Source organism: Xenorhabdus sp. Sc-CR9 (assembly GCF_963897815.1).
In the GTDB taxonomy this organism is placed as follows: Bacteria; Pseudomonadota; Gammaproteobacteria; order Enterobacterales; family Enterobacteriaceae; genus Xenorhabdus.
Genome location: NZ_CAWQTY010000077.1, coordinates 1 through 57,671 on the forward strand (window position 1 = coordinate 1; position 57,671 = coordinate 57,671).

40 protein-coding genes, 1 other RNA gene and 2 pseudogenes (1 of these 43 running past the window's edge) are annotated in these 57,671 nt (G+C 43.3%); 15 read left to right on the forward strand and 28 right to left on the reverse strand.

The features are described from left to right. Positions 1-200 precede the first annotated feature (200 nt). The 3 genes from AACQ81_RS03680 to AACQ81_RS03690 are packed head-to-tail and all read right to left on the reverse strand — an operon-like array spanning position 201 to position 2,381. Positions 201-602, reverse strand: coding sequence for a hypothetical protein (locus AACQ81_RS03680; protein ID WP_237386346.1), 402 nt, complete (start codon positions 600-602; stop codon positions 201-203). A 15-nt stretch (positions 603-617) separates the two neighbouring features. After that, positions 618-1,922 carry a glycoside hydrolase family 19 protein gene (locus AACQ81_RS03685; protein WP_237386347.1) on the reverse strand — a complete coding sequence of 435 codons (1,305 nt, stop codon included), beginning with the start codon at positions 1,920-1,922 and terminating at the stop codon, positions 618-620. A gap of 42 nt (positions 1,923-1,964) precedes the next feature. Further along, entirely contained in the window at positions 1,965-2,381 is a 417-nt protein-coding gene (locus tag AACQ81_RS03690; RefSeq protein ID WP_237386348.1) for a hypothetical protein, read from the reverse strand. A 34-nt stretch (positions 2,382-2,415) separates the two neighbouring features. On the opposite strand from AACQ81_RS03690, the pseudogene AACQ81_RS03695 reads away from it, so the two are divergent. Beyond that, a pseudogene (locus AACQ81_RS03695) lies at positions 2,416-2,878 on the forward strand (IS630 family transposase); the annotation flags it as partial. Positions 2,879-3,318: 440 nt separating this feature from the next. Here the strand turns inward: AACQ81_RS03695 and AACQ81_RS03700 are convergent. The 19 genes from AACQ81_RS03700 to AACQ81_RS03790 form a co-directional block, all read right to left on the reverse strand. Continuing rightward, the gene (locus tag AACQ81_RS03700) at positions 3,319-4,218 is read right to left on the reverse strand and encodes a YwqJ-related putative deaminase (RefSeq protein ID WP_237386349.1); all 900 of its coding nucleotides are present in this window, start codon (positions 4,216-4,218) and stop codon (positions 3,319-3,321) included. Positions 4,219-4,528: 310 nt separating this feature from the next. Continuing rightward, a complete protein-coding gene (locus AACQ81_RS03705; RefSeq protein ID WP_237386350.1) occupies positions 4,529-4,825 on the reverse strand; it encodes a helix-turn-helix domain-containing protein in 297 nt (98 codons plus the stop codon). 635 nt (positions 4,826-5,460) lie between these two features. Further along, complete coding sequence (locus AACQ81_RS03710) at positions 5,461-6,459, reverse strand: Insecticial toxin (protein WP_237386351.1); 999 nt, start codon at positions 6,457-6,459, stop codon at positions 5,461-5,463. Between the two features lie 215 nt (positions 6,460-6,674). Continuing rightward, positions 6,675-7,556, reverse strand: a complete 882-nt coding sequence (locus tag AACQ81_RS03715) for a DUF4255 domain-containing protein (protein ID WP_237386352.1) — start codon at positions 7,554-7,556, stop codon at positions 6,675-6,677. A gap of 72 nt (positions 7,557-7,628) precedes the next feature. Then, the gene (locus tag AACQ81_RS03720) at positions 7,629-9,716 is read right to left on the reverse strand and encodes an ATP-binding protein (protein WP_237386353.1); all 2,088 of its coding nucleotides are present in this window, start codon (positions 9,714-9,716) and stop codon (positions 7,629-7,631) included. Between the two features lie 36 nt (positions 9,717-9,752). Beyond that, positions 9,753-11,351 (reverse strand): contractile injection system tape measure protein, encoded by a 1,599-nt coding sequence (locus AACQ81_RS03725; RefSeq protein ID WP_237386354.1) that lies wholly within the window; start codon positions 11,349-11,351, stop codon positions 9,753-9,755. A gap of 69 nt (positions 11,352-11,420) precedes the next feature. Continuing rightward, entirely contained in the window at positions 11,421-12,497 is a 1,077-nt protein-coding gene (locus AACQ81_RS03730) for a phage tail protein (protein WP_237386355.1), read from the reverse strand. 57 nt (positions 12,498-12,554) lie between these two features. Further along, a complete protein-coding gene (locus AACQ81_RS03735; protein WP_237386356.1) occupies positions 12,555-15,461 on the reverse strand; it encodes a hypothetical protein in 2,907 nt (968 codons plus the stop codon). Continuing rightward, positions 15,454-17,646 carry a hypothetical protein gene (locus AACQ81_RS03740; protein WP_237386357.1) on the reverse strand — a complete coding sequence of 731 codons (2,193 nt, stop codon included), beginning with the start codon at positions 17,644-17,646 and terminating at the stop codon, positions 15,454-15,456. The genes AACQ81_RS03735 and AACQ81_RS03740 overlap by 8 nt, the downstream gene beginning before the upstream one ends. Before the next feature lie 84 nt (positions 17,647-17,730). After that, the gene (locus AACQ81_RS03745; protein WP_237386358.1) at positions 17,731-18,156 is read right to left on the reverse strand and encodes a hypothetical protein; all 426 of its coding nucleotides are present in this window, start codon (positions 18,154-18,156) and stop codon (positions 17,731-17,733) included. Then, positions 18,153-18,575 (reverse strand): GPW/gp25 family protein, encoded by a 423-nt coding sequence (locus tag AACQ81_RS03750; protein WP_237386359.1) that lies wholly within the window; start codon positions 18,573-18,575, stop codon positions 18,153-18,155. Before AACQ81_RS03750 ends, AACQ81_RS03745 begins: the two co-directional genes overlap by 4 nt. A 10-nt stretch (positions 18,576-18,585) precedes the next feature. Continuing rightward, positions 18,586-20,202, reverse strand: a complete 1,617-nt coding sequence (locus AACQ81_RS03755; RefSeq protein WP_237386360.1) for a phage baseplate assembly protein V — start codon at positions 20,200-20,202, stop codon at positions 18,586-18,588. Next, positions 20,199-20,891: a CIS tube protein gene (locus tag AACQ81_RS03760; protein ID WP_237386361.1), complete on the reverse strand. Its 693-nt coding sequence runs from the start codon at positions 20,889-20,891 to the stop codon at positions 20,199-20,201. Before AACQ81_RS03760 ends, AACQ81_RS03755 begins: the two co-directional genes overlap by 4 nt. Next, positions 20,888-21,070 carry a DUF5908 family protein gene (locus tag AACQ81_RS03765; RefSeq protein ID WP_041983027.1) on the reverse strand — a complete coding sequence of 61 codons (183 nt, stop codon included), beginning with the start codon at positions 21,068-21,070 and terminating at the stop codon, positions 20,888-20,890. The genes AACQ81_RS03760 and AACQ81_RS03765 overlap by 4 nt, the downstream gene beginning before the upstream one ends. After that, the gene (locus AACQ81_RS03770; RefSeq protein WP_237386362.1) at positions 21,067-21,525 is read right to left on the reverse strand and encodes a phage tail protein; all 459 of its coding nucleotides are present in this window, start codon (positions 21,523-21,525) and stop codon (positions 21,067-21,069) included. The genes AACQ81_RS03765 and AACQ81_RS03770 overlap by 4 nt, the downstream gene beginning before the upstream one ends. Positions 21,526-21,540: 15 nt before the next feature. Further along, positions 21,541-22,785: a phage tail sheath C-terminal domain-containing protein gene (locus AACQ81_RS03775; RefSeq protein ID WP_237386363.1), complete on the reverse strand. Its 1,245-nt coding sequence runs from the start codon at positions 22,783-22,785 to the stop codon at positions 21,541-21,543. Between the two features lie 59 nt (positions 22,786-22,844). After that, complete coding sequence (locus AACQ81_RS03780; RefSeq protein ID WP_237386364.1) at positions 22,845-24,209, reverse strand: phage tail sheath family protein; 1,365 nt, start codon at positions 24,207-24,209, stop codon at positions 22,845-22,847. 25 nt (positions 24,210-24,234) lie between these two features. Further along, positions 24,235-25,302, reverse strand: coding sequence for a phage tail sheath family protein (locus tag AACQ81_RS03785; RefSeq protein WP_237386365.1), 1,068 nt, complete (start codon positions 25,300-25,302; stop codon positions 24,235-24,237). A 39-nt stretch (positions 25,303-25,341) separates the two neighbouring features. Beyond that, the gene (locus AACQ81_RS03790) at positions 25,342-25,791 is read right to left on the reverse strand and encodes a phage tail protein (protein WP_237386366.1); all 450 of its coding nucleotides are present in this window, start codon (positions 25,789-25,791) and stop codon (positions 25,342-25,344) included. Between the two features lie 592 nt (positions 25,792-26,383). Between AACQ81_RS03790 and AACQ81_RS03795 the strand changes: the two genes are divergently transcribed. Beyond that, a complete protein-coding gene (locus AACQ81_RS03795) occupies positions 26,384-27,628 on the forward strand; it encodes a phage tail protein (protein ID WP_237386367.1) in 1,245 nt (414 codons plus the stop codon). Positions 27,629-27,897: 269 nt separating this feature from the next. Here the strand turns inward: AACQ81_RS03795 and AACQ81_RS03800 are convergent, their stop codons facing one another. Together AACQ81_RS03800 and AACQ81_RS03805 are read right to left on the reverse strand one after the other, a co-directional pair. After that, positions 27,898-39,342: a non-ribosomal peptide synthetase gene (locus AACQ81_RS03800; RefSeq protein WP_237386368.1), complete on the reverse strand. Its 11,445-nt coding sequence runs from the start codon at positions 39,340-39,342 to the stop codon at positions 27,898-27,900. Between the two features lie 975 nt (positions 39,343-40,317). Further along, positions 40,318-40,506, reverse strand: a pseudogene (locus AACQ81_RS03805) (Fe-S cluster assembly protein HesB); the annotation flags it as partial. Between the two features lie 245 nt (positions 40,507-40,751). On the opposite strand from AACQ81_RS03805, the gene AACQ81_RS03810 reads away from it, so the two are divergent. From AACQ81_RS03810 to AACQ81_RS03825, 4 genes are all read left to right on the forward strand, one after another. Next, positions 40,752-41,123, forward strand: a complete 372-nt coding sequence (locus AACQ81_RS03810) for a YacL family protein (protein ID WP_237386369.1) — start codon at positions 40,752-40,754, stop codon at positions 41,121-41,123. 171 nt (positions 41,124-41,294) lie between these two features. Then, positions 41,295-42,167 (forward strand): small-conductance mechanosensitive channel MscS, encoded by an 873-nt coding sequence (gene mscS / locus AACQ81_RS03815; protein ID WP_237386370.1) that lies wholly within the window; start codon positions 41,295-41,297, stop codon positions 42,165-42,167. Between the two features lie 180 nt (positions 42,168-42,347). Continuing rightward, the gene (gene argO / locus AACQ81_RS03820; protein ID WP_237386371.1) at positions 42,348-42,971 is read left to right on the forward strand and encodes an arginine exporter ArgO; all 624 of its coding nucleotides are present in this window, start codon (positions 42,348-42,350) and stop codon (positions 42,969-42,971) included. A gap of 88 nt (positions 42,972-43,059) precedes the next feature. Next, the gene (locus AACQ81_RS03825; protein WP_237386372.1) at positions 43,060-43,794 is read left to right on the forward strand and encodes an oxidative stress defense protein; all 735 of its coding nucleotides are present in this window, start codon (positions 43,060-43,062) and stop codon (positions 43,792-43,794) included. Here AACQ81_RS03825 and AACQ81_RS03830 read toward each other — a convergent pair. Beyond that, positions 43,791-44,696 (reverse strand): LysR family transcriptional regulator ArgP, encoded by a 906-nt coding sequence (locus tag AACQ81_RS03830; protein ID WP_237386373.1) that lies wholly within the window; start codon positions 44,694-44,696, stop codon positions 43,791-43,793. The two genes, AACQ81_RS03825 and AACQ81_RS03830, sit on opposite strands and share 4 nt — an antisense overlap. A 228-nt stretch (positions 44,697-44,924) precedes the next feature. On the opposite strand from AACQ81_RS03830, the gene rpiA reads away from it, so the two are divergent. Both rpiA and serA read left to right on the forward strand, forming a co-directional pair. After that, positions 44,925-45,584, forward strand: coding sequence for a ribose-5-phosphate isomerase RpiA (gene rpiA / locus AACQ81_RS03835; protein WP_237386374.1), 660 nt, complete (start codon positions 44,925-44,927; stop codon positions 45,582-45,584). Between the two features lie 331 nt (positions 45,585-45,915). After that, complete coding sequence (gene serA, locus AACQ81_RS03840) at positions 45,916-47,157, forward strand: phosphoglycerate dehydrogenase (protein WP_237386375.1); 1,242 nt, start codon at positions 45,916-45,918, stop codon at positions 47,155-47,157. A gap of 72 nt (positions 47,158-47,229) precedes the next feature. Here the strand turns inward: serA and AACQ81_RS03845 are convergent, their stop codons facing one another. The 3 genes from AACQ81_RS03845 to zapA form a co-directional block, all read right to left on the reverse strand. Further along, positions 47,230-47,841, reverse strand: a complete 612-nt coding sequence (locus AACQ81_RS03845) for a 5-formyltetrahydrofolate cyclo-ligase (protein ID WP_237386376.1) — start codon at positions 47,839-47,841, stop codon at positions 47,230-47,232. Between the two features lie 49 nt (positions 47,842-47,890). Beyond that, positions 47,891-48,074, reverse strand: a non-coding RNA gene (gene ssrS / locus AACQ81_RS03850) — 6S RNA. A 153-nt stretch (positions 48,075-48,227) separates the two neighbouring features. After that, complete coding sequence (gene zapA / locus AACQ81_RS03855) at positions 48,228-48,533, reverse strand: cell division protein ZapA (protein ID WP_092547424.1); 306 nt, start codon at positions 48,531-48,533, stop codon at positions 48,228-48,230. Positions 48,534-48,855: 322 nt separating this feature from the next. Here zapA and AACQ81_RS03860 point away from each other — a divergent pair, with 322 nt between their 5' ends. From AACQ81_RS03860 to gcvP, 7 genes are all read left to right on the forward strand, one after another. After that, the gene (locus tag AACQ81_RS03860) at positions 48,856-49,431 is read left to right on the forward strand and encodes a YecA/YgfB family protein (protein ID WP_237386377.1); all 576 of its coding nucleotides are present in this window, start codon (positions 48,856-48,858) and stop codon (positions 49,429-49,431) included. A 45-nt stretch (positions 49,432-49,476) separates the two neighbouring features. Continuing rightward, a complete protein-coding gene (gene pepP / locus AACQ81_RS03865; protein WP_237386378.1) occupies positions 49,477-50,793 on the forward strand; it encodes a Xaa-Pro aminopeptidase in 1,317 nt (438 codons plus the stop codon). 24 nt (positions 50,794-50,817) lie between these two features. Continuing rightward, on the forward strand, positions 50,818-52,008 hold the full coding sequence (ubiH, locus tag AACQ81_RS03870; RefSeq protein ID WP_237386379.1) for a 2-octaprenyl-6-methoxyphenyl hydroxylase: 1,191 nt from the start codon (positions 50,818-50,820) through the stop codon (positions 52,006-52,008). A gap of 14 nt (positions 52,009-52,022) precedes the next feature. Beyond that, positions 52,023-53,255 (forward strand): FAD-dependent 2-octaprenylphenol hydroxylase, encoded by a 1,233-nt coding sequence (gene ubiI / locus AACQ81_RS03875; protein ID WP_237386380.1) that lies wholly within the window; start codon positions 52,023-52,025, stop codon positions 53,253-53,255. 370 nt (positions 53,256-53,625) lie between these two features. After that, positions 53,626-54,723, forward strand: coding sequence for a glycine cleavage system aminomethyltransferase GcvT (gcvT, locus tag AACQ81_RS03880; RefSeq protein ID WP_237386381.1), 1,098 nt, complete (start codon positions 53,626-53,628; stop codon positions 54,721-54,723). A 68-nt stretch (positions 54,724-54,791) separates the two neighbouring features. Beyond that, on the forward strand, positions 54,792-55,181 hold the full coding sequence (gene gcvH, locus AACQ81_RS03885) for a glycine cleavage system protein GcvH (RefSeq protein WP_092547414.1): 390 nt from the start codon (positions 54,792-54,794) through the stop codon (positions 55,179-55,181). A gap of 85 nt (positions 55,182-55,266) precedes the next feature. After that, on the forward strand, positions 55,267-57,671 hold the 5' portion of the coding sequence (gene gcvP / locus AACQ81_RS03890) for an aminomethyl-transferring glycine dehydrogenase (RefSeq protein WP_237386382.1). 472 nt of this gene lie beyond the right edge of the window; only the first 2,405 of its 2,877 coding nucleotides appear in the window; it begins with the start codon at positions 55,267-55,269; the stop codon falls past the right edge of the window.

The following is a 57,671-nucleotide window of genomic DNA, read 5'->3' on the forward strand; positions in this document are numbered from 1 at the left end:
GTTTCTTTAACAACGGATAAATGTTCAATCAGGGTCATAGGTAAGCGATTAGAAGAGAAATAAGGCTAATTAGATCATGCTATTAATTTTCATTCAATAGATGTTAAAAAAGTATGCTCGCGCCCTGACGGTCACATTTAATATTAAATGGCGATTACACAAAATAAGAAACAGGGTCACACAAATTCGGAAATAAGCTCCTATTTCCAGATGCAATCACCTATTTCTTCATCATAAGCATGCCAATTTTCATCAAACTCAACTTCTTTGCCTTCTTTATTTTTATACGTAAAACCTGAAAATCTTGCTCCTTGTGAAATAACTGTATATGTTCCATTAATTTCCCCTTTAATTATTTCATCCCATACTATGGTATAAATAGATGGCCTTTCTTCTATTGGCATTTCATCATCTTTAACGAAATTAATAGGTGTGGCTGTATCAGATTTTTCATACTTCACATAGCCAAGATTGACTTTATCTTTTTTTAAATAAAGAGTGACATATTTTATATTTATTGGTTTATCACTATATGAAGTAAAACACATAACCTCAGTAGATTCTTCAAAAGCTAACGCCTTAAAAGATAATAACACCAACAAAAAAAAGTATTTTTTTTAATCATTTGAATTTCCTTTTAGATTAATAATTCTTTTGTTTATATAGGAAAGAACATTAGAATAGTTCATTCCATATATTTTCTTACCTTTAAATTGTGTTCCAAAAGGACTCGCTATTATCAATTCCTGTGCTCTTTCATAACCTTTCAATGCTTCATTTTTGTCCTTTAATGTTCCTTTTAATACTTTTTTGTCAGGATCATGCCAAAGCCCCCATGCAAATGAATTAACTCTATTATTGTAGATAGCACTACTATCAAACTCGAATTTTTCGTCATTTAATAATTGATTAAGATGTTCAGCTTTGAATGCTTTAATAGCTCTTTTTAGATAATCTAAGCGGTCATTATAATGAGTAAATCTTCCATTGATAATCGCAGTTACTTTATTAAAATCGTCATTTTTAGCCGCGTCAACACATGATTTGTATTTTTTATAATACCAGAATGCAGATAAAACGCTGTGAGGTAGAGACAATAGCTTATCCCTTGCCTGATCAGAAGATGTGAAGTCTTCGCCAATATAATTACCATAACGTGTATAGGCATCTTCGTATGTCAATTGTATGAATCCCCGACCATACCAAGGATTATATGATTTATTTTCTCCTCCACTTTCTTTAGTCGCTCGTAATCCACCCGTTTCATGGAGTATCTGAGCTAAAAAATGAGATTTTTCCCGGCATGTAGTGATATCAAATTCTTTAAATCCTTGATTAAAAGCTTCTAAGTTATCTTTCAGTATTTTTTGTTTCGTATAAATTGCAATTTTTTTAAATTCACCCAGAGTAATATCTCTATCACATGCACATCCTTGAATCACCCTTATTTCCAGCACATGCCGTCGCTTGAGTTGGTGGGTTGACAATCCCTGTAAGGTTGAGCCATTGAAATGTTCTGAATTTTGTAATTCCACTTCTTGCCACCCATTAATTGTAGGATATCCATCACTAAGCATACCCAATGTAATGTATTGGTATTCATGACCATCTAATATAGCCGTTGACTTAACATGGGAATTGGCTTCGCCAGTTTGCTGGCGAGGTGACCGTTTGATAATTTCATTCGCCAGTGGTTGTGCTGGTATGGATAGAATAACTGGCATAGGTGGAAGATCTTCTTCACGTAATAAACCATTCCCATCCGTGGTACCCGTTCGCACAATACTTTTATTCCCCCGGCTTTTTAATTTATAAGGCATTCCTGACAAAGGCTCACCTTCTTCATCAACCAATTGAAATTCAACCCAGTGTTTCATTATCTTTTGGCAATCAATGCAATCCGTTGGTTGTAACTGACTCATTCTTTTCTTCCTTAATTCATTATAGGTAGTAGAAAATTAACCTTAAATATTTTTATCAATTACAGCTTGTTGATTATCAGTAATAAAGCGTTCAACAATCAGTTTATTCAGGTTCTGTTTTTCATCTCTTGCCTGTTTCAGCCATACCACAAGGTTTGTTTGCAATTGTCCTTCCGGTTCATCCAGTTTCAGTGCCAATTCGGAATTTTCTTCCCAAAGCTGGCAACTTAACGCATAAGCCAGATTATTAAGGGTTGTATCGACTGAATAACGCGCTTCAATCAGGTGATCACCCAGCACAAATAAATTCTTTGTTAATACCTGAGGGCAGTTTTCCGGCCGGTAATAGCAAACCGGTTCGGGCGTATCGATCATCAGCTCATTGACCGGAGTTAAGAGTTCACGCCAATCGCCGGGCTGTAACGCTGGCAACAGGGGGGTGAAAATGCGGTTATCCATCAGACGCAAAACCACCACCTGCCCGCGCAAGGTAAAAGTGGTCGAAACCACCGGCAGTCGTACCCGTCTTAATATTCTGGGTGCCCTCAATTTACAACGAATTGAAGACACCGTGATCCGTGAATATCCGAGCATCAATGCTGAAAGCATCGCGTATTTTTTCGGGGCGCTCCGGGAAACTTACCCCCTTTCGCAAAAAAGCCACATTATTCTGGATGGGGCGGGTTACCACCGAGCCGAGTTGGTGAAAGATATTGCGTATGCCGAATATTGAATTGCATTACCTACCGCCTTACAGCCCGAATCTCAATCCGATAGAGCGATTGTGGAAGTATATGAATGAGCAAGTGCGTAACAATATCTATTTTCCGGATGCGAAGACATTCCGTGAAACCCTTCATCACTTTTTTCATGTCACGTTGCCAGAAAAAACGAAAGAACTGACAACTCGACTGACTGATAATTTTCAGATTTTAAAACCCGCACCTTCAAGTTAGATTGGTATAAACCATATAGAATATCACCTTGTTTAAATTCATGAGTAAGGAGTGGTGTTGCTGTTTCTTGCAGTGAGGCAGGCATTAAATTTTGAACAGTAAGTTGATTATTATGGGGAATGTTATATGAGTTTTTTTTTGAATATTTTACTTTTTCTTTGCTTTTATATACAGGCATAATTATTCCTTATGTCTTTAATAGGATTTTTTGGTCATTTTATACTTAATGAAAAATCATGATTTATTATTAATAGTGCTCAGTAAAAATTATTCTATTATTAATAGAGGCAATGAAAATATTTCCAGTAATGATTAAAATTAATTTTATGCTTGGGCGATAAAATAATTTGTGCATTACAATGTCTTGTAGAGATATTCGATAAATATTATTTTTAACAATGTCATATTTATAAAGTAATAATGACCTAATAGAGAGTCATTTATTTACTCAGTGACTGAGAGCGATGACGTTTTGCGACTTGAGCAGAAAAATTGCTGCCCGCACTGTCAACTGTTCCTGTAATCACATTAGCGGGTGATTGGATGATACCCGAACAATTATGACAAGCCGGAAAGTTTTGTCCTGCATTTGCCGTGGTCAACCGTTTGGTGAAAATTGATGATTGAAGCATTGCTTTGGCATAACGCGCCAGATTGAAGGGGGCGGAAGATTTGTCGGCTTCCTCAAATACTTTGTTCAACGCCTGTACTTCGGCATGGAGACCGGCAATACCCGCCATCGTCGGCAGGATGTTATTGTTATGTGCGATATGATCTTCAACCAAGCGTTGAGTCATCTGGTGCAGCGTTTGTCCATTTTTTTCATACATATCTCGTAATCCTTTGATAAAGGCAGGAATACTTGTTACCCGATATTCATTTGCCATGTTATTTCTGAACGTATCTTCGATATCATAGGCAAGTTTATTTCTCCGTGGCTCTATCGGTCTGTTTATCTCGATGGTTTTTTGAGGTATTAATTCCACGCCGGGGAACAGTTTTCCGGGCGCTAGGTTTTGATTATTATCCTTAAAGTTAACAAACTCATCTTGATAAGCTTTGTTATGCCAATAGCCGGCATGGGCCGCAAAGTTTTGTAATGCCTTTTTGGAATATTTTTTGGGCGTTGATGATTTTTTCTTGGGGTTAGGGAGTTGTTTGGATTCCTCAAGAATTGAGTCTGTTTTATTCTGGAATCTCATCATGACAGAAGGCAATTGGCGCTGATAGGCAGCAGAGACTTCTGTTGTATCAGGTGTATCGAGATGCAAAGCTTCCAATGTCGTATTCGATTCTGGCTTTTTTCTATAAATCATTTTGTTATCATAACTGTATGTCATATTTTTTCTCCTGAAAATATATCTTTTATATCTGTATCTATGGCGGCATCAGAGGAAATATCAAAGAGCGTGACATTTGGCATGTTTTTTCCCTGCTATTTGTTATTCTGTGATGGGGAATTAAATAACTCATTCTGTTTGGAGATCTATCTCTTGTAAAATTGATAGAATTGGAAAATAAATTAAATTCAACAGAATGAAATGTTTTTATTCCTATGTGTATTTTTTATGTTTTTTATCACCAGATAATTAGTGGTAATAAAATGTTAAATAAAAATTTTATAAGGAATTATATATATTTTTAGTAGTGTTATATGTCTTTTTGATAAAGTGTATTAGAATTGGATTTATGACTTTTATAGTCATTTTCTATATTCTTTAGCTGCTCATAAATTGAAAAGACTTTATTGTATAGATACTCCCCTTCTTCCGTTAAGGCTAATCCTTGACTCTTTCTGACAAAGAGTTTTACTCCCAATGAAAACTCCAGTTTTTTTAAGCTTCGGCTAATTGGCGACTGTGTGATAAAAAGCTCCTTTGTTGCCTTATTTATTGATTTGTTTTTAGCTACAATGATAAAATTTGCTAATTCTTTTGAAATAAACACTTGAGTTCCTTTTTTAAAATGCAATAGAGTTTATTCACTGGTTTATAAGTTTATTAATAAAGCTGTTACATTTTTTATTTTAAATGCCTAATTTGATGTAGTAACTCATCATATTGAAATAGCTAATTATGCAATAATCATATATAAACGTTGATGTTTGTCAATAATAGTCTATATGAATTAATATACAAATAAAAATGGAATTTCAAATAACAAAAATTAATGGAATAATAATGAAATGTTAAATATACATAATGAATTCAAGGAATCAACTATAATTTAAACTTAAATATATATGGGGTTGTTTTTATCTTTTGTTAATGATGTGTTAATGAGTTATAGTAATAAATAACTCTCTGGGTTAATGGTGAATTTATTTGTATCTCTGACTAATATTGATATGTTTATAATATGTTCCAGTTTTAAATCAGTAAAGCTGAAATTATGGACGGCGATGGGTGTAGGATATTAAGAATGCTCAAATAAAATGGACAATGTCTCTCTAAAAATGTTATTTAACATTGCCACAATTAATAATTTATTTTGAAAGCCGGCCTGATAATTGAATAGAGTCCGTAAAATATTTTGTGCAAATCTGTGTTTTGAATATGGCTTTGATCACACGGAAGTTAATTTTATCTTTTCCGCTTAAAATTGGCCATGCCCGGTTTTTGTGAATTGGAAACGAATCCGGGATTTTCTGCACCTGGTTTCCAGCTGACTTTCATTTTTGCTCCAATACTATTATAAAATTGATTGAGTTCATTATTGTTGTTGACAATTGTCCATTTTCCTTTGCTGACAATGGCAACCGGAAATTCACCGGGTTCAGCAACGGCTTTAACAATACCCCCGTGCTTTTTTATCTCTTCTTTTTCTTGATCCATCGCAAAAGCAGGGTAACTTACCTGAGGCCCATGCCTGATAACATTATGTTCTATCTTGTTAAATGGCCGGTTTGTGTCAGATTCGGCGATATATCGGTTAATGCGATCAATGATTCTTTTTTCGTCTTGCGAGTTGGATGGTACGGAATGAGGCTGCCCTGCGAAACTAATCATGTCATGCATATCATAGTCACCGGTGAAAGGGAGTGCGGCCCAGTTCTCTTTTTCTTTCAAGGCTGAAAGGCTGTCTTCGAGATTGTCTAAATTTATGGGATAAATTTTTCCATTGACCTGACCATCTGATAACCCGTGATCGCGACTCATATAGACACCTTGAAGCTGCCCGGTCTCTTTATTCCAGTGGCCGACATAGCCTTCAATACCCGCTTCCTGTACTTTCCTTATCACATCAGGGGCTTGATCTTTGGGATAGGCTTTGTTGATAGAACCGGGTTTGATGGTTTTTTCCAGAATATCATGCCCCTTGGCTGCGGCACCTTTACTTAAAGCTCTGAGTGTTGGTGCACCTGCTGCCCGAAAGCTGACGGCAAAATTACCATTTTTAGATGCTTTTTCAATTGCTTCCATATGGCCTTGCCAAATGAATTCTCTCTTAACTTGTTGACGAATAATAGAGTCATTAACCGAATGATGTGGAAGTGTAATCGTTTCATCAGAGAAATGAGATTCATGGATATTGTGATTTCTCTGTTTAGGTTTTCTCTGGTAATCAGAATTTATTGGCATGTTTATCATATCCTTAATTATGGCCTCAGATAAAGCCTGAGGATTCTATGAATATTTCACAAGTAGAGTCTTTACCGCTATAGAATTTACGATGCATTGGGTAATCATTTTTATTTGCGATAAAACCAGGTTCGTTTTCATTATTTAAATATAAATATTTCGATATTGATTTAACAACTATGTCATACCTAATTCTTATCTTTGATAAAAATAATTCAAATTCCAATAATATTATTTTTATCTATATTTTCAATACTGACACTGCAACCATCAATAGCGATAATAACTTTCTTGCTGGTCATCCAATGATTAATAATATTATTTATTTCTGTTAGATGTTCTTGTCGGGTAATCCCTGATATAGACAGCAATATACTCATTTTTGTCTGACTATTTTGAGCTATATTGGTTGGTGACGTGAATATTTCTACTTTGCTTAGTGCTAATCGAATATTTTCCCCGCCACCTAATTCTGTAATAAGTGATTCTCGCAAGGCATGGCTAACCGTTTCCTGACTGAGTGAAGCGGTTTGTTCCACGGTAGAAAAAACGGTGCGTACCGGAGTTGTATTATCTTCAGCATCGGTGAGGCTAATTGGTACTGTCACTGAGTAATTCAGAGAGAGTCGTGGGCGATTTCCCAGTGACTGCCAGAAATTCCCTAAGCTGTTTAAGCTTTCTTTCGGTGGCACAACTTGCGTATAAGCACCGGGAATTCCCGTTAATTGGCGGTTATTAATCAAGGCGTTCAAGACTTGCGACATGACTTTTATTGCCTGATTGTCAGGTTGGCTGTCAGGACTGCTGGGATCGATTGCGGGTTTGGTCGATTCCCAGTAGGTAATCAGGTAATTGCATTTAATATTGACCCAACCCGGCAATAATCTCCCCGAAGAGGCATTAAACATTCTGGATTCTGTTGTTCTGAGATGTAAATCTTCATGAATATCATAAAGAAAGACACTCACCATCGCATCAGATTGCACTGTATCCAATTCAGGTAAATCAAAACGAATCGCAATTTTGTCACCCAAATATTTTTCCAGTATAGTTTTCATTGCGTTATTGACATCAATAATAGTTTGCGTTTTTAACATAAATAATCCTCTTAATTTATTATTGCGATAACGATTAAATTATCAGTGCATTTAATATCCATGATATGAATTTTAAAAAGTTAACCGCCCTACTTTGGCTAATTCGCGTTCCAATGCCGTTTTGATATTTTCATTGCTGACTTCGTTATGATTATTTTCTGCGGCAAAAAATGAAGATAGTAAAGCAATATTGCGAATATTCGCACCTGTCACGCTGGTTTGTTGGGCTAATTTATCGAAATCCACATCTTGGGCGATTTTTATATTTTTAGGCCAGATTGCCTGCCACATTTTCTTGCGAATGGTTTCATCCGGATAAGTAAAGCGAGTAATAAAAGTAAAACGCCGATTAAAAGCACTGTCTAAATGGCTGCGGTTATTGGTGGATAAAATGACCAACCCCGGAAAATTTTCCAGCCGTTGCAGTAAATAAGAGACTTCAATATTGGCATGTCTGTCTTGCGCATCTTTGGTTTCGCTACGTTTGCCAAACAGGGCATCCGCTTCATCAAAGAATAAAACACCGGCATCCTGCTCTGCCAAATCGAAAATACGGGATAAGTTTTTCTCTGTTTCGCCGATATATTTATTCACGACGGTGGATAAATCCACTTTAATTAAATCAACGCCAATATGGTTGGCAATCACTTCTGCCGCCATCGTTTTTCCGGTGCCGGAATCACCATAAAACAGGGCGCTGATACCGGTGCCATAACCAATCTTATCTTTAAACCCTCCTGCCAAAACTTGTTCCCGATACTTAATTGCCGTGAGTATTTCTTGTATCTGCCGGGCAATTTCGTCGGAGACCAACAAATCTTTTAACGAGCGTTTAGGGATCATTCTCTGTGCCAATTGACCGAAATTTTGCTGGGCCCGTAAATTGAGGGCCTTGCGGATATCGCATTGCTGCAAGATACCCGAAGGATCTCTCTGTTGTCGGTAAAGTCGCGCCTCTTGTAAAATCAATGGCAGAGTTTCGGGGTTAAACGCGTATCGTTGGCTTAAGGCGATGACATCAATGTCATTTGAACAGTTATTGGGTAAGCGTGCAGTCAATAGTCTGGCTTTTTCCACCGAGGAAAAAATAGGCATCTCAATCAGTAGTGTTGATATATTTTTCAGCCATACCAACGGTGAATAGGGTTCGACCAGACAAATAACCCTTAATTCTGGTTGATTCAATAAGGCTGACAGAGAATCCAGTAGCTGTTTATTCTGTTCTGCGAATAAGCAAAAGTTTCGCAACAATAAACAGGCACCACGCATGCGGGTTTCTCGCAAAATAGGCTTTATGTGAAAGAGTAGATTTTTATCATCGTTATCAACCAATTTAGCCATATCCACCAACAGCGTTTGTCGCTGTTCTGATGCCATCATATTGGCAACCGCATAGGCTCTGGCACTGCCAGCTATTCCCCGTAACAAAATAATAGGTCGAATATCATCACGCTCAGATAACAGAACATGATTCAATGCTTGTTTTAAGCCTATGGGATAACTGCCAATTTCTGTGGGCGTTATCCATTCAGCATAATGTTCTAAAGCTGGCGTAATATAGTGATGTCCAAGTAAAAAATGATATACGCTGCTGTCAGTGATAAAGGATGTCTGGAGCCAGGATAATGTTTTTGGATGGCTATCAATGAATAATAGCTGGCAGCCAATCAAGGGGGATCGGTGCAGGAAACTGGCCTGCTGTGCCCGTTTCTCCGGCACTGAGCGGCAAAACAATTCCAGCGTCAGCGCAAAAGAGGGAAGCCGGGGCTGTTGTTCTCCCTGAATCAGTGCAAACAGTTGATAATAGCGACTATCGAAATGAGGCAGTAAACCTAGCAGCAAAACATCTCTTTCAAAATCAGTCAGTTCAAAACGTGCAATCAGGTCAGTTAATCGGGACGCCACGGGTGTGACGGTTTGCGGTATTGCCAGACAATCATCATTGAGCCAATGAGGTTTACCCAGAGGATTATCCAGTCTGGCTATAACATCTTCTTCGCTTAGCAGGAACTCATCAAGGAGGTCAATACTCTGATCTGATCTGCAATGGAAATGGTATTGAAGAACAAGATCGATACGTTCCAGTTGGCTAAATAAGAATGCCAGATTAGGGTTATTGTTTTGCTTAAATAAATCAGAGAAAACGGACGCTGTATTCATAAATTTCTACTCAAACTAAATGATTGTGATCGAGGGTTATAACCACGTGATAGTGATGGGGTTTTTCAACCAGCTAAAACTCGCTATATTCATTGGCCACGGCCATTCGCTTATCAGTGCATCGTAAACTTCGGGTTGAATATGGATGTTTGTTACACCGTTCAATTCACACAATTCCCCCGAACGTTGCAGAAATAAGTGTCGTACATCGCTTGCGCCCATTTTTTTCCAGGCCGGAAGCTGCATGAGGGTTTTTTCCAGCCATTGGTTGATGGCTGCTCGCTGTTCTGGTTTTGGTGAACGTGATAGCGAGTTGTCATTTATGGGGAGTCCACAGAGCACTTTGTTTAGTGCCAGCCGCCATGCAGGTACTTCCTCTTCGGCCCAAATCAACCAGTCAAGTAAACAGGCAGCTTCTCTTTGCGCTTCAAGGCTGATAAATCGGTTTTTATCCAATAAATCAAAGCTACGGAACAATGTTGGCAATAACGACCATAAAATTATGCAACCGGCATTGCTGATAGGTAAAACCGATTGTGCTGATGGAGTTTGAATTCCATGATCAGGTTGTATGGATGATATCTGCGTTGATAAAGCTGATTCCGGTAATTCCTTGTGTTGCTGCCTGTTTTGTAAAGTTGCAGAGTTTTGTTTTACCGTCTCTTTTATTAAACCATGACGCTGTTGTGTGACCGCTGATTGAGGGGGTGTTTGCATAGGCTGGAGTGCAAATGACGGTACTGCATCCGTTGGTATGTCAGTTTTATTGTGATTCTGTTTTAATAGATGGTTATCATTCTGAGTAATATTTATCCTCGGTGTTTGCTTATTTTGAGTTTGAAACCCAAGTGCTTGTTGCGTGGCATGGGTATATTTCATCTGTTGTTGCAGGTAATATTCAGCCGCTAAACTCAATTTTTCTGGTGTCACTTTTTTATCTGTGATTACCTGCGCTGGATAATTAATAAATTCGGAAATGGTTGTTTTAGTAAATAACTGGCAAAGCTTACTAAGAACGTCTGGCTGGCAGATTTTAATTAAACGGCTCAGCCCCGCAGGTTGTAAGCAGTGTTTGGCTAACATCGGTAGCCATTGTTGTGGTTGAAGATTAATGTTTTCTGTTAGCCAAGAACTGAATTCAACATTTTCTATATGTTGCCATGAAATCGGTAATTTCCAGATGCCATGTTTTAAATAATTATTAATGTCCTCTAATGCAGATTGCTCTAAATCTAAATTATTGGATGTGATTAAATTATATTTAGATATTGATGGGATTTTACTTGTGGATTTAATTTTTCCTGAACTTGATAAGTTGATATCAATTTTCTGTTTTAAGTTTTGTTTTAGTTTATGGGTTTTGTTTTCTAGCTCCCTTTCTAATTGCCAGATAAATTCTCGCTCAAAATTTTCGAAATTTATCTCTCCAAGATCAAAAATTAATTTCCCTAATAAAGAATCATTGTTCTGGGCTGTTAATTTTTCCACTTCTTCATTAATCAAATTACGTAATTTTAATTTAAATAAGTTAGAGCATTTTTCAAATATTCTATCACCATAATATTTTTCTATTTCAAGTACGATTGATAATTTACCAATCACACTATTGGAATTTATTTTGTGATCTTTTTTCACAATAGTAATCGCTTTGCATTCTATTATTGGAATTAATGGGCGAAAATATTAACGCCCATTGTTAAAAAATTATAACTTCATGATAAATGCTAAAATATAGTAAGGTGGGATAACATCCGTTATATGATTATGCGAGCTAACTATCGCATTAGCATTATGAGAATGGCCGGCACCACTACCTTCAGAAGAAGTATAGGGATAATGTGGATTTTTTCTTGCTGAAGCAAGTAAATTTCTATAACCATTATTTGAAATTGATTTGAAATCATAAGTTAGATCCACATTATCAAGTTGCCTACTTTCCCCTCCAGGATAATAATAACTATATTTAAACCCTGTTGAATCATAGTAAGCCATTCCGCCAATATGTTTATGGCTAGGAATTTGAGATAAATTTAATTTTGTATCATTTACTTTAATATTAACAGAAACTACTTTATTATCACTATATTTATCACACTTCTTATTGTTCCCTGAACCTGATAATGTAGCACTGTTTTTAGAGTTTATATCATTGATCTTTCCACCTAGAATAAATCGATCAATTAAGTTTGGTGTGCCATTATTTCCATCACATAATGCCCAAGCTTGTGGTATTGCCGAGCCTGAAAACATTACAATCATGCCTTTTGGCAAAACCTTATTAGGATCGATAGTAACACCATCAGCATCGACCTTAATACCGTTACCTGATTTTATTGCAATACCATTATCATCAACAGTTAAACCTTTATTAGTGGCTAGTTTCACTGCCACATTATTACTATTTACAGCAATACCATTACCCTGACCAACACATATTCCATTGGTTTTATTAATCAGGCCACTGCCAAGTTCAACAGATAAAATATCTTTCTCTAGGATTAATGGAGAAAAGTCCTGATTGTCAATAGAGCCTATTTTTAAATTAAGTGTACCGTCATCGCCCAGCTTTAATCCTGTTCCCGGGCCATTTTGTTGTGGCGACTGACCACAGGCTTTACGACCAATATCAGCAATATCAATTAATTGGTTGAAATCAGTTTGTAAAGGAATACTACCGTCTTTAAATTTATCTTTTAATTTATCAGTCTCAGGCCCAACACCTTTTTCATTAGATAAAGTTTGTTGACCTTGTCTTTTTGCAGAATAACGAATCTCTTTCATGGTTAATTCCATAAACTATTTTTAATATAAAATTGTGACTGGTAGGTGTTTGTTTTCTTATTCGTTCTCTTTCGGAACATAGAATAATTCATTCTGGATTATCTTATCGGTATTCCACTGATCATTATTTTTACCGACAACTTCCTCTCTTTGGTGTGGAGTAGCAACACGCATTGTCCCTATTCCTTTTAAAGAGGAAGGTAATTTACCTAATGTCAGGCTTTCCAGAATGGAATAGGCAGAATCACCCAAAGGTGCACCATTATTTTGCCAACGTTGGTAAGTAGTGCCGAAATTTGAAAATGCTTCCCGATCCATCCAGTGAATAATCATAGAAATATGGGCAGGGAACTCGGTAAGAATGGTTTCTTTAACCCACTCTTCTAATTTATAGGGATCAACACCGGGAACTTTAATTAAATCACTGTTTACCACCACGCTGATAACAAATGAGAAACGATCGGTTTTTTCATACTCCTCACCTGAAAAATGCCAATTGTATCGCCATGCTTCTTCCGGAGCCGGAAACGCCAATGCCGAATTATCCTGACGTTCAATAATCAAGGTGCCCTTGATGCGATCAAAGCTGACGACTTTTGCATGTAACTTTTCTGATTCATCAGCATATTCCTGTGTGACTCCGACTATCCCTAAATGTTTGGTCAGAGTAATTTCATTACCTACCGCAATCAGGGACGGAAAGGGGGTTTGTGCTGTGCGGGTCAGACGCCGCTGGTTGTCAGGCAATGGCTTGCCATTCAGGGATTGATCACTATCGTAGGCCAGACGGTAGTTCATATCTTCCATCCAGACTACGCCGTTTTGCCAGAACATTTTTTCTGCTTTGACGGCGGTCATTACCCGTTCCAGATTGTATTCCAGTTGGGTGCTATTACCTATGTCCAACCAAAATTGATCTCCCTCGGTTCTGACTATCATCTGACCACGCACTGTAAATTGGGTTTTGCCCTGTTCGCCTTCATAGAGGATCAAATTGATCACTTGCCCCTGTCTCAGCTTGCCATTAATACCGGCTTGCTTAATCACCAAATAATGCTGATCAGTCTGGCTCTCTTTCTCTTCTGTTACTGAATCTGGTTTCTGCTCTTTATCAAACTGGCTATTGGGCTTGATTGGCAGCAATGCCCGATGCTCCACCAGATAAAAAGGCAGTTTGCTCAGGTCAGGCTCCGGTTCAAACAGCTCACCGCCTAACCCCATACGAGCGGCAATGCGTTTTTGCAGCGAAGAAACCTGATCAATCCGAATATTGGCACGGTGATAAGTTAATGTTGGTTGTTGAGCCAAATAGCCCTGTTGCACGGCGCGAAAATCATCGATGGGGGTGGTAAAGGTACGCGGTGCCCGTTCAGTGCCAAAATAGCCGAGCAGGTAATTGACGATATCCAGTTCGTGATCGCTATCGAGCGCGATCTGTTTTAACAGTGCCTTTAATGCGGGGGCGTAATCCTGATGGGCTTCATCATTGACAGAACCCGGCTTAAACGGCCACTGATCACCCCAGACTTCATATCCCTCGCGCTGAAAAGCTAACAATTGTGGCAGCATGGCAACTTGCTGACAACCGCAAGCCAGCATTTGTTCAAATGGCAGCATAAACTGATGAAGTGACAACAAGCGTTGGGCATGTTCACTTTCAGATAAAGGCTGCTGTAATTCATAGCAAGCGGGCAGCGTATCGCTGACGGGGTAATAACGACCCACATCGCGATGCCGGCCATAAGGTAATATTACTGGTTTACTCTGAATCAGGGGGAGATTGGGTAAACTGTCCCGAATCTCGTCTTCACTAACCGTAACACTGATCCCGCCTTTGGCGATCACCCTCAACGGGCCATTATGTTGTGCAAGTTGATAAAGCGGATCTTTACCCCACAGGCGAGGATAGTAGCCTTCTTTAATTGACCATGACCAGCTATCCTCTTTGATCGGTTCAATCAGGGTCTTGTCAAAGCTATCGTCCAACTGAAGGCGATTCACATTCTGAATGCCCTTAATCTCAAGCAGTTTATTAACCAGCCGGCTAAGATTGAGGGTGATCCGTTTCGTATAGTCACGGGCTGTCGGCAATTCAGGGATCCAGCCATGTTCCAACTGTGGCCCTTCAAAGATTTCATCATTGTGCATTCCAGCATCTTGCAGCGTTTCAGTGCGATAACGCTGTGCCTCAGGCATCAGATACTGCTCTGTGATACTATAAACGGTAGCAAAAATACCGGCGATATCCTGTACATCGTCATCCAGTTCGATATCCAGTAATAGTGGGAAATCAACGGGTTGTGACCAGATAATCTGACTGACTGACTCCCCAACATTGCGGTTTTGGGTCAAAAAGTCTGCCAATTGCTGGGTAGCTGCTGTCAGGTTCTCCTGCGTACAACGGGTGGGTTCCAGATAGAGCCAGTAATTGCCTCTCAGCGTAAACTCTTTTGCCCCTTCACTACTGACAAAGCTATATTCCCTTTTGGTTGCATCATACCAATAGGTATAGCGCTGTTTTTCCGGTTCACGTGCCAGTTGTACGTTACGGAACAGAAAATCTTCTTTATCCTTTAGAGTCGTTTTCTTTTCACAGTCAATAGTTTTTTTGCCACAGTCGCTGCTATGCATGTCCAGCAACGCTTTCCGATAATCATCGGTAGTGATTGGCCCGCAAGTCAGCGTTTTATGAGGGCCAAAGTCCTTGGAGAAAATTCCCTCTCCTTTATTCTGTTTTTCTGGTACAGGAGTCAGTAAATCTGCCAGGGGAAGGGTATGACGGTAAGCCAAATCTGACACACCGTAACTGAGTCCTTCCAGAAAAGTGATGCCGGGGTCGTGTTCCGCCGTGTCGCTCCACAGTTTTCCGGCCTGTTGGTCAACCACCTGATGGGCTTGTTCCAGCAAGGTATCAAAGTGAATATCGTCTTTCACTTCATGAAACAGTGCATCTTGATTATTCATCGTTATTTCCTCGGCATTGCAGCTTATCGTCTGCGTCCCAGACTAAAATCAGCACCTCATTATCTTTGGCTTCCACCAATGCAGTGATATCACTGCCTTTAGCTGCATCCGCCCGATACAGTGTCAGACAGGTGACCCGCTCAACCAGCGGTTGTTGTTGAATGGTCGCCAGCAACTGGTAATAGTTAATGCTGTTATTCAACATGACAGGTCGCTGCTTATCGACGCTCCAGGGCATATACGCTTCACTGAGTTGCTGCCGTAGCTGGCGATAGCCAAAATCTTTGTTAACCTCCGGCTTAAAAGCCACCGTGTAATTGATGTTCACCTCAATGTATCGGGGATTGTTGATCTTAATCTCAGCCCAAGGTGAGGCTTTTTGCTGTAACCACTCGGCCATTTCTTGCAAACGTGCCGAGTTTAGTACCGGACGCAAAGGGTCATCGCTGTCGTTGTATTGGTTGGCGGGAATGATTGTCAGTTTCTGTTCTTCCAATGTCGGTACTCGGGTGAGTTCATCATTGCCTGGGTATTTAACATCAAAAATGCTGACGTAGCGTTCTTTTAACAATGTCGCCATATTGCCCCAGGTTAAGGCTCGGTTACGGTGGGACAGGTGCTGGGCTCCCCGTTCAAAAAAAGCGCTGTCGGTTTCCGGTACACGTCCATTCCATGACGCCCAAGGCTGGTTGACTGATGCCACGACAATGATGGGTTCAACCGGACGCTGAATGCTGCCTGCCGGTAATGGTGTCAAGAAATGGTTGTTGCTGATGCTATCGGCATTTACCAATGTTGCTGTCAGGGCGTTATAGCTCAGGCCGCATAACCAAGGATTTTTTCCCCATGAGCCTTCATGTGTGGGGATAACCACGATTGCCTTTAACCAATAACGTCCCGCTGGCATTTTTGTTGCCTGTTTGGAGGCGTCAGCGGGCAGAACAACTTGCCATGTGCCATCCTGATACAGACGTTTGGTTTCATCATTGACCCACGCATCCAATGCAACCCATTGACTCTTTGGGTTCAGGTAATACCAAAAAACTGTTTTGGGTTGCTGCGGCGATTTTAATTTCCAATATAACGACAAGGTTTGCCCCGGTTCGACATCCGTGATACCAAGACATAACGCGGGGTTTGCTTCCAATGGCTCAATCTCATGACTATAGCCAAAGGGGGTGATGTGATACGTCTCGAACGAGTTTTCATTTATGGTCTTTTCTTGCACTTTGAGTTCTGTCACCGCGGGCAATGCCTGACTGTCTTTTCCCTGTAGCCGGAGTACTGGCTGGGTGAAAACCAGGTTATCCAGATCCTCTGGGGCACTGATTGCCGGCTCTTTATCTGAAAGCGTCAGGATGACTTCTTTTTTATTTCCCCCGGCAGTTAACGTTAAGGTCAGCCATTGGTTGCCACTGCTGATTTGTGCCAGCAAACTTTGGCTATCAATGTCTTTCTCAAAGGTAACCGTTATCTTTCTTGTCCCTTCTTCCATCGCCAACTGTGCGGAAGTGATTAACACGCCGCCCAGCACAGATTTATCCCTATCCGTTTCACTGAATAACCGTATCCCATCAGATGGCAATGCTATCTGTGCCTGTAAATCCCAGGGGGTCGCGCTAACCCATTGCTGCTGTTCTTTATGCCGTAACCAGTACAAATCACTGATATAGCCACGGTTTGCCAGCAAACTGGCATCCAGTGCATATTGTAAGGCATTGCCTTGTTCATCTTGTCCCGCTTCAAACAAGGTGCCTTTAGTAAGCAGTTGTTCTGTCACTGTTGAATTCAGTTCCACCGACAAGGCAACCTGATCGGGTTGCGCCGGACGGGGAGACAGCCCTAAAAGCGCCCGATAATAGAGATTGCGATGAGCCGCAGGTAAGGTATTCAATAAGGATATTGGTGTTTCCAATAATCGCAATACGGCTAATAGAAAAGCTTGATGAGGTAATAATTCCCCATTGGCTTCGATTTCCCCTTGATATAATTTGGCAAGTTTCTTTGGCGTATTATTCGCCATAAAGAAAAAGTCATTCCATTTGTTATTACCCTGATTGAAGGGAATTATTTTTGTGTACTCTTCAATATATTGGAGTAATTGCAAACTGGTTCGATTATCTAATTTAAAATCGTTCATCGGCACCAAGTCTGACAATTTATTATTTAACTCAGTTAATTCCATAATATCACCTGTGTGGCACAGAGATTTCTCTGTGAATAAAGGATTATTCACACTGTTTAATTTCGATTTGTTTCAGTCAAAACCTTAATTCACGGTGGAAAAATTTTGTTGAGTAATAAAACTTCCTTTGCCCAATGAAGCCGTTGTAACATCCGGTTGCGGCGGGTTCACGGTATTATTCATGGCGGGTGATTGAGGCGTAAACATGGCTATAAACTTTTGCCCCTTGATAATTAAAGCCGCGCCACTGGTACAGTGAAGAGCCTGCTGGCTGGCGTCCAGTGTGTCTATGGTAATGGTGCCGGTTCCCGGCGTAGTGTGTGTTGCAGTGATATAGGTTGCAGAAACCCTGACTTGTTTCTCATCCCCCAGAATGCAGGTTTTTTTGCTGTTTACCTGTGCATGTCCTGTGCCACTGATCTTGGCTGGACTGGAAGGTGTCACCTGTCGATTCCCAAAGTTGAAATCAAACTGGAGCATGTCTCCATCTGTCACAATGGACTCACTCATACCACCTCCATCACCCGACCTTCACTCAATGCCAGTGTTCCCTGAATTTGCTGATTGATATCGCTTCCCCGCAGGCGATACATGACCTGCACTTGCAGGGTATTTTTGCTGTTTGGCGACTGAAGGACCTGAATATCCGTAATATCCGCCCGTGATTCATAACGCAATACACTGTCATGGATATGGGATTCAATTTCAGCAAACAGTTCGTTACGGATATTTTCAAACATAAAATCATTTAATCCGCAGCCATAATTTTCGCGCATCAGGCGTTCCCCTGGATCAGTGCTGAACAGAATGTGCAAACTCTGGCGCACATCTTCCGCCCCCTCAGCCATTTCTACCCCCTTTTCAAGGGAAAACGCGGGAGGGAACGCCCAACCACGACCATAGAGTTGTGTCAGTATTTGGTTTTCCATTGTTCACCTTTCACTGGGTAAGATTAATTTTGGCACCTTTGATTTCAACACTGTTTTTGCCGGACAGATTGAGCGATTTATCCATTTGGGCATTCATTGTCTGCGCTTTCAGTGTTAATTCTTTTTTCGTTGACAGAGAAATATCTTTATCCTGTTGGAGCGCTATTTGATTATCTCCCGCATTGATTCGGATAATTTTTTCTTTGCCATTGATGACAAGTTGTTGTTGGTTTTCACCTTGCTTAACCACCAAAACTTTTTCCTGATTATCTTGGGTGGGTTCTAAAGGTGCTTTATTTTTCGGGTTGTGCATTGCTCCCAGAATTACCGGATAACGTGGATCATTTTCAAAGAATCCGACAATCACTTCGTCACCGGGTTCTGGATAGAAACAGAAACCGCTTTCGTGGCTGGCGTAAGGCTTCCCTAGTCTTGCCCACAGAAATTCATTCGGGCGATTCAGCACCGGCAGAATAATCGGAATGCGGTTCAAGGCTGCCTTGTCCTGCTGGTACTTTGCTACCGTCGCAATATGCAGTTCGGGGGCATCGGGTAACACGGGCAGATATTCCTGTTGTAAGCCCATGCTCAGGGTGGTTTCCCAATCAATTCGCCGGTTAAAACGATGGCGAACCGCGGTAATGCTGGCTGTACCATCCAGTTGTGAACCAAATCCCGTCAATTGAATGTTGTCCCCTAACTGATAACGTCCATCGCCTTTAAGCAGGAATTCGCCTGTGACGCCAGATACGCGCTGGTTCAGCAATAGTCCCTGTGCCAGATAGCCACTTTCTTGGGTGGTTAACGGGCTGCTGTAGCGAATGTCCCAACTTGTTTTATTCAAAGACACCAGCCTGTCAGGGGAGAGTGCTGCTTTTCCCACGGCAACACTGCCGTAGCGGCCGCCGGATAATTCCTGTTGTTTACTGATATTCCAGCCACTGACTTCCAGTGAAGTGGGGTTAAGATGATTGTCAAACTGCCAGCTTGCATCTTTGACGACGATATCTTTTTTCTCATCCCCCCGGCTTTTCAGGGTATAGGTTGAATTCGATTTCAGGGATTCAGGCTGGGCAAGCCGAACGCCTTCTGTCGTGGGTAACAGCCATACGCCAGTGGCTGATAGCCGGCACAGAAGAAAACGCCAGTCTGAACAGCGAAATTGCACCATCTGCTCATGCTTTTGATCCAATGCAGCTATCCGTTCAAAGTGAGCATTGATGCCAGCCTGATTCAGTAGGGTGTTTAAGACGGATTTTTCGTTGCTGTCTTTAAACAGTTGTGAATGTTGGGTATCCACCATCAGTTGCAAGCGATGCTTGACGAGCAACGTGAGCATTAATTGCTTATTTTTTATCTTCAACGTGTTACGGGTAACCAGGCCGTTAAATAACACCGATTTCCGGCTGCCATCAGTCACTTCCAGACGCAGGGTTTTACCTACCTGACAATGGGCCAGTTCTGCCTGTACGTCTGTCTGGCTGAAAGAGGAAAATGGCCTGTCCGGCAGGCTGAGTTTCAGTGTTGCCGAAGGAATGCTGTTAACACGGTAATAGGTATCCACATCGACGGCAGCCAAAAGAGACAATACCTTGCCATCTGCAATAATTTTCAGTTGATGGCTCATGGTGCGTCTTCTCCTTTGGTAGCCTGTAATATTTCACCCGGTACGAACCCGTTGAGGTTATCCAGACCGTTTTGCCAGGCCAGTGTCAAATAATCGACGCCGCCGGATAGAGTTGATGCCGTACCGGCTGCCATCAGCGCCAGCGATACGCCATCTTGTACCCGTAAGGCGATTTTTGCCGGCGATTTCAGGTTTTGTTCTGTCTCCTGCAAAACCAGACTTTCATCCGCCACCAGTGTCAGAATGACCCGCGCCCGCAAGGGAGTGGCATCACGATCAAACAGGGTGTAATTCACAGACAGACCTTTCGCCCTGCCAGAAAAATAACCGCGGTTTTCCCAACGCATTTTTCCCCATTTAATTTGCAGGAATCGCGTTTCATTACTGGTGGCATCCACACTGCACAGTTGTTTGAGCTGCATTAACTGAGCTTCAACGGGGGTTTTGTTACCCGGCATCGTGGCATCAAAAATCAACTCAAGGGATAACCTTGCGGGCTTGGCCTGTACATAAATATTGCTTTGTTTCTCGTTATTAATAGCCTGAGATTGTTGATAATCCGTTTGGTAATCCAGTTGCAGGGAATCGGGGTTATACATGGCTTGTACGGTGCCTGCCCGTATTTTCCCTTCCCTGTCTTTATAAGCATTAATGGTCAGCTTTGCTAAACCACGTTCAATCAGACTCATGGACGCCACCCTTCCTCATCGCGTAATGCGGCCAACACTTCGCGTTTAATTTTTTCAATCAGGATTGCTTCATCCAGGCTTTCCTGAATCAACGAATGGCCTTGTCGGTCTGATTCAGTCTGTTGCGCTGATGACACCACTTTTGCCTGAATGATTAACTCTCTGATTTCTACTGTCATACTTTGACTCCCAACCAGCACATATCCTGATAGCGCAGTTCAAGGGTATTCACCAAAATGGCGTTGCTGTTCGCGTCAAAGTCGCCGGTTTGCCAGCGTACCGGCAAGGCCTTGCTCAGTGTCCAACTGGATACGGGCAGTAAATTTTCGTTTAACAGCATGATCACCACATCCGCATAGGCGATTTTTTCTCCGCGTAATACGCGGTCAAACATCCAGGTCAAAGGAGAAACCGTCATCACGCCACGTTCCAGCGTTAATGTGCCATGTTGGATCTTCTCGGCCAGATAGTTATTGCGGGCGTTTTCGCCGCCTTGACTGTGCTGGGTCACCTGAAGCTCCCGACTCAGGCCGGAAATGCGCTGAAAGCGGATATCCAGCGGATCGGGAATGCCATTGAAAATAAAACTCGCCATAAAACGGTGGGATACCACGGGGGTGTAATAATCGTTCATTGTGCTCTTTCCTTCTTAAGACAAAAGCGCTCCCGTCTGGGTATCAAACACCAAACTGATCTCGATAAATTCAGCGGGAGACAATACGGCCAGGGCGACTTTCATGACCATTTTTCCGGCACGGATATCCTCTTCGGTCATCGTCTCATTGACTCCTAGCAGCACAGTAAATGCTTCATCTTCCCGTGAGCCGTACAAGCCGCCCTGTAACCACAATTGCCGTAACCAGTTGTAACTTTGTCCCTTGCATTTCATCCATGTCAGTTCGTTATTGGGTTCAAAGAGGTACATACGGGCCAATTGCGCCAAATGCACGGTGACATAAGAAACCAGACGCCGGGTTTGCAGGTAACGCCATGGCGTGCTGTCTGTGTTTTCCAGCGTGCGGCATCCCCATACGCGTATGCCTTTGCCGGGGAAACTGCGGATTACGTTGAGTGAAGTGCCATTGGCGTTAAACAGCACACTCCCCTGAAGATAGGATTTAACCGGCCGGATAACCTGAGACAGGGCAATATTGGCCGGAGCCTTCCACACACCGACGTCGCTATCTGTGCGCTGAATAAGTGCTGCGATGGCGGCGGTGGGGGAGAGCACGATATCTTTTTTGCTGGCTGTATCTTTGCTGGATACGTCCTGATAAGTGGTTTCCAGACGAGGCCAATAGGCCGCTCCCCATTGACGATACGCTGATGATAAATCTTTCAGACATTGGTGAGCTTGTTCAACTTCATCCGGCGCATCCAGCAGCAGAAAAAGGTTGGAACGGATTTGGCTCAGTTGCAGCAGTGTCGTCCAACTTTCAGACCACAGATTGACTAAGGTGTTTTGATCCTCAATCACACTGTCATTCAGCCGGGCGATATCCGGTGCCAAAATCAGGGTAATTTGTGTTTCACCGCCAATGGCTTCGGTTACCGCATCAGAGCTTAATGCTGCCATCAGGATTTCGGCTTCCGCTTGGGTGATATTTGCAGAGGGGATATTGCCTTGCAGCGGTAAAATAAAAGCCCGTTGCCCGCCATTATCGAAATAGTGCCTGACTGCCAACGCCATCAGATGATCGTCACCAAATAGCTGGTGATATTCCGCCAGATTGTCGATACGAACTGCGGTTACTGCTTGCTGTAGTTTTAATTGCTGTGGTTTATGGGCGGTATAGCCAATAAATACGGGCACTGCGCTGGGTATCTCTTGCTGGCCTGTGGTAATGATACTTTCTGTTAAGGTCACGCCCGGTTGAATTCTTTCCACCATCATCTCCTCCAAAATGGTTAGATAGGCACTGTTAATACAGTGCCTGTGTTTAATCATGGAGATTACTGAGCGATATCCTGCGTAAATTGCAGAACGATAAATTCAGCCGGCCGTACTGCGGCCAGACCTACTTTCATGATCATTTTGCCTTGTTTGATATCAGCATCAGACATAGTGATATCCTGACCAATATGGACAAAGTAGGCTTCTTCCGGGCTGTTCCCCATCAGGGCATTTTTTTGCCAAAGGGCATAAAGATATTGGTCAACGGCGGCCTTGGCACGCATCCAGGTCGGTTGATTATTGGTTTCAAATAACACCGCCCGCAGTGCCTGGCGGATATCGCGTTCAACGGAATTGAACAGGCGACGGACAGGAATGTAACGCCAGTTAATTTCACCGTCCTGAGCATAAGTACGCGCCCCCCAAACCATCAGGCCACGGCCGGTAAATGAACGGATAACATTGATGCCATTATCATTCATGGTGCCTTGCCGTTCGTCATCGACTTTATCAGTCAGGCCCTTGATTCCGCTGAGTGCCACGTTGGCGGGGGCTTTCCAGACACCACGCTGGCTATCAGTTTGGCAATAAATTCCTGCTATGGCAGCACTGGGTGAAAGGGTGAGATTATCTTGTTGTATTTCTTGCAACCTGATATCAATTTCTTGTGCCAGCTCTTTATCTGTTTCCCTAAGTTTATCCAGAGTTTTCAGCTTGTTCTTGCCTGATTCATTCTCATAACCACTGATAACAATGCTCTGTTCGTCGGGCAAGGTGGAGAGTTTCAGGTTTGTTTCCAACTGAGGATAATAGGCGGCGATCTTGGTGCTATTTGCCATGCCAGACACCGATTTACCATCAAGGCTATCTGCAATCAGGAAATAGCCCACTTTTTTGTTATCACTGTTCAACAGGGGGCTGACTGCACTATAGACTCTGTTTTTATAACCCTGATCTTCTTCTGGACAAACCAGAAGAGTAATATCCCCTTTTTGTTCAATCAGTTCGGGAATGGCAGCCAGAGCCAAATCGTCATTAATATCGTCCAATAAGTAGATATAACAAGCCCCGCCCCCATTCTGAAAATAGAGCTTCAAGGCTTCTACGGCTGGAGATTGATTGATTCTCTCAATATTGTGGATCCATTTTTTGGGATCTTCGGTGGCAGGGACAGCTTTTACTTCATCGCCGGAAGAAAGCTCAATGTCCGATTTAATGGTAATCTCGGTTACTGGTGCCAGAGAAAAAGCAGAAGTAAATTCAAGCCAATTGTTGATACGGGTACAGACCTGAGCTGAATCCGCTACTTTCGGGGTAAATTTACCGATAAAAACAGGCACGGCAGTTGCGCTATTACTGACAGACAATGCAAGGGAAGCATCTTCTTCAATAGAAACGCCGGGCGCTTTTAGATTAGCTGACATGATAATTCCTCATCAATCAATGTGATTAACGCTGTTCTACATCTTGCGTAAACTGGAGAATGATAAACTCCGCAGGTCTAACAGCAGCCAAGCCGACTTTTACAATCATCTGCCCTTGATTAATCTGTTCTGGCGTCATCGTAATGCCCTTGCCAATCTGCACGAAATAAGCTTCTTCTTCTTTGCTACCCGCCAGTCCCCCTTGTTGCCACAGGCTATGAAGATAATTGCTGATTGCCGCCCTGACGCGTTCCCAGGTCGGCTGGTTGTTAGGTTCAAACATGGCAAAACTCATGGCGCGCTTAACATCCCGCTCGACGGTATTAAACAGTCGGCGCACAGGGACATAACGCCAGTTGTCAGTGTCTTCCAGTGTTCTTGCCCCCCAAACGGTGGCACCGGTATTGCTGAAATTTCGGATCATATTGATGGCACGGCCGGAGTTGTATGCGCCCTGCAATTCATCCGTGACCAAAAATTCAGGCTCCAGACCGCCTTTCAGAGCGATATTGGCAGGAGCCTTCCACACTCCGCGGGATAAATCGACGGAGGAATAAACCCCTGCCATAACAGCACTCGGTGGAATGGCAATATTTGCCCAATCTGCTTTCAACCACGGGTAGTAAACTGCGGCAAATGGTGTGGCGTCATACTTTTCTTTGACCGTTTCTGCACCATCGATAGTCAATGCTTCTTCAGGACCATCAAAAATGGCAAATAGCCCCTTTCCTGGCTTGCATAAATTTGTTACGGTTTCTTGAATATCTTCACCCGCCGCAACCAGCAAAGTGACATCATCTAAGGTTGGAATTAGTTTTTCTAAATTCTGAGTCTGGATGAGATAGCAGTAGCCTCCGCCATTGGTAAAATAAGCCCTCAGAGAAACTGACAACTTATCTTTGTTGTCAAAGTCTCCAATCAAATCTAGATAATCCATCCAGGAATTAATTCGGAATGTAGTATCTTCATTAAAATGTTTGTTTTCTTTATTCACGGCAAAAACAGGAACGGCTGTGGCACTATTTGATACAGATAAAGCCAGGCTATTTAATTCTTCAATATAAACGCCGGGATAACTGGTAACGGTTGTCATAAAAATTCCTTTATACAAAATGATTAACTATGTAATGCCTTAAACAGCTTGCATGGTTACGCGATCAGCTATCAGGCTAATTTCCTGAATGGCGATATCATTGCTGGTGGCATCAAAGGAAGGGGAAGTCAACGAGGTAGGGAAAGCATTAGCAACATTCCAGGTCATCAATAATTCGGTGCCTGCGTCATTGGTTAAGCTGATGGTAATATCTTTTTTCTCAACTTGATTAAGCTGGATAGAATTAATCCAATCAAACAGTTCAGTTTTGCCGGGGAAAACACCTTTACGCAGAGTAATATTGATCGGTTGACGTTGGCCGGGCATTTTTAACCAATTACCTACACCATCACGGTACTCAATGGTTTCATAGCTAATATCCAGTCCTGAAACACTATTAAATGGAATTTGTTCATCCCCAACAGAAACAATGAAACGATAAGAGGGAATAGGATATTCAACTGCAATTTGAGATGTACTTGTAGACATAATAGCCTCTTTTAAGAAATTGTTATGATTGGTTTCAATTAAGATAGGATGCAAGGAAATATATTCAGATAAAGCTACCGCCACAAAATGACAGGAAATATCATTCTGAATTTTTTGGCAATATCATGATTACATCGATAGTCATCGTGCCGAAAAAGCGATAATGAGTACATTGCCAATAATGCAATTTGCTTTTTATGCATCTTTATTTACATGTAAATGAAAATGAAGATATTATGTCTTGTCTGTTGAAACTTGTTATTTTTTAAACCTGATTAGGTGAGTTAAATATGAATTAATAGAGTGTTTTCATTAAGTTACCGAATGTTGAATATATGATCATTCAGGACTGACGCACCAAAGATTACTTTATAAAAATGCCAAAAAATTCAATGAGGTTTCTATTTTATTATGACCGAAAATATCGGAACTCTGCGTGGTTGTTATGTGATGATTCTTACCTTGGAAAATAGGAACAAAAAAACATTCAAATAAAAAAGATGATAAATGTATTTATATACAAGAAGAGTCCTTCTGAGTCCTGAAAAATATTCCGTCAATGTTATAAATGTTCATCAATTTGGAGAATAAAATGACTGATAACAATCGTAATTCGGAAAGTTTGTTTACAGCTAAAATAAATGCAATACCGCTAGCAGATGCACTAAAAGAACGTTTTAAATCGGGCAGTATTCCATTGCAAACTGATTTTGCTGATTTAATTGATATGGCAAATGTCGGGCTACGTGCCACAGGGCAAGCCTCAGATCAAGAAGGTTCTGGTGATGGATTCAAACTGGATGATAGCGGAACACTGCAACTTAAATTAAATCCAGGCAGTACCGCCACTGACTATGCACCGTTAATTAGCGTGAAGGACATGCTAGCAACCGACCTTGGTTCCGGGTTGGTGTATAAAATAAATGGTATCTGCGTTGGTGAGGGGAACGGCCTTGCTGTCGGCACTAATAATGTGTCGTTAAAACTGGCGAAAGGCTCACAAGTCAATGGTGGCGGTGGTCAAGGTACTGATGGGCAAACTTCCGGTAGTGCCGGGGGTCTGGCGTTAAGCAGCGGGGGGTTATCTGTTGATGCCGGGGAAGGTATTCAAATTAATAGCAAAGGAGTGAGCGTTAAACTCGTGCCCAACAGTGGGTTAATTGCAGATGAGAGTAATGGTTTAAAAGCCGTTGTCAGCGATGGTATTCAAATTAATGCCAAAGGGATGAGTGTTAAACTTGCGGCCAATAGTGGATTAAGTGCTGATGAAAATAATGGTTTAAAAGTTGTTGTCAGCAATGGTATTCAAGTAAATGGAAATGGTATTGGCCTTACTCCTGAGCAAACCTTCCAGAAAGGGATGGTGATGATGTTTGCCGGAACTGCGTCTGAAATGCCAAAAGGGTGGGCATTATGTGATGGCCAAAGTGGAAGGCCGGATTTACGGGATAGATTTGTACTTGGCTCTACCGGATTTACCAATGTTAATCAAACCAATAATCAAAAGGTACAGGGGAATAATAATGCCAAGTCTTTTAATGTAACTTCAGATACAAAAACCCCCAGCATTAGAGTTAATGTTAACGGGCATACCCTAACACTTTCTGAGATCCCATCGCACAGTCACTCTATTAAAAGTGCGGGGAATGAAGGGGGGGACGGGCAAGCTATATATGAGAGGAATGGGAGGAGTCCTAGTTATAAATGGAGTTTTTCAGGGTCAGAAGGAGGGGGAAAATCGCATAGCCATGGAGCCTCAGCAACTCAAGACAGTCATTCTCATAGTGTTAATGTGGTACCCCCATATTATATTCTCGCTTTTATCATTAAGCTGTAGTTCATTTTCTTTTTTTAGTTGTGATAGGGGGTAGGTTTTATCTGCCTCCTGAGTTGACATTCTAAAGTACATACTATTTATAGCAATCTCTATTCTTTATGGTATGAATTTTCTGATATTCTCCAATTTTGCGTCAGTGTTTGGGTCAAATACAAATTAAAACAGGCCCAAGTTCATTGGCAAACCGGGCCTGATATATTTATTATTCGATACGATCAATATGCTTTACTGTCATAAAAATTACGCCATTATTTTCACAAAAAGTTAGATTAATCCACCATTTCCAACATCCCTCCGATAAGTTGCACTTCCTGCTCGATAATAGTGTGGTGGTCACAAAGCAGTGGTATGACGGACAGATGTTGGCAAGTTTGCCCTATATGGTTATCACTGGCGTACATTGCCTCTGTTGGTGCCAATTCCTCCTTGGTTAATTCGGAATGGAATTTCGGCAGTCGGGTCGCTTTGAACAGAGTGACTCGACTATGTTGCAAGGGTTGAGAAATTTTATTCTGGCAAATGGCATCATCCGCTGGGCCGGCTTCCAATGCCCGCGCTGCGGCATCACCTTCCAATCCCAATTCCTGCAACAGAATTTGCCGCCAGCTTGGGTGCATGGAGCTTAAACTAACCTGATAGAAACTATCCAGCAGGTAAAGATGGATGTCAGTGATCCCTTTGGCTTCCAGTTGGGCAGCAATCTCCAGCGCAATCAATCCTCCCATTGACCAACCCAGAATATGCACAGGGCCTTGTGCCAATGGCTGATAGCATTCCATTTGTTCCAGATAGAACCGGGCAATGTCATGCAAGGAGGTGATTAACGGCCGGTGGTACAGGTTGTAATTATCGACACCCAGACAATGCAATTGCCCCTCCAGCTTTTTGGCGATATTCAGATAAACTTCGCATCCTGCCATCGCTGGATGGATCATCCACAATGTTTCCTGAGCTGTTTTCTTGTTCAGCGGTTGTATCAATTGGTATGCCAGACTGCCCAGAATGCCACGGATATTGCGTTGCTTGAACAGTTCCATCACGGGGATCGATTGCCCTAGCAAGGCAGACATCTGTTGGCAGACAGGGATCGCCAGAATGGATGTGCCTCCACATTCAAAAAAGTCATCGTTGACGCCAACATGCTCCAGACCCAGTTTTTGTTGCCAGAGCTGACAGAGTTGCTGTTCTTTTTCAGTTTGCGGCGCTTGATAGTGATGCTGTTTTGGCGCGAAGTGATGGAGTGCCGACAGCTGCTTACGGTCTATTTTTCCACTGGAATTCAGTGGTAGTTCTGGCATCCGTGCCAATATAGCCGGCACCATATATGGCGGTAGCGTTTGGGCAAGACGCTGGCGCAAATCAGTTTCATCAAGGGGTACATCACTGACGTAATAAGCGGCCAGGCTATCAGATGAACCACTGGCTTTGACCAACGCACACTGGCGGATACCTTCGATTGCCATCAGCGTATTTTCAATTTCCCCCAGTTCAACCCGATGACCATTGACTTTAACCTGACTATCTATCCGGCCCAAAAATTCAATATTGCCATCTGGCAGCCAGCGACCTAAATCACCTGTGCGATACAGACGTTCACCACTTATCGGATGTTGGATGAAACGTTCTTCCGTGCGGATCGGGTCTCGATAGTAACCAATCGCCAAGCCGACACCACTGATGTACATTTCACCAATGGCCTGGGCCGGTACAGGTTCCAGATCATTATCCAGGATCAAAAAAGCCTGATTGACCAGTGCCTTGCCATAAGGAATGCTCTGGTTATAGCTGGCACCTTGTGGTACTTCGAATAAAATCGACCAGACTGAGGCTTCGGTAACGCCACCGCCGCTGAATATACGGCAGTTGGGAAGCCAGTCACGGCAACGCTGAACATGGTTAACCGGGATCCAATCACCGGTTAATAGTACTCTGTCCATTACAATTTTATCTGTTGTGGCTTTATCGGCCACAACAATATCTGTTCCAATAATATCTGTTGCAACAACATCTGTTGCAACAACCGGCAGCTCTGTCCGGTTTTCTACTTCCTGCAATAGCAGCTCGAATAACGCGGGGGCTGCATTCCAGATAGTGACGCTATGTTCACGGATCAGGTTCAATAAGGCGTGAGGTTGGTATCGTTGTTCTTCGCTAGGAATAACCAGTTTTCCTCCCACCCCTAAAGCGCCGAAGATGTCATAAACCGACAGATCAAAGCACAGAGCATTGAGCGCCAGCAAAGTATCTCCCGGTACGACGTTAAGTTTCCGGTTGATGTCTATCAAGGTGTTATTCGCGGTGTCATGCCGGATAGCAACGCCTTTTGGTGTGCCTGTTGATCCAGAAGTGAAAATCACATAAGCCAGACTGTCACAGGAAATAGGGACAGGAAGGGACATAGGCTTCGGTGCGGGCAAGTGCAGGGCGCGTCCGTCAGGAGCTATTTGGATAACTTCACAGGTTTCTACTGCCCACGGTTTGGTACTGAGAACCAACTGTGTTCCAGTTTGTTCTATGATCTTCTGGCAACGCGGTTGAGGCCAGGATACATCCATCGGCACATAAGCCCGTCCTGCCAGTGAAATAGCCAGAACAGCGATGATTTGCGCCCGGCCTTTACTGATCTGAACCGCAACCAGTTCAGATTGATTGCGGGGATGTTGATGGATTTGCGCCGCCAATACCTGTGCAGACTTGAGCAATTGGGCGTAGCTGCATTGGCCGATGGCATCAATCAACGCGATATCATCCGGGTGTTGCTTAGCCCAATCGAGAATGCCTTGATACAGCGGATGGCGGTAGAGAGCTGCGTCCTGTGTTTCCATTGGCGGTTTCAACAATGCGATTCTTTCTTGCGGCGAATACAGGCTGATGTTTTTCACCAATTGCTCAGGATGTGCCGCTATTTGCATCAGTATATTCTGTAAATGCTGAACCATCCCATCAATGGTAGCTGGCGCAAACAGTGCGGTAGCATAGTTAATATTGCCAGTCAGCGCTTCATGACCGTCTTCAAAATAGAAGCCGAGGTCAAACTTGGCAACATCATACAAATCCGCCAGACTCTGCATGGCAAAAGGGGCATCAATATCATTCGTTTTTTGTTCCAAGGAAAAAGAGACTTGAAACAGCGGGTGGCGTGATAAATCACGTTGTAAGTTCAGGGACTCAACCAGTTTCTCGAAAGGCATATCCTGATGCTGCTGGCTGGAATTGGTGTTGCCGAATACCTGCCGGATTTGTTCAGTCACACTCCAATCTGTCGCTATCTGATTACGCAGTACCAACATATTGACGAACATGCCAATCAGCGGTTCCAATTGTGGATGTGAACGATTGGCAATCGGGCTGCCGACAATGATATCGCGCTGACCGCAATATTTGAGCAGCAGGAAATTAACACCAGTCAGCAACACCGCATGTAGGGTGACCCCCAATTGACAGGCTAATTGTCGCAGTTGGTGGCTTAATTGTGGTGCGATGGAAAAAGCAACCGTGTGACCACAGTGGTCAAAAACGTCGGGACGTGGGTAGTCACAGGGAAGCTCCAGTTGAGGGCTGTGCTGCAACCGTTTTAGCCAGAACTGTTTTAGCTGATCCAGTTTATCGCTGGACAGCGATTGCTGTTGCCAAGCGGCATAATCCATATATTGAATAGACAACGGTGATAATGCTGGTGGACGTTGGCTCAATTCTGCGGCATAAAACTCGGCCAATTCCCTTAATAATACATTCAGCGACCAGCCGTCAAAACTGATGTGGTGAACGTTGATCAGGCAGAAGTGGGAGACTTGCCCATCCGTTTCAACCCGTTGCAGTAGTCTGGCCCTGATGGGGTACTCATGGCGCAAATCAAAGGTCTGGAAGATCTCCTGCCGCAAGAAATCGAACCACGCATCGGCCTGCACTTCAGCACAGGGAACGGCCAACGGATCATCATGGGATTGCAGGAAAAACGCTTCTTTTTCATCTTGCTCAAAGGTGCAACGCAATACCTGATGACGGTGGACTACCGCTTGCAGGCTAAGGATAAAACTGTCTATTTGGGTATCGGCCCGCAGACTGAATAATAGCGGAATATGATAAACATTATTTTCCTGCATCAGCGTTTCGATAAACCAGAGTCGCATTTGGGAAAAAGACAGGATACCGCGTTGTAAATCTGCTTTCGGTATTTCGTCAAGTTGCTCTGTGTGACTTGACAGGAAAGTACACAGCGATCTGACGGTCGGATGCCGATTCAGTGCGGCTAAAGGTATCTGGCGTTGCAATACCTGACTGAGGCGATTGCTCAGCTGAATTGCCATAATGGAGTTGCCGCCCAGTTGAAAAAAGTTATCGTCTATACCGATGCGTTCAGAGGGCAGCAGTTCTGTCCAGATATCGCAGCATTGCTGTTGCAAAGGTGTTTCTGCGGGAATGTATTCCTGTTGTAAATCAGTAAAGTCAGGAGCAGGGAACTTACGGCGGTCCAGCTTACCATTGATGGTCATCGGAATAAGGGGTAACGGGATCAATGCACTGGGCTGCATATAGTTAGGTAACATTTGAACCAGTGATTTTCGGATTTCCTCTGGCTCTGTATCACTGGTCGAAGTGTAGTAACAAACAATCCGAGGGGATTCTTTGCTATGAATGATAGCGACAGCTTGATCGACACCAGAAACAGTGGTAAGCACACTCTCAATTTCCCCAAGCTCGATCCGATGCCCGCGAATTTTCACCTGACTGTCATTACGGCCAAGGTATTCCAATGAACCTTCATCCAGCCAGCGGACAATATCGCCAGTACGATATAAGCGAGGATGATCCGTGTGTTGTTGGTATGGATTGGCTATGAATTTTTCTTGGCTCAGTGCGGGTTGGTTCAGATAACCTCGGGACAATCCTATACCTGACACAAACAATTCACCCGGTACACCGACAGGCAGTGGTTGCAGATTGGTATCCAATACATAGACCCCGTACTGTGTTAGTGGTTTGCCGATATTGGCTGCACCATTGTAACGATAAGGGTTAACGGTAGTTAATACACTGGCTTCGGTGGGACCGTAGCAATTAAACACATTGCGTCCCTGAGCGGTATAGTGATCCAACACATCCTGAGATACTGCTTCACCGCCTATCGCCAGCCATTGCAAGCTATCCGGCAATGTCGGTTTGAGTTTGAGCAAGGCGGGTGGCAGCATCGCATAATTTACTTGGCATTTTTGCAACAAGGTTTGGAGTTCCTGCAAATCATAACGCTGCGTGTCAGAGGCCACGACCATAGCATGACCACCGGCAAATGCCGGGAAGCTTTCCATTAAATGGGCATCAAATACCAGGGAAGCAAATTGCAGGAAGCGAAGGCCCGGTGGTGCCGATCCCAATCCTAGTCTGGATAATAGACTACGCGCCATAAGTGCAGGGCCACGGTGTTCTATCAGTGTGCCTTTGGGTTTTCCGGTTGTGCCAGAGGTGTAAATCACATAGGCCAACTGATCAAGCGCAACTTGTGGCAAAAGCAGCGGTATATCGCTGGTGGTGCCTGCATCTTCCAGTTCGCTCAGGTAAAGCTGTTGCAGGTTGGGGCGATCAAACAGTGATGCCAGATCCGGCTCAGTCAGCACCAGCTGCATTTTGCTGTCTTGTAAGATGTAATCCAGCCGCTCTGTCGGTGATTTTATATCCATCGGAACATAAGCAGCCCCGGCTTTCAGGATGGTCAATAAGGCGACAATCATATCAATGCCGCGTTTGCAGCACAGGCCAATCAGTTCACCCGAAGCCAGCTCACGCTGGAAACGATGTCGGTATATTGCGCGAAGCTGGGCCGCGTAATGTGATGAAACCTCATCCAGCTCTTGATAGCTCAACGTTTTGTGGTCATCCATTAATGCGGGAAGCTGTGGTGTCAATTGCGCTTGTTTTTCCAATAAACCATGCAGGGTGCTGGGCTCCCATGTTTCTGACTCTGGCGCAGAAAAAGCCCACTCTTCCAAGAGTTGTCCGCGCTTGTCGTCACTCAGTGCCGATAGCCGTTGGTGCGGGTAATGAAGATGAGAAGGCAGGCGAGCCAGCAATACACTTAACATCTCCAAAATAGCATTGGCCCGTTCTGCATTAAGGCAACTGGGTTTGTAAGCCAGAGAGAGCTTCAGGCCTTGTTTCACATCACCTTCGGCAATCAGGTTCAGCGGGTAGTCGGTATCGTTTTTGGCAGCCCTTACACTGGCCTGCATGATATCCAGTTTTGTCGTGGGATAATTTTCATAGACAAAGAGTGTCTGAAATAGTTTTTCACCAATGAATGGCAATTCAGCCAGAGGCTGATAACTGTAAGTATCCAAATCAATCATGCGCTGATGAAGTGTATGAAGTTGTTGCAGGCAAGTCAGATGCGGTTCCCAATCCATCATCAAAGGTAATGTATTGATAAATAAGCCGACGCTATCTTCTATTTCTGAGATGGGGTGATTGCGTCCAGATAACGTAATGCCGATGATGGTCTGAGTTTGTTGGCTAAACAGGTGTAATAATTTGTGCCAAGCAAACTGCAACATAACGTTGAGTGTCAGGCCATGATTGCGGGCGGTTTCCTGCAATGACAAAGCAACAGAGTGGGATAATGTGTGATGCACTGTAGCTTGGATTTCTGACGTGCCATTGTCAGGTGCATTTAACAACAGGGAAATATCGGTGCTCTCCCAATGCGTGATACCGATTTGCTGCCAATGGCGGCGACATTCTTCCGCTTGACTGGCGTAGTAACGCTGGGTAGCCAGATAGGCTGTATCGCTGTGGGTATCTGGAGTTTGACCCGCCAGTAGTTGTTGGTAAGTATGGTGAACATATTCCAGCAATATCTGATTACTCCAGCCATCAATAATAATATGGTGACTGGTATGAATCAGGCTGTATTGCTCTGCTGCCAGTTTAACGAGGCAAACACGCATCAATTCAGGTTGACGCAGGTCGAAAGGCCGGCTGCTTTGTTGTCGGCTAAGTTCAGCCAGCATTTGTTCCGGCTCAGAATGATCACTCAGATCATGGTATTGCCAGGACAATTCAGCATGCTGGAACACAATTTGCCGGGGTTGTTCTTGCCAGTCAAAACCCGTACGCAATATAGGATACTTTTGTTGCGCACATAGCCAGGCTTTGCGGTAACTGCGGGGTTCAATGGATTGCTCGTAATCCAATACAAACTGGAAATGGTAGGTTGAATTTTGCGAATGGCTCAGGTGATGGTGGATGAACCCCTGTTGCAGGCTGTTGGCAGGATAAACCCAAACAGGTTCTAATCCTGCTGGCAGTCTCATCAGTAAATCCGCATCAACGCCATTATCCATTTCTTCCGGACTGGCATCGGAGGAAATAGTATGGGAGGAAGAGGCCAGAAGGTCGATTAACAGCATCAATGCAGTCTGGAAATGGTGATCCAACTGTACAAGTTGCGTCTGGCTTAGCAAACCATCCCAGCGATAATGCAACTCTTGGCCGATAAACCAGACGTTGAGGGTAAGCAAACCGCTATCAGCATTATGTGGATGGACAGTCTGACCTGCTATTTCAGCGGTAATTTGCCAATCACTGTCATGTGCCTGCAATTGCCCTAAATAATTGAACACGACTGCCGGATAAGGCAGAGAAAATGCACTGCGCAGGGTGCCGTATGAAACACCTGAATCCGGTACGTTGGCGAGGGTAGCCTGGACTTGTTGCAAAGAAATCTTCTTTTCACCATCGGCGGAAAAATGCAGGGGATACAGAGCCGTAAACCAACCAACAGTACGGCCAACATCCAACGGAATGGATGAAAGTTGGCGGCCATGCCCTTCCAATAGCAGCGTGTGGCTTGATATCCCGCTGACATGATCCAGAGTATGCAGCAGCGCAGTCATCAATACTTCATTAGGGTTATTTTTTGCCGCGCCACTGGTCACATTCAGCAGACGGATACTGGCTGCTGATGGCAGAGTTTGCCACAGGTACTGGCGGGTATCATGAGTATCCAGTGACGGTCGATAGTCATATTGTGATACACACTGTTGTTGCCAGAATTCACGTTGAGGCTTAAAGTGGGGGGTTTGTTCCGTCAGGGCTGTTTGCCATTGCCGATAGCTGGCTGTTTTAGGACCGAGTGCTTCACCATGATAAAGTTGTTTCAAATCATCCAACAGAATGCGCCATGAGACCGCATCAACAATCAAGTGATGCAGGGCGCAATAAATACGCGCTGAACCATCTGGATAACCATCAATATAAGCAATGCGCCACAGCGGGCCATTGGCGATATCGAAATCACTTTGCCAAGAATCCAGACAATGGTTGAACTCGCTCTCGTTTAATTGATCATAATGGCAAATTTCGAGTGCCATTGGGGCCATCTGTGAAATATCCAGATAACGTTGGTGTTCAGCGCAGAGAAAGCGAACTCGTAGCATATCGTGGCGTTCTGCCAGCGCCTGAATCGCGTTTTCTAATTTCTGTGGCATTAAAGGCGGAACTTGAATCAAGAAAGCCTGATTCCAGTGATTGGATTGAGAAAATGCCTGATCGAAAAACCAATGTTGAATGGGGTGCAGAGAAAAATCACCCTGTAGTATTCCCTGTTCGGCGTGCTGCATCTGGGTTTCGGTTGTCTCTGCCAATTGTACTGCCAGTTTGGCAATGGTGCGGCATTGATGTAATAGCTTGGTGCTGCATGCTAACTGCTGGCGACGCATTTCTGAAATCAGGCGGATGACGGAAATAGAATCCCCCCCCAGATGGAAAAAGTCATCATCAATGCCAATTTCATTCAGCCCCAGTATATGTTGCCAGATAATTTGCAGTTTGTGCTCCAGTTCTGTGGTTGCAGCCCGATAAAGGTGATAGCTCTGTTTGAAATCGGGTTCAGGTAATGCTCTTGCATCCAGCTTGCCATTGATAGTCATTGGCAAGGTTTCCAGTTGTACGAATGTGGAAGGCATCATGTAATCTGGCAGGGAAAGATGTAATGTGCGGCGGAGATTATCTTCATTCAGGGAGATGTCTGATACATAGTAGACCACGATTTGTGAGCGATCCTGACCGCGTACTTGCGCCGTGCATTGGCTTAGCCCCGATGCGGCAATAAACGCCTGTTCTATTTCAGCCAATTCCACCCGATGCCCGCGGATTTTTACCTGAAAATCCTTGCGCCCCAGATATTCCAGTTCCCCATTCGGCAACCAACGGGCCTGATCACCTGTGCGGTAGAGCCTCTGATCGTCGGCATACTGCGCAAAAGGATTATCAATAAACGCCTTTGCCGTTAACTCGGGTTTTCCCAGATATTCTCTGGCTAATACAGGCCCGGAAAGGTACAGTTCCCCACTCATTCCCATCGGTACTAACTGCAATTGCTCATCCAACACATAAGCATGGACACCCGGAAACGGTTGGCCAATATTGCGATTATTATCCCCATCTCCTTGATAACGGTGTATGGTGGCACACACGCTGGCTTCAGTCGGGCCATACGCATTGAACAATCTCCGGCCTTGCATTGAGTAGTGATCCAAAATGGCTTGTGGAGTGGATTCGCCCCCGACCAGAATGGTTTGCAATGTTGCAGGCAATGCTGGTTTTGTTTTCAGCAGTGTAGGTGGAAGAATGCTCCCTTCAACCTGATATTGTTCGATTAATTTTATCAACAGGTCGAGATCATGGCGCTCTTCTTCCGAAACAATCACTAAAGAATGACCAAAACACAGGGCGATAAACGTCTCGAACACATGGGCATCAAATGCCAGAGAAGCGAACTGTAACCAACGTTGAGGAAACTCAGTGCCTTCAATAAGAGCGGCGTATTGACCATCAAGCATAGTCAATACGCCGCGATGTTCTAACAAGGTTCCCTTTGGATGCCCTGTTGTCCCAGAAGTATAAATAGAATAGGCCAGAGATCGTGGCCCTGTAGCGGTTTCTGGCGCACAGTCCGGTTGGTCACGATAATCATCGTTGGGATTATCTAAGGCCAGCAGAGCCAGATTCTGGTCATGATCGCGCAATCGGGCTTGGTGTGCCATCTGTATCACTGCCAACTGAGCTTGACTGTCGGCCAGAATATAGGCCAGTCGTTGTGACGGTATTTGCGGATCGAGAGGCAGATAGGCCGCACCTGCCTTCATTATAGCCAACATGGCAATCACCATGTCTACCCCGCGATTCAGGCAAATGGGCAGTAAAGTATCTGGGGACAGTGGTCGCCCCGTCACCTGCTGGTAGCGCTCTTGTATCAGGTGGGCTAATTGGTTGCTGCGCTGTTCCAATTCCGCATAACTCAATTGTTGCTGGTTATCAATCAAAGCAATGCGTTGCGGATGTCGTTTTGCCTGTTGTTGGAAACTTTCATGAAGAGTCGTTGCAGGGATATCGATCGATTTTCCTTGATTCCCGAATTCCAATAACATTTTGTTTTGAGTTGGGGGCAGGAGAGGAAAGTGTTGGAGTGGCGTTTCAGGATACGTCAGCGCATTGACCAGTAATTGTTGGAACTGTTCTCCTAATACTGCGATTTGCGTCGGGTGAAAACAGTCGAGCAGATAGCGAATGCGAAAAGACCACTGATCACCTTGTTGCTGGTATTCTAGAATTAATTCTGAACTAGCTAAGTCATTGTTAAAACGGTGATTGTAACGGACTTCACAACCCTTCAATTCTAAACAGGTATCCTTAAGATGGGCTTGAGATATAGCAACATTCAATTGACAAACAGGAACAGAGCGCAGAATCTCAAAGATCGGCCAGGATGAGAAACGCAGGCCAGGGGCTGCTTTCAATGATGATGTGTAACTTAGCGTGTGCTGATAGAGCGAAGAAAAACTGGTCGTGTCATCTAACCGGAGAGGAAAGACAGCGGTATTGATTTGTGCCCCCAGTGAAAGAGATTCACTGCCTGCCAGAGAGAGGGGATAACTGATATGGACTTTTTTATCCGGGGAATATTGCGCAATCAATGCTGCCCACAACGTTTTGAAGATGAGGAAGGGAGTACCGTGCCGCACAGAGCGCTTGAGACGCTGCCACTCATTCAATGGCAGGCTGAAACGAAATTCTCCGACCACTTCCTGCTCATCTTCTGCTTGTGCTGATGATTTTGTTTGTAATGACAAATAGGGCAATGAATTACTGGCATTCATCCCATCCAGACAGGTTTTCCAGAACTGTCCGGGGTGATATTCGTCCAATATTTCTACCTGCTGATGATATTGTGAGAATTTTTCTGCAATTTGCTCTATAGTCAGCGGTGAATGGCGCAGTGGTTGTTGATTATAGAGATCGGATATGGCGTGGTATAGCTCTTCGGTACTCTCGCCATCCACCACAATATGGTGCAATACAATGACCAATTGAAATTGTTGTGTTGCCTGCTGGAATAGCCCAAACCGGATCAATGGTCCTTGCTTTAAATCAAATGGCAATAAGGCAAACTCGCGTAGTTTCTCTTCGCTATCAAAAATTTTCAGAGGATTGGTATAATCAGAAAAAGGTTTCCAATATAATTCACCATTTTCTTCATCAAGCCGAGACCTCAATAAAGGATATTGTTTCATTAATTCTTGTACAGACCAACGCAATTTACTTTTATCCAAATCGCCATAAATAGTTTGATCCATGACCATATTGTACTTAAACGAATCAGGATCGAGAGTCCATTCATTCCAAAACAGGTGTGTAAATGGAGAGGCTGAAATGTTATCCATATAAATATTTCCTTCGGATTTAAGGTTAAATAAAAATATGTTCATCTGAGCAAAAATCAGGTGAACAATTTTTGAAATAGTTTTGGCGATCCATTGGAAAAGAAATGCCTTGGCTAGCCTTTATGTTAAAATTAATTGTCTGGCGAATATTGTTATTTATTGTCGTTATAGGCATTCTTAATTTGATAAGAATTCTGCTTTTTAAGCATATATATTCCATTCTTTCATTAGGGATGGGCACTGTTACTCTTTATTTTTATCCCCGTTATCTTTCAGGTTGCCGCTAACAAAGCTGTAGCTTGGCAGACAAAGGATATAGAGATATCTTGGCATCGTGATATACCGCTTTGAATATTGCCCCAATCACTGACAGTTATTGAATTCATAAAACGGCTATTTGCGTTATCAATATTTTGTTTAAATTAAAATGATCATTTATCAATGTGTCGAATTTTAACTATCCCCTTCGTCTTTCAAGTTGCCGCTTTGTTGGCTGTGCTCGCTCACTCCGGTCACCGTTTTTGTAAACATACGGTCAGCTATACTCCTGAGGATTTGCTCTTTTGCCGTCGCGCTGTATCTTGAAATCCATTGGATATACACAATTTTGATTATCCTGCATTGTGGAGTGAATACTGGGAAAGAAAAATGAAAATTAGTTACACTAAATTATTATAATTATTTGTTATTATTTTTCTTTGAAACAGCTTGTATTTAAAAGATACTTTCATAACAAAATTAAATAAACATTATTTTAAATAATACACGAGTCATAAAATATTTAAATATATAGATAATTTTATAATATATGTTGATAATAAAAATTAAATGAAATAATCATATTATGAAAATATAACATTGGTTTGCAAACTTAAGGAGGGAACTTTTGATGGCGTAACATAATTTGTCCAAAAGCAAAAATATTTGGTTCTGCGCGAATATGTGTCGTGACGGGAAAATCAAGGCTATCAGCTACTAAAAAGCATCACCAACTGCATTTCCTTGCTGATAAGCCAGTGCCATGGTCCATGGCTGCACCAAATACAAAGCCGTTGACTGAAAACGGAATGAACTAACTTGTGCTTCCCTTACCACAAAACAGACATCACTGAAACTGGCCAGCGGACTACTTTGACTATCGGTAATCACAATTTGCTGTGCACCTATTTTGCCGCTTTTTCACTATTAATCAGATTAGCAGGCTTGTGAGGTGTCCGGGATCATTAAGCCACTACACTTTTTTTATGTCTGCTTTTATGGCAATTTTGTATCAGTTTGTGGACTACCTCTGAGGTGGGATTATCAGAAATGTTTAAAATCCGAATCTATTGGTTTGGCATATCCCAGTAGATTTCAAGCGACGGCTTTGAAATAGAAGTAGATAAGTAAAAAAATTGTGGAGGTATGTGATGGAATATGAATTTATACAGGATCTTACTGGCCAGGTAACAACGTCTTTTTCAATGGATCATGAAGCAATTGGTTATTGGATGAATGAGGAAGTGAAAGGTGATTTTAACGTATTGGATAAAATAATAGCAGCATTGAAAGACATTAAAGGTAGTGAACGTCAGTGGCAGTTGGCAGGTCATGAATATACGCTAGTAATGAGCGAAGATGAAATCATGATTAGGGCCAATCAACTTCAGTTTGATACGGAGATGCTGGAAGAGGGAATGAGCTACTACGATAACGAGAGCTTAGCGTTTTGTGGAACAGACGATTTTGTTGTCATGTTGGCTGATTACAAAGAGTTTGTTTTGCAGAAAAATCAAACATAAGTATTAACGTTCAATATGTGATAGTTTTCTGCCATAATCGATATTCCATTATTTTTGTGTTTTGATCGTGGTTTTTCTATTTTTTGAACAGGAGCCTGTGTCAATCGGTGGTGTTCATATCCAGTAATAGCACTGAGTGAGATAGGTTCCAACAATAACGGTGGGCTTTGTATGGAAGAGATCAATCTATCAACTCAGATTGATAAAGCGGCAGGCTGGTTTGCCAGCAATCAGGATTTACTTATCCAGTATGCGGTAAATATTGTATCTGCCATCTTAATTCTTATCGTTGGTTTATTTATTGCCAAGCTTGTCAGTAAAGCAGTCAAACGTGTGATGTCATTGCGTGGTATTGATATTACTATTTCTGATTTTTTGTCTGCAATTATTCGTTATGCCGTCATTGCGTTTACAGTTATCGCTGTTCTTGGGAAGTTGGGTATACAGACAGCGTCTGTGATTGCAGTAATCGGTGCCGCAGGTTTGGCTGTTGGTCTGGCATTACAGGGGTCACTGTCTAATTTTGCCGCAGGTGTTTTATTGGTGATCTTCCGCCCGCTCCGTACAGGTGAATATGTCAGTATCGGTGCTGTAGAGGGAACCGTCGTACAAGTGCAGATTTTCTCTACGACATTACGTACGGCAGATGATCGCATCATTATGATCCCCAACGGTAAGATTATTGCGGATAATATTATCAATACTAGCCGTGAACCTAACCGCCGTACCCAAATTATGGTAGGAGTTGCATATAATGCGGATATTGATGAAGTAAAAAGAGTGTTGGGCGATGTGATTAAAGAAGATAAACGCATCCAACATGAAAGGGGTGTTACCATTCGCCTGCATGAAATGGCTCCTTCATCACTGAATTTTATTGTGCGTATATGGACTACCAATGGCGAAGCCTGGAATGTGTACTGGGATTTGATGGAAAACTTTAAGCGTACCTTAGATAAGCACAATATTGGCATTCCATTCCCACAAATGGATGTTTACTTACACCAACAACAGGTCGCCTTACAGAAGAATACGGGCGAATAATTAGAAAAACAGATTGGTGTGAGGATCTTTTGGCTCACACCAAATTTGAATCCCGGTTTACATAACATCGCCATCATTTTTTCTAATGATGGATAAGAATGATTCATTTTCCCTAATACAGAATATTGCCTAATATGCATTTGTATTGTAACTAATTGAATGATTATTAGGACTATTTGCATGTTATCGACATTTGTTCAGGGTTTTTTCCTCAGTGCTGCAATGATCCTGCCGCTTGGCCCGCAAAATGTTTTTGTAATGCAGCAGGGAAGCAGAAAACAGTTTCATGTAATGAGTGCGACATTATGTTCTGCCAGTGATGTTTTCCTTATGATAGCCGGGATATTTGGTGGCAGTGCATTGCTTGGTCAGTCGATATTTTTGCTGCAAGCAGTGACATGGGGTGGTGTTGCTTTTTTACTGTGGTATGGATGGGGCGCTTTCCGGTCGGCATTATCGGCGGAAGCCGAACTTTCCTATGTTGAAAATATTGCTCAGAGCCGCTGGCGGGTCATAGTGACGCTATTTGCAGTAACATGGCTGAATCCTCATGTTTATCTGGATACTTTTGTGGTATTGGGTAGCATAGGGGGGCAATTATCAATGGATCTCCGACCGTGGTTTACCATCGGAGCAGTGCTGGCATCAATCAGTTGGTTTTTCGCATTATCATTTTTGTCGGCGTGGTTCTCACCTGTTCTTAATCAACCCAGATCGCAAAAGATCATTAATCTCTTTATCGGTTGTGTGATGTGGTATATCGCTTGGGGATTAATTAAACAAGGATTGCAGATTTTTTACTGATATCAATACTTGCTGTAGAATATTGTGCTAATGTTTCTGAAAGTACCTTACTAATGTACGTACATTTGCTGTATTCGAAGGAGGTTTTGTGAAATATAAATCACTGGTATTGGCCGCAATGATGGCTCTGGGAGGGTTGCCCAGTATGGCTGCTTCCGCTGCTGAATTGCCATCTGTTCCACATATTTCTACCTCTGGTAACGCGATAATCAAAGCAACACCAGATATGGCCACGTTAATGATCAATGTGAGTAAGACTCAGAAAAACGCGGCAGATGCAAAGAAAAAAGTGGATGAACGCGTCGCGAAATATTTTGATTTTCTGAAAAATAGTGGCATCGAAAAGAAAGATATTGATGCTGCTAATTTGCGCACTCAACCAGAATATCAATATGAACAAAGAACCGGTAAATCAACGATTACAGGCTATAAAGCATCACGTTCAGTTGAAGTCAAAGTTCATAAACTAGATCAGTTGAATACATTGCTGGATGGCGCTTTGAAAGCAGGACTGAATGAAATTAGTTCCGTTCAGTTCAGTGTTGATAACCCACAACGTTATCGTGATGAAGCCAGACAAAAAGCGATAGAGAGTGCTATTCAGCAGGCGACTGCACTGGCAAAAGGGTTCAATGGTAAACTAGGGCCTGTATATAGCATCAATTACCGTGCCCCAGAAGCCGTGGCTGCTCCAATGAGCCGCCTGAAATACCAAGCAGCTCTGATGGCAGCACCCGTTTCAGATTCAGTCAATGAAACTTATGAACCACAGAGCATTGAATTCTCAGATCACGTTGACGCCGTTTTTGAGTTACAACGTTAATTAATTTCATCTTCTTGACGTAACATCTGACGCCCTAGTTTTAACAGGGTGTCAGTGACTTTTTTCATTACTCCGCTTTCTGGGGCAAAACGATGCCAATAAAGCATACGACGCTGGTATAGACCAGGTGTTAAATCAATTAGTTCCCCGGCTTTCAGCTCCTTGCAGATTTGTAAGTGAGGGATCATGCAACAAGTTGAGCCTTGTTTTGCCAATTGAACAAAAGCCTCAGAAGAATTCACGATATGGCAGGGAACACTGCCCGGTGATAGGTCAAAATTCTGTTGTAAAAATGCTTGGTGCATATCATCCAAATGGTCAAATGCAACAGCAGGTGCTTTCAGCAATGCTGGACGAGTGACTCCGTTGGGAAAAAAGCGTTCTGCAAATGCCGGTGAGGCAACAAACAGATAATCAAGGGCACCTAACTTATCAACCAGACAGCTTGGCAGAGGTTGGGATTGGATACTGATTGCCCCAACGACTTCCCCGCGCCGCAAGCGTTCTTGAGTTCGGGTTTCATCTTCCACTTGAATATTTAACCGTATGGGCAAATCGGACAAAACCGGATGAAGGGCCGGTAAAAGCCATGTAGCTAAACTATCTGCGTTAACGGCGAGAGAGAGCAATAGCGGAATGTCGTTACCATTTTCATCGCCGAGCCATTGTGCCTCCAGCAATTCTACCTGATGTAATAGTGCGAGCAGTTTTTGCCCTTGCTCTGTGGGGAGGGGGGGAACGGTACGCACCAACAGAGGCTGACCAAACAAATTTTCTAATTGTTTGATTCGTTGGGATACCGCAGATTGGGTGATGCAAAGTTTTTGTGCCGCCCGCTCGAAACCACGTTCTCGGATCACTGCATCCAGTGCTTGCAGGGATCGGTAATCAGGACGTTTCATTGAAAATAAGACTCTCCATTTTTATAAACATACAGCTATCTATACTCCCTGAGATTTGTTCCTTGTCGTCGCGCTGCATCTGAAATCCTGGTTTAAATAACCATTGAATTCTGAATAACATTATGTGGACTGGGTAGCACTATGCCATATTTTTTCGTGGGATGAGGCAATATTGTTTATACTAGTCGTCAGATTTTTCCTTGTAACTGATTATAGGCTGTGATTGATATGACTCAGGATGAACTGAAAAAAGCAGTGGGCTGGGCGGCATTGGAATACGTCAAACCAGATACAATCGTAGGTGTTGGTACGGGTTCAACGGCAGCGCATTTTATTGATGCGTTAGGAACAATCAAAGATAAAATTAAAGGCACGGTGTCCAGTTCAGAAGCATCGACTGAAAAATTGAAAAGTCTCGGCATTCCTGTATTTGATTGCAATGATGTTGATGCTTTGGATATTTATGTTGATGGCGCTGATGAAATCAATGGTCAGATGCAAATGATCAAAGGTGGTGGCGCAGCATTGACCCGAGAAAAAATCATTGCCGCTGTTGCAAAGAAATTTATCTGTATTATTGATACCTCTAAGCAAGTAGATGTATTGGGTAAATTCCCACTCCCGGTTGAAGTTATCCCAATGGCACGTGCCCATGTTGCTCGTGAACTGGTGAAATTGGGAGGAACCCCGGTCTATCGTGAAAACGTGGTGACGGATAATGGCAATGACATTCTGGATGTCCATAATTTTTCTATCGTTGATCCGATTGAGTTAGAGAACCAAATTAATGGTATTGCGGGTGTGGTAACCGTTGGCCTTTTTGCCAATCGTGGCGCTAATGTCGTTCTGGTAGGAACTGAGAACGGCGTTAAAATTCTCACAGAGTGACCATTTATTGAGGGCAGAATAGTCTGTCCTCAAAATATTTTAGTATTTATTCAAAAAAAGAAAATTTGGTGATATATATCACTTTTCTGTCTAAAAAAACCTCAAAACCCTGTTTTTGTCCTGTAACGAATTATTTTACTTTGCATAACAACTTATTTACTGTTGCTTATTCTGTGATATAAGCAATCGGTTGTCTTGCTGTTGTCGTTTTTTTTGTTATTTTGGTGGAATCTATCGGTGTTAAGAAAATTATACCCAGTGGATTTCGGGTTACAGCCGACAAAGCGGCAGTTTGAAAGATGAAGGGTATAAGTACAACTAGGGTGGGCAAATGGTTAAGGTATCTTTAGAAAAGGACAAAATTAAATTTCTGCTACTGGAAGGCGTTCATCAAAGCACAGTAGACAATTTGAAAGCGGCTGGATACAGCAATATAGAATATCACAAAGGTGCATTGGAGCCGGAAGCGTTAAAAGATGCGATTCGTGATGCACGCTTTGTGGGAATTCGTTCGCGTACTCAGTTGACTGAAGAAATTTTCGCCGCAGCAGAAAAATTGGTTGCAGTGGGATGTTTCTGTATTGGTACCAACCAAGTGGATCTGAAGGCCGCGGCAAAACGCGGTATTCCAGTCTTTAATGCACCATTTTCCAATACTCGTTCTGTAGCTGAAATGGTATTGGGTGAGTTGCTGTTGCTGTTGCGTCGTATTCCTGAAGCAAATGCGAAAGCTCACAGAGGCGTTTGGGATAAGCAGGCAACAGGTTGTTATGAAGCTCGCGGAAAAAAACTCGGTATTATTGGTTACGGTCATATCGGTACACAGTTGGGTATCTTGGCTGAAAATATCGGCCTGAATGTTTATTTCTATGATATAGAACACAAATTACCATTGGGCAATGCACAGCAAGTCCATCATCTATCTGAATTGTTGAATATGAGCGATGTTGTGAGTCTGCACGTTCCCGAAACAAACTCAACCAGAAATATGATTGGTGCAACAGAGTTGGAACTGATGAAACCAGGTTCAATTCTGATCAATGCATCGCGCGGTACTGTTGTGGATATTCCTGCCTTAAGTGAAGCGTTGGAGATTGGGCACCTTGCTGGCGCTGCACTTGATGTATTTCCAGTGGAGCCTGCAACAAACAGCGAGCCTTTCACTTCGCCATTAAGTAAATTTGACAACGTACTGCTGACACCACATATCGGGGGATCAACACAGGAAGCCCAACAGAACATCGGTTATGAAGTCGCAGGTAAGTTAGTCAAATATTCTGATAACGGCTCCACATTGTCAGCGGTTAATTTTCCGGAAGTTTCATTGCCTATCCATGCTAAGGATACTAACCGATTATTACATATCCATGAAAACCGTCCGGGCATCTTAACCAACATCAACCAAGTCTTCACTGATCAGGAAATCAATATTGAAGCGCAATATTTGCGGACTGAAGGCGATATTGGTTATGTGGTAATCGATATCACGACGCAAAATACGGCTCAAGCTGAATTGGTATTACAACAATTGAAAGCCGTGCCTGGCACGATCCGTTCTCGCTTGCTTTATTGATAAAAGAAACTGAGCTGATTAAAAACAGGGAGTATTGTCTTCTTCAATACTCCCTCTCAATGAGTTAAAAATTTATATCCATTGCCATGTTTTTTCTGGTGTAATGATCTCTGGCAGAGGAATATCCCAGCTTGCGCTGGGTAATGTTTCAACCAATTGAAAATCATGTGCCAACCCGATGGGGTAGAAATTTTGTTGTTGCCATTTTGCGAGCGTTCTATCGTAGAACCCGCCCCCCATTCCTAAACGTTGTCCCGTGCGATCGAAAGCAACGAGTGGAATAAACATAAGATCAAGCTCAGGGATGGGTAGAACCTGTCGGACATCCAAAGAAGGCTCTTCTATGTTAAAACGGTTTTTAATAAGGGGAGTATCAGCTTGGTAACGAAGGAACAGCAAATGATGTTGGCTGAAAGGATGCAATATTGGCAAGTAGACCTGTTTATTTTGTTGCCAAAGTTGTTGAATTAATGGACGAGTATCTAATTCTCCATCAAAGGAGAGATACAGCGCAATTTTGTTAGCCTGCTGAACTTTAGGATGAGTAATGATTCGTTCGGTTGCTTGCTGAGCTAATTGTAACTGTTTTTCAGGGGAGACACTTTGACGTAATTGCCGGATCTTTTTTCTGATGGAGTTTCGTAAAGACAAAGGATGGGGAGACGTAAAGGAATCTGATTGCATAATACCTGCCTATTGACGCAGAAAAGGACACAAAACAGATAAAAAATTGGGTTTCTCCAAGATGCCGTTGCAGGTGGTAACCCTTGAACCCTTGGTTCAAGGTGAACGTAGTGTCGCCCCTATTAGGCTTCTTGGTCTAGCCAAGCATGCTCACAAGAGACAGAGCACCACATTCTATAGAGATGAAATATCGGCTCAGGGGACTTACCTGCTGACGAACACCTCAGAGAAAATTTTTTGCTGCTTAAACCAACTAAATAGACTCTAAGCAGCGCTATGAAACCTATTGTATGGAACTGAATGAAGAAAGCAACTGCTTATATTAATCTAGAGTAACTACTGCCTGATTTATCAACAAAACCTAATCCATTGACGGGTAAGGAGTATCAGGTAATTTTACCTTGTTCTAACAATGCATTCTCAATGGTCTGCTGGAGCATTTTTATTTTTTGTTCCATATTGTAAGCATAATCACAGGTTTTCACTTTCTCCTGTGCCAACTCGTGACAGACATTCAGTGCCACAATAAAAACCAGTTGCTCAGTATTAGTGACTCTGGTGCGTTCTTTGAGGTTATGTAAACGCTGATCAAGTTCCTCCGCAGCAGCTTGCAATGCTTCTATCTGCTCTGGTGGACAATTGACACGTAATGACCGCCCAAAAATCTGAATATCTACTGGTTGTGCAGACATGACACCTTCCTGATTTATTACTGCGCCGATACCTTGATTTTGACATATACCCTTCATCTTTCAAATTGCAGTTTATACCCTGTATCTTTCAAGTTGCAGCTTTGTCGGCTGTAACCCGAAATCCATTGGATATAGTTGGTTGAATTACAATTTAAAATCTATTGGGCACAAAGTTAATTTTGGTATAAAAACAAGGCCGACACCAATCATTACTGTACAATACCAAAAGCCCCCTCTTATATCGATGTGTGCTGTCTGGTATAGCGACTCCCCTTGATGGTAGCATAGCATGAACTTATATCGCCAACGATGATCAATATACATGTCTATACAAAACTCATTACCTAATTATCAATCATTTGATGAAATTTTGCATCAACAGTCCGTTGCGCTGACAGCAGCAGAAATGCACGGCTTAATCAGTGGATTACTATGTGGTGGAAATCATGATAGTAGTTGGCAAACATTGGTGCATGATCTTGCTAATGATGGTCTGGCATTTTCTCAGACTTTATCTCTGCCGCTCAGAGAATTATATGAAACGACATTTGAATCACTGGATGACAGTAATTTTGCGTTTAATTTACTGCTTCCTGATGAAGATGCAGGCATTTTTGAATGCGCGGATGCATTGGCAGGATGGGTGAATCACTTCTTGCTGGGATTAGGCGTGGCAAATCCTAAATTGACAGAAAAACCCGAAATTCAGGAAATCGTCACTGATTTACGTAACATCGGCATGCTGGGATATGACGAGAACGAAGATCAGGAAGAACTGGCTCAGGCTCTTGAGGAAGTATTGGAATATATTCGTGTTGCAGTTCAGCTTTGCTACATCGCTTTGGCAACGCCAAAAAAATCAGGCACTACTAAAAATGACAAGCCAACGTTGCACTAATTGGCAATATACCAACTAAATAATAATTAAATCGCAGGAGAGGGTATGATTAAACAAGAATATTTATCTCGTCGTCAGGCATTATTGTCAAAAATGGCACCGGCCAGCGCGGCCATCATTTTTTCTGCCCCGCCTGCGACACGTAATTCAGATTGCGAATATCCTTATCGCCAGCACAGTGATTTTCTGTACCTGACAGGGTTCAGTGAGCCGGAATCAGTTCTGGTACTGATCAAAAGCGATGAAACTCATAATCATAGCGTGTTGTTTAATCGTGTTCGTGATTTGACGGCGGAAATTTGGTTTGGTCGCCGTCTTGGTCAAGAAGCGGCATTGGAAAAGTTAGGTGTGGATCGCGCCCTGCCATTTGATGATCTCAACGAACAACTCTATCTACTGTTAAATGGTCTGGAAGTGATCTATCACGCCCAAGGGGAGCTTGAATACGCTGATAATATTGTATTCAGTGCCTTGGATAAATTACGTAAAAATAGTCGCCGTAATCTCAAAGCCCCGTCTGTCATAGCGGATTGGCGTCCTTGGTTGCATGAAATGCGACTGTTCAAATCGGAAGCTGAGCTGGAAATCATGCGTCGGGCTGGGCGAATCAGTGCGCAAGCGCATACAAGAGCGATGCAGGTTTGCCGTCCAGACATGTTTGAATATCAACTTGAAGCGGAAATTCATCATGAATTTACTTATCAGGGCGCCCGTTATCCTGCTTATAACACCATAGTCGGTGCAGGAGAAAATTCCTGTATTCTTCATTACACGGAAAATGAACGTCGAATGAAAGACGGTGATTTAGTGTTGATTGATGCGGGATGCGAATATGAAGGATATGCCGGTGACATTACGCGGACGTTCCCGGTTAATGGCAAGTTTACGCGTCCTCAACGTGAAATTTATGACATTGTGCTGGAAGCCATCAATGTTGCCCTTGACCTGTATAAACCGGGCATCAGCATGAGTAAAGTCACTGAGCAGGTTGTGCGAATTATGGTTGAAGGGTTGGTGAAACTCGGAATTATGCACGGTGAAGTCGAGCAATTGATTGAGACCAATGCTTATCGCCAGTTTTTCATGCATGGTTTGAGTCATTGGTTAGGGCTGGACGTACATGATGTGGGTCATTACGGCATCGATCGTGATCGCATTCTGGAACCGGGCATGGTGGTGACTGTGGAGCCGGGGCTTTACATTGCGCCGGATGCAGATGTTCCGATGGAATATCGAGGCATCGGCATCCGCATTGAAGACGATATCGTGATCACAGAAGCGGGTAATGAAAACCTGACTGAATATGTAGTGAAAGATCCGGATGAAATAGAAGTGCTGATGGCGCAGGCAAGACAGAGTTAATATTTCAGCAATCAGGAAATTATAATGAACGTGATTATTGTGGGTGGGGGAATGACAGGAGCCACTTTAGCTCTGGCTATTTCTTCCTTGAGCCGGGGGCAATTGCAAGTCTCCTTGATTGAAACAGCAGAACCTGCTCAGGAACATCCAGGTTTTGATGCGAGAGCCATTGCCTTAGCCTATGGTACATGTCAGAGCTTGAATCTGATAGATGTATGGCCTGCGCTAAAACATAGTGTTACTCCAATAACTCACGTTCATGTTAGCGATCGTGGTCATTGCGGTTTCGTTAACATCCGCGCTGATGATTATGATATTCCGGCTTTGGGAAATGTAATTGAATTATATGACGCTGGAATTCATCTCTTTGATTTATTAAAACAGTCACCGAATATCAAACTTTATTGTCCGGCGAAAGTAAATTCCGTTGAACGTTTAGAAAATTCAGTCACTGTCACCCTGCATAGTGGTGAAAAACTGACGGGAGAATTACTGGTAGCTGCGGATGGTAGCCATTCCACGATAGCTCAAGCGTGCCATATTCCATATCAGCGGCAATCTTATGGTCAGGTGGCAATTATCGCTAATGTTTTGACATCTGAACATCCTCAGGGAAGGGCATTTGAGCGCTTTACGGAACATGGGCCATTGGCACTATTGCCGATGCCTGAAGGGCGTAGTTCACTGGTATGGTGTCACCCGCTGGAAAAACAGGCGGAGATCAATAGTTGGAATCAGCGTGAGTTTCTCCAACACTTACAAAAAGCGTTTGGCTGGCGTTTGGGTAAAATGTTGGAAACTGGTCAGCAACACAGTTATCCATTGGCTTTATCAACATCCAGCAAGCAGGTCAGCCACCGTTTGGCATTGATAGGCAATGCGTCCCAAACTTTACACCCGATTGCAGGACAGGGCTTTAACTTGGGAATGCGTGATGTTATGGCGTTGGCAAAGGTTATTTCAGAGGCGGCGGTTTCAGGGATGGATATTGGCAGCTATAAGGTTTTGGTCCAATATCAACAGCAGCACAATGCAGATCGTGAAGCGACTATTGGTATTACAGACGGATTGGTTAGGCTATTTGCCAATGACTATTTGCCGTTAAAGATTGGACGTAGTTTTGGCCTGATGACGATGGAAACATTACCACTGATGCGGGATCTATTTGCCCGGCAGACATTGGGTTGGGTTGCTCAATCATCACTGGCAGATTAAGAGGAAAGAAAAACATGCAATCATTTGATGTGGTGATCGCAGGGGGTGGGATGGTTGGCCTTGCGCTGGCCTGTGGTTTGCAAGGCAGCGGTTTACGCATCGCGGTTGTAGAAGAATATCCACCGGCAAAGATATTTGATGCCAATGATGAACATGCGCTGCGTGTTTCAGCCATCAATGCAGCCAGTGAACGATTACTAACCTACCTTGGTGTTTGGCAAAGTATTCTTGAAATGCGAGCCAGTCCTTATCAGGGGATGGAAGTTTGGGATCAAGACAGTTTCGGTCGAATCCAGTTTAATACGTCGGAACATGGCCTGACACACCTCGGGCATATCATTGAGAACCATGTGATCAGACAGGCACTCTGGCAACATGCCAAAAATCTACCAGAAGTGACAATTTTTACCCCGTCGTCTCTCAATAATGTTGTCTGGGGGGAAAATGAAGCCTTCATTACTTTATCTGATGGGCGAATGCTGACTTCACGGTTAGTCGTAGGGGCTGATGGTGCACACTCTTGGCTGCGTTATCATGCAGATATTCCGCTGACTTTCTGGGATTATGAGCATCACGCGTTGGTAGCAACCATTAGGACTGCGGAACCGCATGGAAGTGTTGCGCGTCAGGTGTTTCATGGTGATGGAATATTAGCTTTCCTGCCATTGTCAGATCCTCATCTATGTTCGATTGTCTGGTCGCTGCCGGCCGAATCCGCGCAGCAGCTTAATATAATGGAACCAGAACGATTTAATCGGCAATTGAGCGTGACCTTTGATATGAGACTTGGTCAATGTGAGCTGATAAGTGATCGACAAACCATACCATTGGTGGGGCGTTATGCCCGTAACTTTGCTGCACATCGGTTAGCACTTTTGGGAGATGCGGCACATACTATCCACCCTTTGGCTGGTCAGGGCATCAATTTAGGATTTATGGATGTGGCAGAACTGATTGGTGAATTGAATCGTTTGAACCGGCAAGGCAAAGATATTGGTCAGTATCTCTACCTTGGGCGTTATGAACGTCGCCGCAAACACAGTGCTGCGATTATGCTGGCAGGTATGCAGGGTTTTCGTCAGCTATTTGATGGTAATAATCCCGCTAAAAAGTTACTGCGTGATATCGGAATAGCATTGGCTGATCATTTACCAGGGGTGAAACCTCAGTTACTTCGCCATGCAATGGGACTTAATGATCTCCCTGATTGGCTAATTTCTCCGACCTCTTCGGTTGAAAAAATCTAATTTAGTAGTTCATTTGGGATTACTTTTTCTAATATTAGGCTAGGGTGTGTTCAGTAGATTTGCTTCACACTTTAGTCATTTTCTGATTAAAAAAATAAATTCCTGCCATTTATTACAAATTTTGTGTGTGCTGATACAGTAAATCAGACAAAAATTCTGCATCATAATGAACGTTTTTTAAGTTATCACTTCAGCGTAGCTAATTTATTTTATGGTTCATTTCTATTTTCAGTGATAACTTCTGGTTCCAAGGTATCGTTTGCGTGGTTAACCGCTTCTTTGCTTCATGATCCAACATCTGTCGGTTAATACGCTGTATGTTTTTTCAGATCACGAATGTTTTCATGTCAAGAATGGAAAGAGGGAAATAATGTCAAAACACACCCCACTATATGATCAACATTTGGCATGCGGAGCACGCATGGTGGATTTTCATGGCTGGATGATGCCTCTGCATTACGGTTCACAGATCGACGAACACCATACTGTACGTACTGATGCTGGTATGTTCGATGTTTCCCACATGACAATTGTGGATCTGCATGGTACTGGCTGCCATGACTTCCTCCGTTACCTTCTGGCAAATGACATCGCTAAACTGACCGAACAAGGTAAAGCGCTTTATACCGGAATGCTGAATGCTTCTGGTTGTGTCATTGATGATTTGATTGTCTATTTCTTCACTAATAATTTCTATCGCATGGTTGTTAACTCAGCAACCCGCGAGAAAGATTTAGCATGGGTTCAACAACATGTAGCGAAATATGATGTTGAAATCATTGTGCGTGATGATTTAGCTCTGATTGCTGTTCAAGGGCCAAATGCACAACCCAAAGTTCAATTATTGTTAAGTGATGAACAAAAGCAGGCTGTAGCAGGAATGAAACCTTTCTTCGGTGTCCAGTCGGGGGATTTATTCCTTGCGACTACAGGTTATACCGGCGAGGCGGGGTATGAAATCGCATTACCGAAAGAGCAGGCCGAAGATTTCTGGCAACAGTTGCTGGCAGTCGGTGTGAAACCAGCGGGATTAGGTGCGCGTGACACATTGCGCCTTGAAGCGGGCATGAACCTTTATGGTCAGGAAATGGACGAAACTATTTCACCTCTGGCGGCTAACATGGGATGGACGATTGCCTGGAAACCGGAAGATCGCCAATTTATCGGTCGGGAAGCGCTGGAAAGGCTGCGTGAAACAGGTACTGAACAATTAGTTGGGCTGGTTATGCGTGAAAAAGGGGTATTGCGTGGTGGATTAACCGTCAGCTTCACAAATGATTCCGGAGAGGAGCGTTCTGGTGTTATTACCAGCGGGACATTTTCCCCGACCTTAGGATTCAGCATCGCTCTTGCACGTGTACCGCAAGGTATTGGCGAACAGGCGATTGTCCAAATTCGTAATCGTGAAATGCCCGTTAAGATTGTTAAACCCGGTTTTGTGCGAATGGGAAAATCTCTCGTAGAGTGATTTTTCAACTAATGTCTTGATTGTTGTAATTTTTTGATTAATCAATAAAGAACAAGGAGATGGCAGCTATGAGTCATGTACCAGCAGAATTAAAATATACAGAATCACATGAATGGATTCGTTCGGAAGGCAATGGTGAATACACAGTAGGCATTACTGAACATGCCCAACAACTATTGGGTGATATGGTTTTTGTTGACTTGCCTGAAATCGGTACAGAAGTAACCAATGGTGATGATTGTGCAGTTGTGGAATCAGTGAAAGCCGCTTCTGACATTTATGCACCGTTAAGCGGTAAAGTTATCGCAGTTAACCCCGACTTGGAAGGTTCCCCTGAGTTAGTGAACAGTGAACCCTATAACGAAGGTTGGTTGTTCCGCATCAAAATTACTGATGAGAGTGAACTGACTAATTTGCTTGATGCTGAAAGCTATCAATCACTCTTAGAAGACGAATAATTATTTTTTACCGCCCCATATCACGTTGTGAATGGGGCGTTTTTTTGTTAGCCATTTTTTAGCTAGTTTCAGGAAATTATTATCAATGACTCAGACACTAATCCAACTTGAAAATCAAGGTGAATTCATTCGTCGCCACATTGGTTCTTCTGCTGAACAGCAAACAGACATGCTGGCGGCAGTTGGTGCAAATTCTCTTGATGATCTGACAAATAAAATTGTTCCCTGCAATATTGCATTGTCAGAGCCACCAGCAATCGGTGAAAGTGCGACAGAACAACAAGCACTGGCTGAATTGAAAGCGATAGCGAGCCAGAACCAGCGTTATCAATCTTATATCGGTATGGGATATGCACCATCAATACTCCCGCCGGTTATTTTGCGTAACTTACTGGAGAATCCAGGCTGGTATACCGCATATACGCCTTACCAGCCGGAGGTTTCTCAAGGTCGATTGGAGGCCCTGCTGAACTTCCAGCAAGTGACGATTGACCTGACAGGTTTGGATCTCGCTTCAGCATCCCTTTTGGATGAAGCAACTGCAGCGGCGGAAGCCATGGCAATGGCAAAACGAATCAGCAAATTGAAAAGAGCTGAGCGTTTTTTTGTGGCAGATGACATTCATCCACAAACATTGGATGTTGTACGTACCCGTGCTGAAACATTTGGATTTGAGGTCATTGTTGATAAAGCGGAAAAAGTGCTGGAATTGGAAGGCATTTTTGGTGCTCTGTTGCAACAAATTGGTACAACGGGTGAAGTTCACGACTACAGTGACCTGATCGCGGAATTGAAAGACCGCAAAATCATAGTCAGCGTTGCAACAGATTTCATGGCATTAGTTATGCTGACAGCACCGGGTAAACAAGGTGCTGATATTGCATTTGGTTCTGCTCAACGTTTCGGGGTTCCGATGGGATATGGCGGTCCTCATGCTGCTTTCTTTGCCTGCCGTGATGAATTCAAGCGTTCCATGCCGGGACGTATTATCGGTGTTTCCCGTGATGCAGCCGGTAACAGAGCACTTCGCATGGCAATGCAGACACGTGAGCAGCACATCCGTCGTGAAAAAGCGAACTCCAATATTTGTACCTCTCAGGTATTGTTGGCAAATATTGCGGGTATGTACGCGGTTTATCACGGGGCTGAAGGCCTGAAACGTATTGCTAACCGCATTCACCGCCTGACTGATATTCTGGCTGCTGGTTTGCAAAAAGCAGGTATTACACTGCGCCACCAAACATGGTTTGACACTCTGACCGTTGAAGTTGCAGATAAGGCTCAGGTATTGGCTAGAGCGGAGAAAGCGCAAATCAACCTGCGTACCGATCTTCTGGGTGCCGTTGGTGTGTCATTGAGTGAAAGAACCAGCCGCGATGATTTGGTAACCTTATTCCAAGTCTTGACGGGTACTGATTCGATATTGAATATCGAGATACTCGATAGCGAAATAGCGGCAGGCAGCCAATCCATTCCCGCCTCCATGCTGCGTCATGATAAGATCCTAACGCACGATAACTTCCTCCGTTATCACAGCGAAACTGACATGATGCGTTATATGCACAGTCTGGAACGTAAAGATCTGGCTTTGAATCAGGCAATGATCCCATTAGGTTCATGCACCATGAAACTGAATGCGGCTGCGGAAATTACGCCGATCACATGGCCGGAATTCACCGACATGCACCCATTCTGCCCACAAGATCAGGCGCAGGGTTATCATCAGCTGATCAGTCAACTTTCCCACTGGTTAGTGCTGTTAACCGGATATGATGCATTTTGCATGCAGCCAAATTCGGGCGCGCAAGGAGAATATGCTGGTTTACTGGCGATCCGCCGATATTACGCCAGCCGTGGTGAACAACATCGCCATATTTGCTTAATCCCAAGTTCAGCTCATGGTACAAACCCGGCTTCCGCACATATGGCGGGTATGACCGTTGTTGTCGTGAATTGCGATAACAAAGGCAACATTGACCTGATTGATTTACGTGAAAAAGCAGAAAAACATCGTGATGACCTTGCTTGTATCATGGTGACTTACCCATCAACTCATGGCGTATATGAAGAAACCATCCGTGAAATTTGTGATGTCATTCACCAACACGGTGGTCAGGTTTATCTTGATGGTGCGAACATGAATGCCCAAGTGGGTATTACTACACCGGGTTTTATTGGCGCGGACATTTCACACCTGAACCTGCATAAAACCTTCTGCATTCCTCATGGCGGCGGTGGCCCGGGTATGGGACCGATTGGCATGAAAAAACACCTTGCGCCATTTGTACCGGGGCATTCAGTAGTAGAAATGGATGGCATATCCACATTGGGTGCAGTATCCGCCGCCCCATTTGGCAGTGCTTCCATTTTGCCAATTAGCTGGATGTACATTCGCATGATGGGGACAAAAGGGCTGAAAAAAGCCAGCCAAGTTGCGATCTTGAATGCAAATTACATTGCTGCTCGCCTGAAAGGGGCTTACGAGATCCT

Bases quoted from the DNA above. Each gene is read 5' to 3' on its own strand.
- AACQ81_RS03775 (WP_237386363.1), bottom strand. From the start codon at position 22,785: ATGATGGTGGAAAGAATTCAACCGGGCGTGACCTTAACAGAAAGTATC.
- AACQ81_RS03810 (WP_237386369.1), top strand. From the start codon at position 40,752: ATGGAATATGAATTTATACAGGATCTTACTGGCCAGGTAACAACGTCT.
- AACQ81_RS03690 (WP_237386348.1), bottom strand. From the start codon at position 2,381: ATGGATAACCGCATTTTCACCCCCCTGTTGCCAGCGTTACAGCCCGGC.
- AACQ81_RS03845 (WP_237386376.1), bottom strand. From the start codon at position 47,841: ATGCAATCAGATTCCTTTACGTCTCCCCATCCTTTGTCTTTACGAAAC.
- gcvT (WP_237386381.1), top strand. From the start codon at position 53,626: ATGTCAAAACACACCCCACTATATGATCAACATTTGGCATGCGGAGCA.
- AACQ81_RS03740 (WP_237386357.1), bottom strand. From the start codon at position 17,646: ATGGAATTAACTGAGTTAAATAATAAATTGTCAGACTTGGTGCCGATG.
- argO (WP_237386371.1), top strand. From the start codon at position 42,348: ATGTTATCGACATTTGTTCAGGGTTTTTTCCTCAGTGCTGCAATGATC.
- AACQ81_RS03700 (WP_237386349.1), bottom strand. From the start codon at position 4,218: ATGACATACAGTTATGATAACAAAATGATTTATAGAAAAAAGCCAGAA.
- AACQ81_RS03830 (WP_237386373.1), bottom strand. From the start codon at position 44,696: ATGAAACGTCCTGATTACCGATCCCTGCAAGCACTGGATGCAGTGATC.
- AACQ81_RS03685 (WP_237386347.1), bottom strand. From the start codon at position 1,922: ATGAGTCAGTTACAACCAACGGATTGCATTGATTGCCAAAAGATAATG.
- AACQ81_RS03720 (WP_237386353.1), bottom strand. From the start codon at position 9,716: ATGAATACAGCGTCCGTTTTCTCTGATTTATTTAAGCAAAACAATAAC.
- AACQ81_RS03860 (WP_237386377.1), top strand. From the start codon at position 48,856: ATGTCTATACAAAACTCATTACCTAATTATCAATCATTTGATGAAATT.
- rpiA (WP_237386374.1), top strand. From the start codon at position 44,925: ATGACTCAGGATGAACTGAAAAAAGCAGTGGGCTGGGCGGCATTGGAA.
- AACQ81_RS03710 (WP_237386351.1), bottom strand. From the start codon at position 6,459: ATGCCAATAAATTCTGATTACCAGAGAAAACCTAAACAGAGAAATCAC.
- AACQ81_RS03745 (WP_237386358.1), bottom strand. From the start codon at position 18,156: ATGAGTGAGTCCATTGTGACAGATGGAGACATGCTCCAGTTTGATTTC.
- AACQ81_RS03735 (WP_237386356.1), bottom strand. From the start codon at position 15,461: ATGAATAATCAAGATGCACTGTTTCATGAAGTGAAAGACGATATTCAC.
- AACQ81_RS03750 (WP_237386359.1), bottom strand. From the start codon at position 18,575: ATGGAAAACCAAATACTGACACAACTCTATGGTCGTGGTTGGGCGTTC.
- AACQ81_RS03770 (WP_237386362.1), bottom strand. From the start codon at position 21,525: ATGAACGATTATTACACCCCCGTGGTATCCCACCGTTTTATGGCGAGT.
- AACQ81_RS03785 (WP_237386365.1), bottom strand. From the start codon at position 25,302: ATGACAACCGTTACCAGTTATCCCGGCGTTTATATTGAAGAATTAAAT.
- mscS (WP_237386370.1), top strand. From the start codon at position 41,295: ATGGAAGAGATCAATCTATCAACTCAGATTGATAAAGCGGCAGGCTGG.
- AACQ81_RS03795 (WP_237386367.1), top strand. From the start codon at position 26,384: ATGACTGATAACAATCGTAATTCGGAAAGTTTGTTTACAGCTAAAATA.
- ubiI (WP_237386380.1), top strand. From the start codon at position 52,023: ATGCAATCATTTGATGTGGTGATCGCAGGGGGTGGGATGGTTGGCCTT.
- serA (WP_237386375.1), top strand. From the start codon at position 45,916: ATGGTTAAGGTATCTTTAGAAAAGGACAAAATTAAATTTCTGCTACTG.
- ubiH (WP_237386379.1), top strand. From the start codon at position 50,818: ATGAACGTGATTATTGTGGGTGGGGGAATGACAGGAGCCACTTTAGCT.
- AACQ81_RS03715 (WP_237386352.1), bottom strand. From the start codon at position 7,556: ATGTTAAAAACGCAAACTATTATTGATGTCAATAACGCAATGAAAACT.
- AACQ81_RS03755 (WP_237386360.1), bottom strand. From the start codon at position 20,202: ATGAGCCATCAACTGAAAATTATTGCAGATGGCAAGGTATTGTCTCTT.
- gcvH (WP_092547414.1), top strand. From the start codon at position 54,792: ATGAGTCATGTACCAGCAGAATTAAAATATACAGAATCACATGAATGG.
- AACQ81_RS03765 (WP_041983027.1), bottom strand. From the start codon at position 21,070: ATGACAGTAGAAATCAGAGAGTTAATCATTCAGGCAAAAGTGGTGTCA.
- AACQ81_RS03800 (WP_237386368.1), bottom strand. From the start codon at position 39,342: ATGGATAACATTTCAGCCTCTCCATTTACACACCTGTTTTGGAATGAA.
- AACQ81_RS03730 (WP_237386355.1), bottom strand. From the start codon at position 12,497: ATGAAAGAGATTCGTTATTCTGCAAAAAGACAAGGTCAACAAACTTTA.
- pepP (WP_237386378.1), top strand. From the start codon at position 49,477: ATGATTAAACAAGAATATTTATCTCGTCGTCAGGCATTATTGTCAAAA.
- AACQ81_RS03780 (WP_237386364.1), bottom strand. From the start codon at position 24,209: ATGTCAGCTAATCTAAAAGCGCCCGGCGTTTCTATTGAAGAAGATGCT.
- AACQ81_RS03790 (WP_237386366.1), bottom strand. From the start codon at position 25,791: ATGTCTACAAGTACATCTCAAATTGCAGTTGAATATCCTATTCCCTCT.
- AACQ81_RS03760 (WP_237386361.1), bottom strand. From the start codon at position 20,891: ATGAGTCTGATTGAACGTGGTTTAGCAAAGCTGACCATTAATGCTTAT.
- zapA (WP_092547424.1), bottom strand. From the start codon at position 48,533: ATGTCTGCACAACCAGTAGATATTCAGATTTTTGGGCGGTCATTACGT.